This window comes from Bacillus sp. FSL R5-0585 (assembly GCF_038004545.1).
Classification (GTDB): Bacteria; Bacillota; Bacilli; order Bacillales; family Bacillaceae_G; genus Bacillus_A; species Bacillus_A cereus.
Genome location: NZ_JBBORJ010000001.1, coordinates 1,152,005 through 1,209,675, shown reverse-complemented (window position 1 = coordinate 1,209,675; position 57,671 = coordinate 1,152,005). Strand labels below are relative to the sequence as shown.

The window sequence follows — 57,671 nt, the reverse complement described above, 5'->3', positions numbered from 1 at the left end:
TCGTATTTAGCATCCTCTTTATCATGATTAGAAAGTATCGCAAGAACAATTGGCTTTTTATTTGGTGGCCAAATAATTGCGATATCATTTCTGGTTCCATAAGATCCCGAGCCCGTCTTATCAGCTACTTCCCATCCTCCTGGAACTCCAGCACGAATTAAGTTGTCTCCGGTAGTATTCCTTTTCATCCAATCTATTAATAAATCCCGTTTCTCAGTTGAAAGTACATCTCCTAACGCAAAAGCCTGAAGACTAGTAGCTAATGCCTTTGGGGTACTAGTATCATGTACGTCTCCTGGATGCACTTCGTTTAACTCTGGTTCAAAACGTTCAGGATTTGTAACGGTATCTCCTATTTCTCTCAGTGATTTTTTGAATTCGCTAGGTCCACCTAATTGTTTAAGAATAAGATTTTGTGCAGTATTATCACTATATCGAAGGGAAGCATCTGCAAGCTCTTTCAGAGTCATCCCCCTATCAACATACTTTTCTGTAATTGGATTGTAATTAACAAGATCTTCACGAGTATACAAAACTCTTTGATTTAGATCTTCTATTGATTTCTTTTGTAAAAGTACTCCCACAGCTAAAGCTTTGTGGGTAGATGCGTATGCAAACCGTTTATCTGATTGATACGTAACGGTTTGATTCGTATCAGTGTCCAATGCATAAATACCAAGTTTAGCATCAAATTCTTTTTCAAGTTTAGCAAAAGAATCATTACCATTAGTTTCTTGTTTGATTTGATTTGTTTGTTTCGTTTGTTTAAGTGATTCAGATTGAGTATTACCATCGGAACAGCCTATAAGCGTTGCACATGAAAGAAATACTACAGGTACCATCTTTTTGTAATGTAAAATGTTAAAAAACTTGTTTAAGACTATCATACATTTTCAACCTCTTTCAAGAATATATAGTTTTTTTAGGTGTTATACATATCGATACAATTAAAGAGTGTATCGGATATCACTCTCTTGCATCTCACTTTTCATAAAATGAGTGAACTATCATGAACCCCTGTTTTATACGTATACTTAATAGACAACCTAAATAACAAGTTTGTTCCATTTTTATTAGTAGTCGTATCTAGAAACCTAAAAAAGTCCATTTAGAAGATCTAAATGGACTTTTTCACTCATATAATCCTATCTATAGTTAAACGAATAAGATTAAATAAATTTAAATTTTCTTGTTTTATCTACTAAACTGTTTAGGCATTTCTTTAACGTGCTTATCATCATCACGCCAATCATAGGTTTCTTTCTGTGAAATATCTAAAGTTTGATCTCCAATTCTAACAATATTCTTATTTACCCATTCAATATATGGATCGGTATCTGGATAATTCCAATATATATTTTTCTCTGAATCTGTATCAAGGTTAACTAATTCACCCCTAACAGCATCCGCACTTAATGATCCTGCATTATGAAAATAAGTCTTGATGAGATATTTTCCATCTGGAGATTTCACTGTTCGAATTAATTCCCCTTTTGGAACGCCTTGCAAACTAAAAAGTTTCCAATATCCAAATCCAATTATAATTACTAACATAGTAAGTATAGTTAGTAATACTTTTCTTTTTGTTTTTTTAATTTCACCTTTTGTATTTATAATACTCATTCAACTCCATTCCATAGAACACATACCATATTATACCATTAAATAAATGGTATAATATATCAAAAATAAAAATCCTCCCTTAATAGTATTATAAAAAGAGCATGTGATGTTCCCCCTATTTATAAAATGAAACTTTAATCACCCTCACCAATCGGGCTACCCGTTAATGCGCGATAAACATGACAATTCCCCTTTAAGAAAAATATAAAAAATCAGACAGTATACTTGAATTGCTCTTCGCAAGAGAATATACTAATAAAGCAGGCTATGACGTTCCTTCCTTCTAACTTCTTTGGCGAAATAGGGATGTTACTTTCCTGCTAAACACATAGGCTATGACAATTCTTCCTTCTTTGTAGAAATTTCAAATTGTTTTAGAGTTGTCAATTTCCTATGAAAAATAATTAGACTATAAAACCTCTTTCTTCTTTGGGATTGCATAAACTTTAGTTTATCAACCATTGATGTAGAGGTTTTCTTTTCTTAATTAACAAATTACCACTTAACAACTAAATGTTATACCCCTAATTTTTCACTAAAAAATAGCTATGTACCCTCTGTGCATTTTTCTACAATTATTGTGTTTATACATATAAAAATAAAAATCTACCACTGAAAGGAGGACAGTCAGACTATTCCCCTCTTTTATAAGGCGTGAATAGATGGCGTTCTCATGAAAAATTCTATTTATATAAGAAGAAGTTTGAAAGTAATTATAAAAAGAGAAGAAAATAAACTACCGAACATGTATTTAGCCACTGTTTTAAAAAACTTGGAAAGTTTAGGATTTACTTTTTCCGAGCCTTTAATAGAAAAGTTGCAAACACTTTCGGTTGATGCATTCACAACGTTTTACAAAGAGTTGGTAAAACATTTAAAAGAAATGGTTGGTGCACATATTCAGTTTACTCCTATGTATCCAAACTTTCCGCAACAAATGATGGATTTAAGTGACGCTGATTTATACATCAATGCCGTTATTCATTATGTGACGTTGCGCCTACCTGTATCAAAAGTAGAAGAACGACTTCCTCTTTTAGATAGCGTTGATTTGAAAGTTATTGACTTAGGAAGTGAAGAAGATTTCAATCAAATGATTTCTCAATTGATTAGTGCAAACAGCTCTATTTCCTCAACTGATAAGACAGATGTAGAATGGGCTATTACACACACTGAAGATGTTTCCTGTTTTCTACCTAATGTAATTCCTCATAAGGAAAATATGTCTTTTATAATTGGAGTTTTATTAATAAACAGAAAAATATCAGCCGATGCTGCTGCAAAGTATTTTAAAACAGCAACTGATGTTCTTCGCCTTGCAGTTGCTTTATCTGAAGGCGATGTGAGTTTAGCATCTTCCGGTCGATTCAAGAAGTTTAACCGAGTAGAAAGACGCTTCCTTTTAGGATTGTTAGAGCAATGCGGAAACATTACAGAAGATATGCTTCGATACAAAAAACGTTGGATTCGTTTAGGTGAAATTCTTCATCCAGCAGAATATCATACTCGTTTCCCAAAAACCCACCGAGCATTTGAAATGCTTCGCAACAACATTAAAGTTGAAACATTTAATGGAAAAATAGAAGCAGCTTTGTTGAATCGTGATATCATGACAGCGAAAAATCTTTTAAAAACTCGCCCGGGGGAATTTGCCAGACGCTTGGATCATTTAATCCGTTTATGTAGTAATAAGTCAACAGATGTTTTCAATATTCTCGAAGATTTTCTAAGTATAATAGGAAACGTTTCTACTCCTGTATTACTTCAACTCACGGCTCATTTTAAGCATCGAAATGATAAAAATGAATTTCGTACCTTTTTTCCAAAGGGAAATGTAGCAAAAGCTATAGGTATTGAAAATACACTTCCATTTATCTCAGAGGATATTTGTTTAATGATTGTAAAAATGTGTGAAGATACTTTAAAAAATCGCTTCGCAGAACTTCCAATTCTTGGAAAAGTATTTTTGGATGAACAGTTAAAAAATCACTTAGTTCCCTTCTCTCAACGTTCAGCCAGCAAAGCGCTTCGCACATTATCTCGAGGAAGTAAAGTAGATTTGCCAGAAGGAGATACGATTCGTTTTTTCCTATGGTGGAAAGAAGGCTATGTGAATGGACAACATACAGGACGTGTTGACATTGATTTGTCTGCTGCAATGTACGACGAAGATTGGCAATACAAAGAACATGTATCCTTCACGAACTTACGTTCAAAAAATTTCAAAGCTTACCATAGCGGAGATATTACTTCTGCACCAAAGGGAGCATCTGAATTCATTGATTTCGATATTCCGTCTGTGCTGAAATATGGTGGACGCTATGTAGTTATGACTTTGCTTTCTTACACAGACCAACCATATAAAGATTTACCAGAATGCTTTACTGGTTGGATGGTTCGTCAATATCCTGGTTCAGGTGAAGTATTTGAACCTTCTACTGTTCAAGATAAAGTGGATATTACTGCCGACACCCAAATCTCTATTCCAGTTATTTTAGACTTAAAGGAACGAAAATTGATTTGGACAGATTTGTCTCTTACAAGAGATCTAACTTATGATAATACCATCGAGGCTAATCAAAAAGGTATGATACTAGTTGGAAAGGCTTTAACTAATTTAGTTAAACCGAATTTATATGACTTGTTCCGATTACATATTGAAGCTAGAGGTGAACTCGTTCAAGAAATCGAAGAAGCAAAAAGCATTTTTTCTTTGGATAAAGGGATTACTCCTTTCGATATCGAAAAAATAATATCTGATTTTATTGCTGACCCACAAGACTAACTACATTACAAACATTGATAATGTGTGGAAAATATCGATGTATAATGTCTATGTGAAACAGGACCTGATAGATGAATATCAGGTCCTGTTTTTTATTTAGTAGATACTAAATAGTCCGGTTAATCACTATTCATCTAAATACACTATACTAATAAAGTGAAATTTATTCGAAAGAAATTCATTAGTTAATACGTAACTAATTAAGAAACATTCATATACCAGCCCAAACATCTTTTCCATATCGCCCTTCATCTTGCACACGATCCAACCAATTTCTTGCTTCTTGTTCACTGACTTCATGAATTTCTTGATACGCTTGACAAAGGGTATCTTCTACATCCGGAGCCATTTTACTTCCATCACCACATATATAAAGATGAGCTCCATTATCTAATAACGAAATTAAATTGATTCTATCTTGTTTTATTAAATGCTGTACATATGTTTTTGGATGTCCCTCTAGACGAGAAAAAGCTGTGTGTAAAGAGATTAATCCATCTCTTTCATCATTTTCTAGTTCTGTACGATAGAGATAATCTTTTTCAGGATGACGACAACCAAAATATAGATGCGCTTGTCCTAAGTTAATACCTTTTTGCTTTTGAACACGACGCGCTTGCAAGAATCCACGGAATGGTGCAATTCCAGTACCTGGCCCAACCATAATAATTGGTGTTTCTGGATCTTTAGGCAATTCAAAGTTTGATTGTGGCGTTCGAATGAAACAGATAATCTCATCTTTACTATGACGCTGAGCTAAGTAATTAGAAGCGACGCCTTCATATGTCCCTTCTCCACTCCATGCAGGCGCATTAACAACACCGACCGTAATGCTCAGACGATTGTGTGCAACGAGTGGAGAGCTTGAAATAGAATAGTAACGCGGTTTGAGCGCAGGAAGAAGTTCTAAAAAGCGTTCAAATCGGATTTCACAAGCCTCATACTTTTCAAGAAGGTCCAACATTGAAATCCGTTTCTTTAGTATTTGTTCATGGTAAACTCCTTCTTCTAATAATGCTTCCAATTCTTTTTTATGAGGAGGACATGCTGTGAATGTTACCATTTCTCGTATTTGTGCTCGAGTGGCAGCTTCTTGAACTTCAACACTATAACTAAGAAGGTCCAATAAACTAACAGGACTGTCTAAAGGTATGTGATTTATACTTCGTCCACTTGCACTCAGTATAACTTGATCCTTCCCATTTAATCCAAAACGTTTTAAAATTCGGTTGATATTTTTCTCGCTATTAACTGGCAACACTCCAAGGTGGTCTCCTTCTTTATATGTAGCGCCTTCTGGCAAAGATACCTCGATATGTCGTGTACTTCTATCACTGCTGGGTGATTGGAGTTCACGATTTTCTAGTATAGATGCATAAACTGCTTCATATGTTCGTGCAAGAGGAGATCCTCCAAGACGACTAACAAATTGCAGACTCAAAGTACTGCGCTCTTTTTCCATATTTTTGTTGAGCTCCAATCCAAATGCCTTCATCGCATCAGACCACATGTTTTGTTTCCATTGCTCAAGCTGTTCCTCGAAATCACCACTTGCATCTGCTTCTCCGCGTTTAGAAAATCTTGTTGCTCCTTTTTGAGCCATCTGCTCATCAATGTATCTTGGAATCCGTTGGTAGGTACTAGCCCAATTATGATCTCCACAACCAAAAACTGCGTATTGAACCCCTTTTAGCTCATCTGGTTTTAGTTCCTCCAACCATTGCACAAACTGCCCTGCATTACTTGGCGGTTTTCCATTATAAGAAGAAGTCACAATAAGTACCGCTCCTTCTTTTGGCAAACTTCCAATTCGATCGTTAAGAGCTACCACTTCCGTTTGAACTCCTTCTAAACTAGCTGTATCTGCTAATTCTCTTGCAATACCTTCTGCTACACCTGTATCCGAGCCGTACAGAACAAGAAGTGAAAGATTATCGGCCCCAATAATAGAAGGTGTCTTCTCGACGTGCTGCTTAATTTCATCGTTTTTCAGCTTGTCCTCTGTAGGTGCAAGAACAGTAGGATGACTAATAGTTTGTTTTCGGGGTAGAATCCTAATCTTAAAATCACCGGGCTTTAGCGTTAATGTTTGTTTTACGTCCAGCTGATAGTTTTGATAATCGATTAATTCAAAATGTTGAAGAAGCATTCCCATTACAAGAGTGGCTTCATGAAGTGCAAATTGCATACCGATACATGCTCTCTGGCCATTTCCAAATGGCTTATAAGCATGATGAGGAACCTTATCTAGCTCTTCAAATCGTTCAGGTTGGAATTCTTCCACATTGTCTCCCCATGCATCTTTATCCCTATGCAGCTGTGGAATAAGAACAGAAATACGATCTTCTCCTTTCTTAATTGGGTATTTCCCACCAATTACTGTATCTTCTTTTGCATAGAGACTGAATGCTGGAGCGGTAGGCCATAGACGTAGCGATTCATTTAAAATCATCCGTATATACTTCAGTTTCATAACTTGTTCGTATGTTGGAGTAGGATCCGTCAAAACACGGTCTACTTCCTCATAGGCTTTTTTCAACTTATTCGGATTCTTTAATAAAAAGTAAATTGCAAAAGATAACAATCCACTTGTTGTCTCATGTCCAGCTATTAAAAAAGTGATAATTTGGAAACGAATGTTTTCATCATCTAATTTTTCACCAGTTTCCGGATCTTGTACATTTAACATACGGGAAAGTAAATCATTTTCTTCCTGATTTCCACTACTTTTACGTTCAGCAATAATATTATCTACTAAAGAAAACATAGATTGAATATCATGCTGAAATTGACGTTTCGTTCTCCACATAAGTTTGTCTTCTATATCTAGCCGCTGCAATTGGTGCATCGCCTCATCTAGAGCACGGCTCATGCTAGTGATAAAAGGATGAGGGGTCTCACGATAAAAGCTATTAAATCGGTAATTAAAACCACATAGACCAATTGTATCTAACGTAAGGCGAGTCATATCCTCCGGAACATCTACGTTTTCATTCGGATTAAGCCGTGCCCATTTTTGAACGAGTTGTACAGCAAGATCGACCATCATGGCATGGTAATCTTTCATTGCCCGTTGGCTAAATGTAGGCATCAAAATATTATGAGCTTTTTTCCAGTTAGGCTCGTGAGTCTCGCTTGTAAATAATCCGTCTCCAGCAAAGGCACGAACTTTTGCTAAAGCACCCTCTATACTTTTATCGAACCGTGTTTCATCACAAACTTCTGCTACCAATTCATGTCCAGAAACGACAATGATGGTATCACTTAAAGTTTGAATTTGAAAAATGGGACCATACTCTTCCGCTATCTTGATAAAGGATAGGGTCGGTTTATCTTTATCGATTAATGGGAGATTACCCAGCGGTCCATATGTTTTCGGCTGAGGAATGGCAGATACTTTTTTTTCCATTTAAAACACCCTTTCAAAAAAGCATGAAATAACATATCCCATTTAATAAAGAGGAAATAGCAACTAATCGCCTGGGATAAAGATATGTAATTGATTACCTTATTTTATCTTTCCCTAACTATTCATGATTATGATATTGCGTATAAGCTTGGCAATTAGATTTATAACTTGTAGAAAAATACTAAATTAAAATGAAGCGAATAAATATAATTGGAGCCTTTTAATGTTGGTGTTAAAAGATAATCTAGACTTGTAATGTTTATGAGAAATTGCAAACGGATCTCATCTCTTGTATTTGTTTATAAAAACGATTATTTTGATTTATTTTCTTCTAAAACACCCCAAAATAGAAAAGTTGATGAGCTTAAGATTGTAGTATTCGAAAAATCAGTAGTTTAGTTAAACCAATACGATAAGCAAGTATACCTTGTTATTAATGAAAGAGGACCTGATATGAACATCAGGTCCTCTTTTACTATATAATTATTTCCCTGCTTCTTTTAGTTTTTTCCAGCTTTAAATACCGGCGCCTTAGCAGCAAAAAAACTTGTTGGAATCTTTATCTAGCGTTTTATTCTTCTCTACCGATTTAACTTCTCGACGGCTTCCGCACTTGTATCTACACGTTTAACGAAAAAAACTAATAGTAGTGCAACAACATTCATGCCAAGCGCTACATAGAATGAATATTGAATTCCGGATAATAAAGCCTTCTGAGTTACTATTGCCTTCGTAGTTTCTGTGAAGGTTGTTGGATCTATATCAGACATTAAACTTTCAGCTTTTGTTTTTGTTACAGAATTCATAATCGTAACAAGAATAGCAGTACCAATCGAACCGGACACTTGTTGAGCCGTATTATTAACAGCTGTACCGTGCGGGTTTAAGCGAGTTGGCAATTGATTAAGACCATTTGTCATAAGTGGCATCATAACCATCGCCATCCCAAACATCCGCAGTGTGTAGATAAGAATAATATGTGTGTGACTAGAGTCAATTTGCAGACTTGCCAACATATAAGTTGAAACAGCTGTAATGGAAAGCCCCACTATGCCAAGAATCCGAGGACCATATTTATCAAATAGTTTACCTGTAATTGGTGACATAATCCCCATTATAACCGCACCTGGAAGCATCATCAGCCCAGAGCTCAGCGGCGAAATACCACGGACGTTTTGTACATAAGCTGGTGTTAAAATCATACCCGAAAACATGGCCACCGCGTTGACAATTGCAATTACAGACGCAAGTGCAAACATTGGGTACTTGTAAACACGTAAATCCAATAACGGCTCATCCATTTTTAATTGACGAATAATGAAAGCAATTAGGGCAATAGCGCCTATGATTAAGGTTGTTAAGACAACTTTATTTGTCCAACCATCGGAGCTTGCAGAACTGAATCCATATAACAAACCGCCAAAACCGACAGAAGATAATAGTAATGAGAGATAATCAAGTTTTGCATTTTTGTTTTGTTTCATGACATTCTCAGATTTCCAAATCCCTAACAGTAAGCTAATGATTGCTAACGGTAAAATCATTTCAAAAAGCAAACGCCAGTCATAATACTCTACAATATAACCTGATAGTGTCGGTCCAATTGCTGGAGCTGTAATCATAACTAGTCCAAAAATCCCCATTGCTGTTCCCCTTTTTTCTCTTGGAAAGCTTACTAGCATAATATTCATTAACAAAGGCCCCATAACTGAAGAGCCTGCCGCTTGAACCATCCGACCAGTAAGTAATAAACCAAAATTCGGCGCTACAGCCGCTAAGGCAGTACCAAGAATAAAAATCACCATAGAGGTAATAAATAGGCTTCTATTCGAGAAACGCGTTATTAAAAATGCTGATGCCGGAATTAATATACCACTTACAAGCATATACCCTGTAGAAAGCCACTGGATCGTTGAATAATCTTGAATGTCTAAATCTTTCATTATTGATGGCAAGGCTACATTTAAAAGCGAGTTATTTAGAAATGAAACAAATGCCCCAATAAAAAGAATTACAAGCATTACATATGGTGGTTTTCTTTTATGTAATGTTTCACTCATATATTGAATTGCCCCTTCATTATAAATTTCATTGATTCGTTTAAATCGTTTACATATTTGCACAAGAAAACATTACCCTTACAGTATTTTGCCAAACTCTTCGAATGGATATTCTCTTTTTAGCAATTCCACTTGCTCAACATACCATTTTAAAATCTTTTTGTTGATTAAACCTTTATAAAAATGTTTGTTAACGGAATTTAAATTAGGCTGAAATACAAAAAAGAAGCAACTGAAAATCCCCTTCTAAAATAAAGTGAAGCTTTACATCAATGGGAATTTTACAGGCAGCGAGAAAAATCAAAAAGACTACGCACCCATTCCTTTAAATACAGGCTTGTAGATCTAGTTATGTAACCATCCATAAAAAGGAATATTACATAGGCTAAGTCTAACATTACATTTTTAAAGTGAGGAGAATAAGCGTATGGACCAATATTGGTATTTGAATTCAAAGGGAAATGGGCAACAATATACTAACCAAATTTCATTATATTCACAGCCCGAAATAACTACATCTGAGGTAATGAATGATTTGAAGCTTCCTGAGAATTGGAGTTACCGAGTCTATCCAGTTAGTTGGGATTCATCAGCCAATTATACGGGGTTCAATCCCCAACCTCCTCCCTTCTCTTGGGGGCAGCAGCCAATTAATTATGCAGAGATACTACCACAAGGTCACCCTGCTAATTGGACTCCATTACCAAGTCATGCAGGTTTTAATTTTCAAAAACCTCCCTTCCCCTGGGCGCAACCATTCAATCATACAGGGATGTTCGCACAAGGTCAGCTCGCAGCTTTACTATCGCCGCCAGCTAAGGCTTTTAAATTCAATACCAATAACGGGGGTATTTTCGGAAACTCTCCAGGATGGGGAGGACAGATAAGTCCCATGGGATGGGGGAATAACGGAGGTTACGGTCAGCTAGGAATGCTTGGAAACTTACTTACAGCAGGAAAAGGTACCATGAGTGGAATAGGAATGATCAGTAGTCTAATCGGGATGGGGAAGTTCTTCTTTTAGTTAATTAGAACTGGAGAATGTGGCTGTAGCTTTAATCAGCCACATTTAAGGACAGTAATCTCCCACCTAACTTCCTAGCATAGCATTCGCGGAAATTTTAGGTGGATATGTATTGTTACAAGTTACTGTTTTACTTTGAGTGCTCCTTTACTTTCTTATCAAGTGCCTTACTATAAGCATCTTTGTTTTCCTGCGATAACTCATAAATTGCTTTTTTCCAATGCTCTCCGTCTACACCTGATAAAAATTCAGTACCTTTCATTGTAGCTTCTTGAATCTTCTGTTTATCTTCTTTACCAGCATCCTTAATTAACTTGGTTGCTTTTCTTGCCTCTGTTACCCCTTCTTGTATGGATTTGTGAATGTCTTTGTATGTATCAGGTACTTTTATGTGTTCCATATTGTCTAAAATTTTATCTATCTCGTTTGATGTTTTTAAAACAGCTTTTGCTTTTTCTTTGTCCTTTAAGGATTCTCCTAAGTTTAGTAATAGTTCATCCTTCTTAAATTGGAACTCTACCACTTGCTCACATATGTAGTACGGATACTGTTGTTCAGAAATTACTGTTTTCGTTATTGCTTTACTAGTTTGCTCAGTCTTATGAGTAGAATCTTTATCTCCTACCTCGCATCCGACTAACAGCATAAATGGAACTGCTAACGTTACTAGTTTCTTTGCTCTCATTATGTATTCTCCTTGTAGAAAGTATTGTAAGTAATTAACATATCAAACTATAACATACATTACATTATGGTTCACTTCCATTACGCTTTTAAAATATAAAATACGAATACACCCCATAAGCCACAAATAAGATTAATAGAATAGAAATGCCGAGTACCGTATATATAATCCATTTTAAATTTGAATTCATATCATCCTCCCGCCTCTCGACAATTCCAGTATATAACAAAAAAGCATTGGATACCCAATGCTTTTTACACTTACGCAAATAGAGACGTATTCGCATATAAAGCTGGCGAACCACCTGAATGTACGAATAAAATATTGTCTTCCTTATTAAAATTACCTTTTCTAATTAAGTCGATTAATCCCGCTACTGCCTTACCTGTATACACTGGATCAAGTAAAATACCTTCTGTTTTCGCAAGTAACTGAACTGCCTCTACCATTTCTGGCGTTGGTAACGCATAGCCTGGCCCTACATATTCATCAAAGCACGTAACAGCGTCGCGCGGGATAAAGTTTGGAATACCAACGTGTGCTGAAGTTTCATCTACAAGTTTTGCTACTTTCTCTTCTTGCTCAGCTTTTCCTCTACTTACATTAATTCCAATTACAGGAATATGACTTTGCGTTCCAGAAAAACCAGTAATTAAACCAGCATGCATACCGCCGCTACCACTTACACAAACAACTGAACTGAAATCAATTCCTTGCTCAAATGATTGTGCCATAATTTCTTGCGCACAAGCAACGTATCCCATTGCGCCTGTAGGGTTTGATCCACCAACTGGAATTACATATGGTGTATTCCCTTTTTCACTTACTTCTTTTGCTACTTTATGCATTTCTTCCATCAGGTCTGCTCCGTTCGGTACAACAATGACATTCTCAGCACCTAATAAGTGATATAAGAAATAGTTTCCGTTAAAGTCTCTCTTCTCTTCTGGCTCAAGCCCTTCCTCTAATACAAGAATACATTTCATTTTTTCTTTTACCGCAGCTGCCAGTGTCAGGCGGCAATGATTTGACTGAATACCACCAGCTGTAATTAGCGTATCTGCACCATTTCCCTGTGCATCTGCAACTAAAAATTCTAACTTTCTCGTCTTATTGCCACCGGCTGTTAAACCAAGTAAATCATCTCGTTTAAAATAAATAGTCGGACCACCAAGTGCTTCAGAAAAGTTGTTTAACTTTTCAATTGGTGTATATGATTCTGTATATTTTTTTCTCGGGAATTTAGCTAAATTCATTGTAACGCTCCTTTTGTACTTCTTTCACAATATATGTAACGTTACTATTATTACACGTAAAAATTGTGAAGTCATCTTTCTCGGTTAAAAATGTATTAGAATTTCATTTTGATAAGTAAAACCGTATTAATGATTTTAACTTAATTACGGTACATGAAATTTATATCAACGATTTTTTAAATATATCGTTCATTACTTACAATATATCAACGATTTTTCAAATATATCGTTCATTACTTACAATATATCAACGATTTTTCAAATATATCGTTCATTACTTACAATATATCAACGATTTTTCAAATATATCGTTCATTACTTACAATATATCAACGATTTTTCAAATATATCGTTCATTACTTACAATATATCAACGATTTTTCAAATATATCGTTCATTACTTACAATATATCAACGATTTTTCAAATATATCGTTCATTACTTACAATATATCAACGATTTTTCAAATATATCGATCGTAACTTGCAGTATATCAACGATTTTTCAAATATATCGATCGTAACTTGCAGTATATCAACGATTTTTCAAATATATCGATCGTAACTTGCAGTATATCAACGATTTTCTTAATATATCGATCTATCGACAAAAAACGACAGACAGGCAACCCCTTTCTCATCAACAAAAAAAGAGCCTACACATTCAAATGCAGACTCCCTCCAATCACTTATTTACCGAAAAACGAAGTAACTGTGTTAATCCCGGCTCTAAATTCATTTCACCTTTATGGCGTACGTATACGACTTTATCCCCATCAAATTTCGGAGGGTTTGCTTTACTATACGTATGCCACTCATTCGTTCCTTCTATAGAATACTCCATATATTCAGTTGCACCCACAATTATATTTTTACTATCATCTGTCGTTACATTTGGTGCCATCTGCGCAATTTTTGAATCACTAATTAATAACTTCTTTATATCCTTATCACGTTTGTAATCGTAAGCTGTCACAATTACATCGTTACCATATGCTTTCACTTGCAACCCTTGTTTAAATGAATAGCCATCAGGAGCAGTTTTCTCTCCTCCATTTGGTCCTGCTGACATCCAGCCTGTTTCAATCCCGCCCGTATTTACAACAGTGAAACCTTTTTCATCTCCACCTTTAATTTTCTTTTTACCAGCCCAGTCCGGTAAGTTTAAATCCCAATGCGTATGACTCGTAAAGAAAACGACCTGCGGATAGTCTTTTAATATATCGTACAATTTATCCACGTTTAAATAATCTTGTAAATACGGCGATTGTCTTGATCCCGATACCGTATCAGGTAAAACGTGATGAGAGAAAATAAAGATTGGTTTATTTTTATCTTTTTGACTATACTCTTCTAAATTTTGTTTTAACCAACCTAATTGCTCATCACTCATATATACTTCATCCCACTTTTTTGAATCATGGTATTTCATATATTTTTCCGTTCCTAAAAATAGAAGCGGATAACCGTCTAATTCTTTTATATGATATACCTTTTCTTGTCCACTAAATTTCAGATAGCGGTTAAATAAAGTTTCCTCAGTTACACCATTTGGCCATGTACTTTGAGAGAGCTTCCCATCAGCTGTCCATTTACCAGCATAAAACTCATGATTCCCAACAGTTGACCATACATTCTCGGGATGCTTATTTTTGTTTAACACACGCTTCACATCATCATATTGTGACTGTTGTCCAGTTGGCGTTATATCCCCATTCATAATAAGCGCTCTAGAAAGTGGCGTCACTTTGTTCATATCTTTTAGCACATGATCAAAATCCCCTAAATCCCCTTGAATATCACTAATAACGTTAAAAGTTGTAGCTGATTTTCGGACTTGCTCTTTCCCTTCCGCATGCACTGAAAACGTCGGTAATAATGCCGCCATAACTGCTAACGAAGCAACTGTCTTTTTCATACAAATTCTCCCCCTAATAATAGAAAGTACAAACTGACATATTCTGCTTTCTCTTAGGTGCTTGTCCAATTCACATTATAAAGAGGGATTGTAAAGATAGATGGAGTAAAAAATTAAGTGTTTTTTAAGAGATTTTGTCTTTTTTTCACACTCCATAGCGCTACCTTTTCAAGTATCCTATTAATATTAAATGAATGTAAAGTTACACGATAAATCTCTTGGTTTGGTATGTTGTATTTTAATCTATTTTACACTCTCTCAATAAAGCGCTTTACCCCTTCAAATTTTCTTCATTTAATCTGAATAACTCTTGTAAAATAAAATGTCCATTTTTTCTTATCAGTACATCATCAAACCAAATTTCACCACCTCCATACCCTGGTTTTTGAATGTTTACTAAATCCCAATGTATCGATATTCCCGTTGTCTGCATCATATAATGAATCTCGCATATTATTCATGGATGTAGTATATAAGGATTAAAAACTAGAGCATACTCTACAACTAGATAGATTTATTAAATGAAATAATTTTCCTACAGGGCGAAAAAATATTTTACACTGAATTTTCTGTTTATTTATCCCTTTAAGTTATATAATTAAGTAGTAATATACTTCACAAAAAAAGGATGGTGCCATGTATATGCAAAAGGAAGAATGGGTTCAAAGATTAAAAGAGGGGCGATATTATGTAACTTCTTATGAAAGTATCATGAAAAAGATACACAAACGTCCTAGCCGTATACCTGGGATATTAATTGCATTCGTATTATTGATGATCTTACCAGGAGGATTATTTAGTTATAATGATACAAGTAGTATGTTTATTATGTGGGTTTTTTTAATTGTATTTGTTGCTGCGTGGCCATCTATAATACACGTGTTTAGAAAATTTACTGCTTCTAAATATGACCCTCAAATTCAAGAATATGATCAAAAATTTCAAAGTAGTATACCAATCCCAATTAAGTATTTTTCAGTCAAAAAAATTGATGCATGTATAGTAGCGCTAGAAAGCGGAGCAGCAGATGATTTAAAAGAAGCTTTAGCAATCTGGCAAGTTACTGAAACAAGTACAGTGCAGCATACTTTGTTAGAAGAACAAAATACTCTTTTGAAACAGCAAATACGTACAACAAAACAGGCTGCAAATGCGGCAAGGGATGCGGCAGATGCTGTAGATCAACTCCGCCGTTAGTAATAGAAAACATAAAAAAAGATTCCTTCTGACAGTAGCACTCTACCATACTTTCTAACTCAGGACTTTTCACGTTGGTTAAAAGTCCTGAATCCGGTTATATCATTAGAAAAAAGACACAGAGATTCCTCTCCATGCCTACTAATTTCTTACCTTTTCACCGCATGTACATAATGCACCGTCTCAAAAGCTTTCAAATAATCGTTTCGTCCTTCAAAATATAATACATCAATATCCTCTGGTGATAAATGCTCATAAATGAGTAAGCCCGCCTTCTCTAACAGTGCTTCCATTTCAGCATAGGAATAACATGATTTCATCGGTTCTCCGCCTACCGCAGCCATTTTCACCATATTTTCAACTCGATTGGACAGTCCCTTTTCTGTAAACAAATTTTCATCGGGATAATCAAAAACGATAGAACTACCTGTCGGAACCATCTCGAATAAACATTCTAATAAACTAGCAAGTTCCTCTTTCGTTAAATAGTACGTAACACCTAAAAGGCTAAAGAAAGTCTTTTTATGTTCAAATCCTTCATTGCGTAACTGTTCATAGGAAAATCCTTTCGTAAAATCCATTGAAACAAAATGAAGGTTTTTTGGAACTTCAAGTTCTGTTTCTTTTATTCTTTCCTTCTTAAACACCTGCGTAGAAGGATGATCCACTTCAAATATTTCTATTTTATTTTCCAATTCTCGGTGTCTAAAACTGAACGTATCTAAGCCCGCACCGAGTATGACGTATTGTTTCGCTCCTAATGTATTTTCATGTAGTAATACTCTTTCACAATATGCCGCACGTGCTAAAGGTGTTGGTGATAACTGAACTTGCGTAATCCATTTTAATATTTCTTTTGGATTATCTTGAAACTGCTGTGCAATGTCTGTATTGAAGAAATGTATTCCTTGAACCATATTCGTTTCAATATTAATTCGTTCTTTTGGCGAAATGAACTCTTTAGCTACATAATCATCAAAGATTTTCGGATTATCAAATTCACTATGATATGCCCTGCTGAAAGCTGATACTAACGACGTTACACTTGCTTCACCTTGTTTCACGCACATACACTCTCCTTCATTTTCACAACAAAAATAGGGTTCCCCTGGCCAGGAGAACCCTATTATACACCTTATTTTTATATTGGTAAATTATAGCATAAATAAGTTTTTTTGTCAAGTTTCCACCCTACTAACGCTCCAACAATTTGTGTAATCTCTAGCAGGAAGATTTCGATCTACACCGAATATTCCAGTTCATAACAATACAAATGGAGGGCGTCATGAAAAGATTAGTCATCATTACAGTTGGAAAAACACACAGTGGAAAAACTACATTTGCAAGAGCATTAGAAAAAGAGTTACCCCACTCTTTCGTTATGGATCAAGATAATCAAGCTGAATTTATTAACACGCATTACGAAAAATTACAGCCGGCTAAAGGCCCTAATACATTTAAGCACGGTCTTTCAAAATTCATTGTTGATTATGCGAAAGAACATTCAAATTTACACCTTATTATTTGTAATTCCAATCGCAGTAAAAGCGGAAGATTCTATTTACTAAACGAATTATTTCCACAGAATGAATATGTACGCATACTCGTTCATTTTGACATTCCAGATGATGTACTTTACGAAAGAGTGGCTCGAAGCACGCGAAGTACCAATATTTTTAGAGGTGGATATTCTAGTTTCAAAGAAGTATTTGATCGACAACAAACTGAATCACTTCACGATGATGTGGTAGATCCTATAGAAAATGAGGCTGATTATTTGTTTGTTATTCGCAATAATAAAGATATAAGCTTTACTATTGAAGAAATTGTTCATCTAGCTAAAGATTTATCCCCTACTCCAAAATAAGAGATTATAAAAATTACATAATCATAGATTATTATGCAAATACTTCCTCTAGACGGCGCAGATGGTATATAATGATGGAAGAATCTACTTCTATATGCTCATTTTTACACAAAACAGTTCATGCATATGAAAGAAAAGAGGTACAAAAATATGAAAACAAAACAAACAATCGCTGCGTCTACACTAGCTTTAGCAATGATTGCTGGCGCGAACCCTGCTCATGCGGAAGTAAATGATGCTACTCCTCAGCAAAGTACGGGAGATCGATTAGCTGAAATTAAGCAACATAAACAAGAGTTAGATGCGAAATTGCAGCAACACAAAGAAAACGTGGATCAAACATTGAATGAACTTAACAAGGTTAAGGAAAATGTTGATACGAAGGTGAATGAACTACATGAACGTAAACAAGTTGCTGATGAAAAAATTAACGAGATTAAACAACATAAACAAGAGTTAGATGCAAAACTTCAGCAAGACAAGCAAATCGCCGAAGATAAAATCGCTGAAATTAAAGAGCATAAAAAACAAGTAGATGATAAAGTTGCTGAAGTAAAAGAGCATAAGCAAAATATCGATAACAAAGTGAATGAGATTAAAGAACATAAACAAAATGTCGATGAAAAAGTGAATGAAATGAAGCAACATAAAGAGAACATTGATCAAAAGGTTAATGAACTTAAGGAAGTTAAAAAACAAGTAGATGAAAAATTAGCTGAGTTAAAAAAAGCGAAACAAACTGCTGAGGACAAACTCGCTGAACTAAAAGAAAACAAGCCGAATACTGGTAATACGTTAGAGGAACTTAAGAAAATTAAAGGCAATTTAGACAGTCTTTCCGCTAACTTAGAACTAGCTAAACAAGATGTAAAAAACAAACTAGCTGAATTACAAAAGGCTAGAGAAGATTTACTAAATAAAATTAACGAAATTAAACAATCGAAACAAACTGTTTCAGACGATTTAACAAAGAAAAAACAAGACTTAGATATTAAAATCAACGACTTTAAGCATACTGAGAAAAAAATTGACGACAAATTAGCTGAGTTACATACAACGAAGCAAAATGTTGATAACAAGATTAATGAAGTGTCACAGTCTAAACAAACGCAAGCAGATAATAGTACTAAAAACAATAACGCTAAAGAACTTCCTAACGCTGGTAGCGAGCAATCAAACAATATGGCTCTAGGAATGCTATCTGTATTAGGCGGGATTTTATTAATAACACGCAATAAAATTAAAACGTTATTCTCAAAATAAAGCCATTATACTTATTAAAAACAATGATACAAAGGCCAACCGCATATACGGTTGGCCTGTTTCTTTATATTAACTGTCCATCTTGAAGCGTCAATATACGATCACATACATCAAGCATTCTTTCATCATGTGTAATCATAATTGCTGCTTTTTGGCTCTCTTTCACTTCGCGTTTCATCATTTCAACAACTTCACGTGCGCGTTTTGAGTCTAAGCTTGCCGTTGGCTCATCCGCTAATATTAAATCTGGGTTGTTCATGAACGCACGAGCGATTGCTACCCTTTGTTTTTCCCCGCCAGATAATTGATTTGGATAATGATTCTTTCTTTCTCCTAATCCAAATGCCGCTAATAAATGATCTGCACGCTTTTCGGATTCTTGTTTACTTTCTTTTTTTAGCTTTGCAATGTAAAGTAACTGTTCTTTCACATTTAAATATGGAACAAGGTTTGCAAACTGGAAAATGAAGCCGATTTTTTTCAAACGAATGTCTGTCATTTCCTTTTCTGATAACTGTGTAATATTTTGCTCACGAATGTAAATATCCCCTTTTGATGGTGATAATAATGCACCCGCGATTGATAATAACGTACTTTTCCCTGATCCAGAAGGACCGACGATTCCGATAAATTCTCCGGCTTTCACATCAAGCGATATCGGATGAAGGGCTGTTACTTCCGTATTCCCTTCTCCGTACACTTTACTTACTTTGTCTAATTTTAATAATGAAGTCATTACATCCCGCCTCCAATTGCTTCTAATGCATCAACTTTTAATACTTGGTATAACGAAATAAGTGTTCCTAAAATACTAATTACGATAAAGATTGCTGCGTATTGTGCAATCATCGGTGTTGTTAATAAGAACGGCATACCCGCTGGTAAAATTTGTTCTAACCCTTGTACAAGAACGATACTAATTACCATCGCAACGACTGATAAGAATAACGCCTGTACGACTAAGCTATTTGCTAAATACGAGTTCTTTGTACCGATTGCTTTTAATACACCTAATTGCTGTGTTTTTTGCAGTGTAATAACGTAGAAGAATACACCGATTAGTAATGCAGCGATAACAAGTAAGAACGCAATGATCATCGTTAATGTTCCTTGTTCTTCTTTAAATCCTGGAATACTTTGTAGCACTTCTTTTTTGTCAATTACGTGTGCATTTTTAATCTCTTTATCTGTGTTAAGTGCAATTGCACTATAATCTTTTTGGTTTGGTTGTGAAATAGATCCCCATACGTCTTCATTTACATAAACGACTGGTGTATGGCTAAACATTTGATCTTTCGTAAATCCAACGATTGTAAATTCTTTCTTTGAAACAGGATCGATAATTGTATCTCCAATATCAATTCCTTTTTCTGTAATTGATTCGTCAGCAACCATCTCGTTGTTTGCTGTACCTAATTTCTCACCTTTTACAATGTTCGGTTCTAAAAATGAATCTCGTTCGCTTGAGAAAATAGCGATATCAACCTTTTTCGAACTATCTTTCTTTTCATATGTTGAAACTTTCACACGAAACGGAACTGCCTCTTTGTCACCTACTTGATTTACTACGTTATCTACATCGTCTTTCTTAATTTGTGAACGAAGTAATTTATTTTCCGCATCATCTGCTAAAACGAACTTATTTGCCTCCATATTTTGAATCGATGAAGCATTATCATATGATAATCCATTTGCTAATCCTGAAATAACAAGGACTAAAAATGATAATAACACCATAATCAATCCGATTAATCCGTATCGTAATTTTGATTGTTTTAATTCACGCAGAGCTAAAAACATTTCGCTCGCTCCTTCCTCTTTCTTTCTATGCACTTATCATAAAAAAGAAATATGAACGGAATATGAACAGAAGATTACAGAGGGTAAGATTTAATTTTCAGAAAGTATTGAAAATAATTGAAATCCTTGATACAATTCAGTCAAATAATATTGACCGAGTAATTTCATTTAAGGAGTTGATCATTTTGAAGCCCGTATTAACACTAACTACTTATAGCCAACTAAAAGCATTAAGCGATCCACTACGTGCCGAAATGATGATACGTCTATGCGAACGTCCTTATACTGGACAATTACTATCTGAGAAATTCGGCATTTCAAGGGCGAAAATTCATTATCATTTAAAAGAATTAGAAAAGAATGGTCTTATAGAGATCGTTTATACAGAGGAAAAGAATGGGATTATTCAAAAGTTTTATCAATCTGTCGCGAAAGGCTTCACCCCTGCTACAGATCTATTACCTCATTTAGAGATAGTAAGCGAATCAGGTCGCCAAATCTTTTTACAAATGATAGAAAGAACGAAAAGCCAAATTCTCGCTGCACCAGAAGAAGCTTTTACATTACAAAATGCAAGTGAAGATCCAGCTAAGTGGAATTACGTTTCATCCTGCTGGGAATTTGATGCTACGCCAGAACAATTTCAAGTGTGGGTGAAAAAGTTTTATGAATTAATGGCTGAATTAAACGAAATCACAAAAGGTGCAGATAAAGATCCGAATAGCAAACCTTATTATATTTCTACTACTGCACTTCAAATCGCTGAGAGAACAATGCAGCAATTTATTAAAAAAGAAGAAAAATCGTAATACGATTTTTTTTACCGAGACGGTCAATTTTATTTTACCGAATAAAATTATTATAAAGGAGTAGATAAAGTGGACATATTAAAAAACCGGAATTTCCTCTTATTATTTTTAGGGAGAATTTTTACAAACATAGGAGATAGCTTGTATTATGTAGCAGCAATGTGGCTCGTATACAAATTAAGTGGTAATCCTTTTTATTCTGGATTGGCTGGTTTCCTTACGTTATTACCTTCTGCATTACAATTTCTTACTGGTCCATTCGTCGATAGATGGTCAATAAAAAACACCCTCGTCATCACACAAGTTTTGCAATGCATTCTTATTTTAATCATTCCAATTACACACTACTTCGACCTACTAACAGTCCACCTACTACTCATCATCATGCCCATCGTAGCTTTTATCGAACAATTCGCCTATCCCGCACAATCGAAAGCTTTACCACTTCTACTGCATAAAACACAATTATTAAAAGGAAACTCACTCTTTTCATTTGCATATCAAGGCATTGATTTAATTTGTACGACTCTTTCTGGAATATTAGTAGCACTATTTGGCGCAATTACTTTATATGTAATCGACTCTTTTACATTCGCGATTACTGCCCTTTTGTTCTTTTCACTAAAAATGCCAAAGCAAACAGAAACCAATACATCGCTATCAACTAAACAATATTTCACTGATTTAAAAGAAGGTTTTTCGATCGTCTTTCGTTCATTAATGGGCGTATTCTTAATCGGTTCAGTAGTCGCTAATTTTTCAATCGGTATGACGATGGCGATACTCCCTTCTTTCGCTGATTCTTTAGGAGGTGTGAAATCATATGGGTTCTTCTTAGCTGCTATATCAGCAGGTAGTCTTATCGGTGCATTATTCAGTTCATGGGTTGGCAAACGTAATGTTGGCCGTGTCTCCATTATTAGCTTTGCGACCGGCGCTATCTTTTGGTTTCTCTCTACGATTGTACCGTTTCAATGGCTATCTATTTTCTTATTCGGCCTAGCCTGGATTCCAATTGGTGCGACCAACATATTATTTGCGACAATTAGTCAAATTGTAATTCCAAATCAATATATCGGGCGCATCAATTCAGTCATGCGAAGTATGGGCACAATTGCTATGCCGTTCGGTTCTTTAATTGGTGGATATGCTGCAAATGTATTTAGTAGCCAACTCATTTTCGCGCTCGCTAGCATCGGAATTTTATTTATTTCTCTCGTATGGCTGCTTCATCCGAAATTACGAGCATTGCCAAAAGCTGATGAAATTACTGCGGATACTTTTGAGCTTCAGTTTAAGGAAGAACGGGTGAAAGATACTGCTTTGTAACAGAAATACAGTACGTGAAATTTATATCAGCGATTTTTCAAATATATCAGCGCAAATAGAATTATATCGGCGCAACTCAAATTATATCAGCGATTTTCCGATTATATCGACTTACCGATATAAAACGACAAAAAAGAGGCCGTTCCGAAACAGCCTCTTTCTTTCCATCTATTTCGGAAGCTCCACCCGAACGGTCGTTCCTTCCCCCTTCGTACTATACACCGAAACGTTTCCATGATGCAGTTCAACAATCTTCTGCACAATCGATAATCCTAAACCGCTACCTTCTACGTTTCTTGCCCTTGCTGTATCTACTTTGTAAAAACGATCAAAAATACGTTCCATCTCTTCTTTTTCCATTCCGATTCCGTTATCGGATATAGAGATAATGACACTATACTCTAACTCTTCCACGAAAAACTCAATCGTCCCAGCATCGTTTGAAAACTTAATACTATTCGTAAAAATATTACTCCACACTTGATGAAGCAAGTTTTCATCACCTTTAATTGTAATGTCCGGCACATCAAATTCAACGGCGATATCTTTTTCACGCCATTTCCACTCAAGCATAAAAATGACGTCTTTAATTTGCTTCTGTAAATTGAATTCTTTTATTTGCAACACTTTCTCTTCTTTATCTAATGAAGCGAGCGTCAGTAACTGTTTACATAAACTAGACATTCGCTTACTTTCCCCCTCAATAATTTGTAAGTAATGGTTTCTTTCTTCCTCACTCATCTTTTCTGTTTGCAATGTTTTCGAAAAACCTTGTATAGAAGAAAGCGGCGACTGGAATTCATGTGAAACGTTCGAAACGAATTCTTGTCTCATTTCATCTAGTTCTTTTATACTTTTCGTCATCTTTTGGAAGCTTGTAGATAATGTGCCTATTTCATCTTTTCGTTTTACGTCTAATTCAATTTCATATTCCCCACTCGCAATTTTTTGCGTAGCCTTCGTAAATTTACGAATTGGGCGAACGATGTAACCTGCTGCAATCACTATAAAGATAATGCTTAATAGTACGATAAACCCAAGTAATACCGCTAAGAAAATTCGCATCTCGCCAAATTGGTTCTGAATGTCGGGACGAATAAATAAAGCGTACTGTTTATCACCGTGCTTTACCGGTACACCGACACTATTTATTAATTCATTATCGAAAAAACCGGTAATAAAGAGACGCGTTGGATACGTAGAAACACCATTAAACGTTTCCCCTTGCAATACTTTATGAACAGTAGCATCGCTAATAGACGTCTTACGAAACGCATTGCCGATACGCTTTCCATTCTTTTGATCATCTACAATATAAATTTCATACCCTAACTTCGCAATAGATTGTAAGTACGCCTCTTGATTTTCTTCACTTTGCTTTTCATATAATGACTTAACTTCTTCCGCATACTTTAAAATCTTCTCACTGTTATACGGTTTTAACTTCACTTGATAATATACGTTCGTTAATAAAAAGCCGATAATACTACTAAGTAGCATAATACCGACCGTCATAAATACAAATCTAGAATATAGTGATTTCATTTTATTTCAGCTCCAACTTATATCCGAGTCCGCGTACTGTCGTAATTTGAAAATCATCCGTTCGTTTTGAGAAACGATCTCGGAGCCTTTTCACATGAACATCAACTGTTCGTTCATCCCCTTCAAAATCCATTCCCCATACTAGTTCAATTAACTCTTCTCTTGAAAATGTCCTTCCAGGATAACTAGCAAGTTGTGATAATAGCTCAAATTCCTTTAAAGGAAGCAAAATTGTTTGACCGTTACACTTTACTTCCACACCTTTTCGATCAATTGTCGTTCCGTGCAACGTAATAATATCTGCACTCAGCATTTGATAACGACGTAATAAAGCTTTCATACGGAAAATGACTTCAGCTGGCTCAAATGGTTTTACGATATAATCGTCTGTACCAGAAATGAATCCTTTTTCTTTATCCACTAACTGGTCTTTCGCAGTTAATAAAATAACAGGAATATCATGATACTTCCGAATTTCTTCACATAACGTATAACCATCAACAAACGGCATCATAATGTCTACAATCGCAAGATGAATGTTTTCCTTCTCTAATACGTCTTGCGCTACCTTTCCATCTTCCGCCTCAAAAACTTTAAACCCCTCTTTTTGTAAATGATAATGCAATAACTCTCTAATATGTTTATCGTCATCAGCTAATAAAATATGTATCATCTTCATTAAACCCTCTCTCGTTCATCCTTCTACATCACTACATTAAGAAACAATTGGATTTTTTGCAAGAAAAAGAAAAGGATTCCTTAGAAGATACTCTTGTTATCATTGTGGTCAGCTGCTTTATTACTCTTATAACTTGGTGATGTTGTACTCTGGTGTACGAATAAGTGATCTATTACTTTTTTAGTAAGTGGCATAAAGAAATTCAGTAATAGCCCGCCTAAACAAACAGTTAATATAGTCCCAACACCAATTGGTCCATGTAAAATCGTTGCCATTATTAAGAATATAAGGTAAATACATGTTCGTGATATAAAGATATTCGTTCTAGTTAATTCTTGTATGATTAAAGTTAATCGATCAATTGGAATGGGAGCAAAATTTGTTTGTAAATATATTGCAGTTCCTAATCCTGTAATAACTAATCCGATTCCAAAATAAATCATTTTACTGTACCATATTTCAGGTGTAATTAAATTGCGTAATAAAAATAGCCACACATCAATACCAATACCCGTTATGAATGCTGTTAACAACCCTAGTATCTCTGGTCTATGTCTTTTTAAAATTGAGTTACAACATATTAATAATAAAGCTATTATTATTTCCCAGCTTCCCACAGTAAGTCCCACATTTAAAGAAAGTCCTACTAAAAGCGCATCAAAAGGTGACGTTCCAAGATCTGATTGTATTGTGAAAGAAATACAAAGGGTTAATATTAAAATTCCTAATACATAAAAAACATACTTCATTTTAATCAACCTCTTCATCGTTATTTTTGTTGCATTTACAATAAAAATATTTTATATTAAATGTAACTTCAAATTGTTGCATTTGCAATAAAAATAAAAGATAAGGAGTTCATTATGAAAGAAATTCTTCGTGAAATTGGCATGATTGCAAGGGCATTAGATTCTATTAGTAATATAGAATTTAAAGAATATGAGCTTACAAAAGGTCAGTATTTGTACCTTGTGCGAATATGTGAAAACCCAGGAATCATTCAAGAAAAGCTATCTGAGATGATAAAAGTAGATCGTACAACCGCAGCCCGTGCTATCAAAAAGCTTGAACTCAATGGATTTATCGAAAAGAAAGAAGATGAATCTAACAAGAAAATCAAAAAACTTTTCCCAACAGAAAAAGGGAAAAACGTCTATCCTTTTATTAAAAGAGAAAACGATTATTCAAATACTGTTGCATTAGAGGGATTTTCGGAAACAGAAGCGGAAACTATTTCTAACCTTCTTCAAAGAGTAAGAAAAAATATAGAAAAAGATTGGGAATTTGTAAAAAAGGGAAATAAGAGAGGTTATTGATTATATAAAGGAGCGAACTATTAATATGACTACACATATAGAAAAGTGCACCCTTAAAGATATACACAAACTTCAAGAAATTAGTTATGAAACATTTAATGAAACTTTTAAACATCAAAATTCACCCGAAAATATGCATCATTATTTGGAAAAGGCATTTAACTTAAAGCAATTAGAAAAAGAATTATCCAATAACTCTTCTCAATTCTTTTTTGTCTACTTCAACGATGAAATTGCTGGGTATCTGAAGATCAATACTGATGATGCTCAGTCTGAAGAAATGGGCGATGAATCACTTGAAGTCGAGAGAATTTATATAAAGAGCTCCTTTCAAAAACATGGTCTTGGTAAACACCTACTAAGTAATGCTATTGAAATTGCAATAGCAAATAATAAAAAGAATATTTGGCTAGGCGTATGGGAAAAAAATGAAAATGCTATTGCTTTTTATAAGAACTTAGGTTTTGTACAAGCTGGCTCTCACTCCTTTTATATGGGCGATGACGAACAAGTTGACCTTATCATGATCAAAACACTCATATAACTTTTTTGAGAGGTGGGCTATTATGTATATTCCAAAGTATTTTAAAGTCACAAATGTTGATGAAATTTGGGATTTTGTTCAAAAAAACTCTTTTGGAACAATCGTCACAACAAAAAAAGAGAAACCAATCGCAACTCATTTGCCTTTTGGGTTAACTAAACAAGGTGATGATTATTTTATTACTGGACATATGGCTTATGGGAACCCCCAGTGGAGAACATTTGAAACCTGTGAGGATGTTCTTATAATGTTTCAGGGACCGCACTCTTATATCTCTTCTTCTTGGTATGAAAATGAAGAAGTTCCAACATGGAATTATCAAGCTGTCCATATATATGGTAAAGCAAGTATTTTAGATAAAGGGGAGTTAATAGATGAATTAACAACAATGCTGAAAAAATATGAAGAGCACCGTGAAAATCCAGTATTATGGGATAAACTCTCCCCTACTCTGTTAGAAAATGAACTGAAAGGCATAGTTGGGTTTAAAATTAAAGTAGGAGACATCCAGGCTGCATATAAATTAAGTCAAAATCGAAATGAGACGGATTATATTAACATTATTGAGAAATTGTACGATGAAGAAAATCCAGATGCAAAACAAATGGCGAAACTCATGGGGAGTAGATTAAAAAATCACATATAATCCATCGTTATTCAACTCTCACATTTCAAAATTAAAGAACAGACTGGAGCGCTTTATCGGCGGTTTTCTTTAGAACGTAAAAGATTGAACTGAAAGTGACTGGCGTTTAATTAAAAAAGAATCTATTTTGAAAACAGATGATTCAAAATAGATTCTCACGTTTTAGTATTAAGTTTATTTTAATCAAAAACAATTTTTAAGCCTTCGAAATATCAACAAATCCTTCTCCGAACACGTCACGAACATCGTGTATAGCGATGAACGCAGCTGGATCTGTAGTTTGAACAATCCGCTTTAGCTTCACTACTTCTTGCTTATTAATAACAACATAAAGAATTTCCTTCGGAGTTTTCGTGTAATAGCCATGACCTGAATACACAGTAACCCCTCTACCCATTAAAGTCGTCACCTTCCCAGCAATTTCATCTGGTTTATCAGAAATAATCGTGATGGCCTTTTTCGGATTTAAACCTTCAATTACAAATTCCATTACTTTCGTTCCTACATATAACATAATAATTGTCAGCATCAGTTTTTCTGCACCAATGATGAAATAAGATGAAAACGCAACGATTAAATCGAAGAACAGTAGACCATAGCTAATACTCCATCCTAAATACTTATGCGTCATTCTTGCTAAAATCGTAGTACCTGCAGTTGTTCCGCCAACACGAATGATTAGACCAATACCACACCCAATAAATATTCCACCGAAAATGGCATTTACGAGCATTTCATCAGAAGCAATCGTCCAGCCTTCTGTTAAATGAAGAAATAGCGAGTTGGTCACTACAGCGATAATCGTATAAATCGTTGTAATCTTATTTAAAAATTTATAACCAACTATTAACAAAATCGCATTTAAAATTAAGTTAACTAAACCTGGTGACCACTCAAATAAATAGTACGTAATAATCGTGATACCTGTTACCCCGCCCTCACCAAACTCGTTCGGAATAACAAATAAATTGACACCTAACGCAAAAAGAAATGCACCGATAATAATAAAAATAATGTCTGTCGTTCTTTTTTTCATACAGTACCTCACTTCTTATGTAAATATTTATTCTGCCATAAACTCTCACTATTATATCGTGGAATATTCAAATCGAACAGTGGTTTGTTTTTATTTTAATATAAGATAAAAAATCAACATTATTTATTATGTACTGCAAATAAAGTTTTGATTTCACCCGTAATTTACTCTTAAAAAGAAATGCTGAACATTGACTTGCACAAATTTCAAATAAAAAAGTACCCATCTAATTGTCATACGCAATGAGAATTAGATGGGTACTGCATGATACATTTAGTTTTTACATGTATTGTTTGGAGAAAATTGCAAATAACGACCTATACTCGCCTTATTAAGACCAAATCCATACATCATCATTATTTTCAGTGTTCGTCTTTGCTTCATGAACTCTTTCGATATGATCAACTGTGTTCCAGTTAATAGAACTTCCGCCCCAGCCTACATACTTCATATCAATTTTTACTTTCTCACCCGTATTAAATACTTGTCCCTTTGTTAAGAAAACATCAATAATATCTTTCTTCCCATTTAGCGATGGATACTCAACTACAACATATTTAGTAGCACCGTCTCCCTCATCTTCCATCGTTCCTACTTTTGCTACTTCTCCAATTACATAATCAGGTGAGCCATCTTCTTTCATGTGCATACCTAACTTGTTTGTTGTATTTTCAACTGCAGTTGCAACCATATACTCTGTAAAATTACGCATCATAGATCCAGTAGCTTTTACTTCATCTCCTACTTTAACGTTTGAAAGTGAATCAATATACACACTAACAGGTTCCTCATATTGCTTAGATTTAACAACAATTACACCGTTATCTACTTCTACTACTCGTCCTTCTAACGTCGAGAAATTCGATTCAATAGAAGCTGCACTCGCTTTTGTTACTTCTAGTCCTGGTAAATTTGTTCCTGATAATGCTGCGATCCCTAAAGCACCTGCTAAAATTATTTTTTTCATACCCATATGTAACATCTCCATTCATGATGATTTTATTTTTGATTGGTATCGACCAACCTGTAATCATTATAGTTACAGGTTATAAAAATAACAACCGTTTTCCTCATGCAATGTTGCATACTGTGATTTTCAAATGTGAATTTTAACCAAAAATGTTTGTAGATTATTCCTATATTCAGCACTAATACTAAATTCTCAAATTACAGCAGGTGAACTTATTGGAGGCGGAGAAACTAATGTCATGTACAATGTTCTTCAACTCTACGGTTTGTATAGCCGTAGTCCATTACATTCTGTAGCAGCGGAGTTAACATGTTAATAAAACCAAAGAGGTTACAAGCAGGAGATATCGTGGCGACAGTAAGTCCTTCATGGGGAGGCGCAGGTGATTCTGAGATAGGATAACGATATGACTGTGAATTAGTACTTTTCAAATGATAAAGGGGGATTTACGTGTATGGAAGTAACATTTACAGTAAGTAAATGGGATGAAAAACCAATTGATGATACTAGAAAAGATTTTCCTATTAATATTGCTCATGTTGAATATGATATCGATGGGGAATTACAAGGAAAAGCTTTTGTTGAATACTTATTATATTATTTGGACTCAAATATAAATGATGGTCACTTGGCTACTGCTAAAATTTCTGGTTTTTTACACTTCGAAGGAATTTATAAGGGGCAACAAGGGACATTTACAGCTATAGAGCAAGGAATATTTGATAAAGGAAATTTAGATTCCCCAGGAACAATTATTAAAGCTACCAGTAACTTAGAAAATCTGAGAGGGTCCTATAATTATCAGTTTACAGGTCAAACTAGTAAACTAATTTTAGAGTTTGAACTTTAGCAACATACCCTATAATTTAGTGGAAAGGACATTTCTTGTAATACTAGGAATGTCCTTTTTGTTGACGAGCTAGTACGTTATAGTCACTGCCAATTTTTGTAGGCAGCGTTGATGTTAATAGTCCTTGTACAGCGAATCTCCCCTGTTCATCTTTAGATCCTTCTGTAAATAAAACAACATCCTCTCTCGTAAAAGTTCTTTCAAAGGTAATTTTTTCGCCTACTTGCAATTTCATCGATCCTCCTCCTCAAATACACTTGTAAAATAAGAAAAACCGAAACTAAAAATCATTTCGGTTTTTCAAAACTATAGAAGTCAATATTTACTTTAACGAATGGACAAACAACCCACTACGCAGTTTCGGTTCAAACCACGTTGATTTCGGTGGCATGACTTCTCCAGCATCTGCGATTGCTAATAAATCTTCCATAGATGTCGGATATAATGCGAATGCTGCTTTGTATTCGCCGCTGTTCACAAGGCGTTCTAGTTCTTCTAATCCGCGGATTCCTCCGACAAAATCGATACGTGAATCAGAACGCGGATCATGTATTTCAAGTACTTGGCTTAATAAATGATCTTGCAGGATAGATACATCTAAACCTCTAACAAGATCATTCGCATCAAATGTTTCTTCTTTCACAGTAAGCTTATACCACTTCTCATTTACATACATACCAAATGTTTTTGGCTCATTTGGTTTATACGGAGAAACAGGTGCTCCTTCTACATAAAAGTACTGCGTAATTTGATTTAAAAACTGTTCCTCTGATAAGCCATTTAAATCTTTCACAACTCGGTTATAGTCCCAAATAGATAACTCATCATGAGGGAATAAAACAGATAGGAAGAAATTAAACTCTTCTTCTCCTGTGTAATTTGGATATTGTTCTCTTCGCATAAGTCCTACTTTTGCAGCTGATGCAGAACGGTGATGCCCATCTGCAATATAAAAATTAGGAATATCTTCAAATGCGTTTACTAAAGTCGTAATTACATCTTCATCTGCAATCTTCCACGCAACATGCTTAACACCGTCTTCTGCTGTAAATGTATAAATTGGCGCATGCTCTTCTTTCCAGCTTCTAATTAAATGCTTTACTTCATCTTTTGTACGGTACGTTAAAAAGATCGGACCTGTATTTGCGTCACACACATCTACGTGGCGAATACGATCTAACTCTTTTTCATGACGTGTTCTTTCATGTTTTTTAATTGTATCATCTTCATACTCATCAATAGATGTACAAACGACAAGGCCTGACTGCGTTCTTCCTTGCATCGTCAGTTCATAAATATATAGCGCTGGCTCTTCATCTTGTATGAACACTTCTTCTCGTATAAATTGCTTTAAATTGTCGCCCGCTTTTTCATACACGCGATCATCATACGGTGACAGTTCAGGGTCTAAATCAATTTCTGCTTTATCAACATGCAAGAAAGAATATGGATTCCCTTTTACAACTTCCCTTGCCTCTTCACTATTTAATACGTCATACGGTAAAGCTGCAACTTGTGCTGCTTTTTCCTCTACTGGACGAATGGCCCGAAACGGTCGGATTTTTGCCACATTCCTCTCTCCTTTACACAATCATTCGAACGGCTACAACACCTGTAATTTTGCTTATATTTTCCACAATATTCTCTTTTATTATATCATCAATTCCGTTATCGATATCAATCATTGTGTATGCCCAAGAATGTTTACTACGATTAATCATATCGGCAATATTAATATGATGTTCCGCTAAGCATCCTGTAATTTGCCCTACCATATTCGGGACGTTTTGATGCATAATTGTAATTCGTTTCTTTCCGATATACGGCAATTCTACGTTTGGATAGTTTACTGAATTACGAATATTTCCTGTCTCTAAATATTCACGTAATTGACGCGCCGCCATTACTGCACAATTTTCTTCCGATTCAGACGTTGATGCGCCAAGGTGAGGCGTCGCTGTTACATTTTTCATCTTTATTACATTTTCATTCGGGAAATCCGTTACGTAATGTGTAATAATATCTTCTTCTAATGCTGTTTGAAGAACCTTTTCATCTACAAGTTCTCCTCTAGAGAAATTAAATAAGCGCATCCCTCTTTTCATCTTCTCTACAGCGTGTTCCCCAATAATCCCCTTCGTTTGATTCGTAAGAGGAATATGCAGTGTAATATAATCACACGTTGCAAAAATTTCATCAAGGCTAAATGCTCTTTGCACATGTGTAGAAAGACGCCAAGCTGTTTCAACTGAAATATAAGGATCATATCCGATAACATCCATCCCTAACGCTAACGCATCGTTCGCAACTAAAGCACCGATTGCGCCAAGTCCGATAACACCTAGACGTTTCCCTGCAATTTCTGATCCAACGAATTGTTTTTTTCCTGATTCAACAAGCTGTGGTACTTCTTCACCCTCTAAGTTTTTCGTCCAACTTACACCATTAATAATGTTACGTGAAGACATAATAAGACTGGCAATAATGAGTTCCTTTACAGCGTTTGCATTTGCCCCCGGCGTGTTAAATACTACAATTCCTTTTTCTGTACATCGCTCGACAGGAATATTATTTACACCAGCGCCAGCTCTTGCAATCGCCTTTAAGTCTTTTGAAAACTCTTCTTGATGTAAAGAGTAGCTACGAAGCAAAATTCCATCTGGATGATTAATTCTATCTCCTACTTCATAACGTTCTTCAGTAAAAACTTGCAAGCCTTTTTCTGCAATTTGATTTAACGTTTGAACACGAAACATATCCCCATCTCCCTATCTATTCTCAAGCTCAAATTCCTTCATATAATCTACTAATCGTTTTACGCCGTGTGCTGGCATCGCATTGTAAATACTGGCACGCATACCGCCAACTGAGCGATGTCCTTTTAACGTAACAAGGCCGCGTTCCTTCGCTTTTTGTAAAAACTCATTGTTAAGTTCTTCTGACGGTGTTGTAAATGGAATGTTCATAAGTGATCGATGCGCAGGATCAACTGGTGAAGTAAACAATTTAGATTCATCTAAAAAATGATAAATAAGTGAAGATTTCATTCTATTTTGTTCTTCAATCGCAGATACTCCGCCTTGCTCTTTCAACCACTCTAGTACAAGTTTTGTTACGTAAATACTAAAGGATGGCGGTGTATTATATAAGGAGTTATTTTTACTGTAAGTTTCATAATTTAACATTGTCGGACAAGAGCGATCTGCTCCCCCAATTAAATCTCTTTTTATAATAGCAATCGTTAAGCCCGCTGGTCCTAAATTTTTTTGTGCTCCCGCGTATATAAGACCAAACTTCGAAACATCATATTGTTCTGACAAAATATTTGAAGACATATCCGCAACGAGCGGCACTCTTTCTATATGTGGAATATCCACATATTTTGTCCCCTCAATTGTATTATTCGTTGTAATATGTACATAATCTAGTTTTTCATCGCTTAGTAAACCGTCCAGTTTAGGAATCGTAGTAAACTTCTCTTGCTCGGAAGAAGCAATCACTTGTACTTCCCCAACTTTTTCGGCTTCTTGCAGTGCCTTTTTAGACCATGAGCCAGTTAGTACGTATCCAGCTTTTTTATACGTATTCATTAAGTTCAGTGGTATCATAGAAAATTGTAATGACGCACCGCCTTGTAAATATAAAACATCATACTCATCAGGGATGCTCATTAATTCACGAAGTAAGTTACTCGCTTCCTCTATAATACTTTGAAAATAAGAAGATCGATGACTCATTTCCATAATAGACATGCCTGTCCCGTTATAATTTACAAGCTCCTTTTGCACTTTCTCTAAAACTGGCAAAGGGAGTATTGATGGTCCTGCTGAAAAATTATAGACTCTCTCCATTACCCTCATAACCTCCCTATTTCTCATTTTTATTAATTTTTAAACTTTCTGAATTATAACCCGAAATATAATACGTGGTCAATTTGTTTTCTATTATTACGGCGCAAGACGCAATGGAATCGCTTGCATGTGCAAACTATTTTTATAAACATACAAAAAAGTGTTAAGTACATAATCGTACTTAACACTCTAGTAATAAAGTATAATTGCTAATTATCCGTGAAGAACCGATCAAAAATTTGATAAATAGCAGAAAGACCAATGAGCCAATAAATAGTGTCCACAAGCGCCGGCATAGAACCAAACCATTTCTCAACTACATTGTAATCTAACGCTACAAACAACCAATTCAAACCGCCGAGAATCACCAAAATTACTGTAAGGTAAGACAAAAATTTCATTATGATTGCCCCCTAGGTGATAAGATGGTGAAAGGCCTTTCACTAGAAATATATGTAGTAAACTTCAAAACTTACCTATTTTGTAAAAATTATTTTCGGTACCAGCCGTTAATAACTGCCTCCGCTTCTTTACTATGTATTTGATACGGATGTGTACTATCATTAGAGCCAATAAACCAAATTGAAAAACCTTTAAAATATGGTTTCGGTTCTAATACATCGCGGTAAGCACGCCATCCATTTAATTGTACATCTTTCGAAAACACATTAGAAACATCTGGATTCCACGGATTTTGCAGTCCAAGTTCACGCGCTGGAACGTTAAATCCACCAAAATAAACGGGCTTTCCTGTTGCATTATGTAATTGTTCCAATTGCTGAACAACATTTTGTCCACGGTTATATACTGTCGTCGCAAATAAACTTTGCTTCACTTCTTCATATGACGGATTTCTTTTTCCAGAAACTTCAAACCAACTATCGATACTAACAATATCTACCTTCTTTAAATACGGACGGTTTATTTTCTCTATAAACTTCGCTTCATAAGAAGGATCCCAGCTTGCTGTTAACCACCAGTTCATTTGATACAAAACATTTCCTTTATACTGATTACGAACAAAATCAATTGTATCGCTCCAGTATCCTTCTGCATACTCCATATTCACGAAATTAGAAGCAATCTTTAGTCCATACACATTGTATTTACTTGTAATGGAATTAAAAATATCTTGCAGAATAACCGTCTTCCAATTCCAGAAGAAATCATTAATGTTACTTGGGTTCCATTCTGTCTCTCCAACATTCCCCTGCTGAATATATGGGAACGGTTCCACTATAACTTGAATATTACGCTTTAATAATTCTTGAATTAAAATAATAGCTTGTTGCTTTTGCGCTTGATTAATTACCATATTAGTAGAAGTCACATTTGGGATATCTACTTGAATCGGTACATTTACTGTATTTAAATTTAAGCGCTCCACATCCGCTAATACTTTCGCTACATTTCCAACTTCCCATACTGTTACGTTTCCTGATTTGATTTTTCCAGATTGAACAGTATTTACATCTGCCTGTACATTTCCTTGAAAACAAAAAGAAAACAACATAATAAACACTCCTAAAAAACTTATTAAACTCTTATTTTTCTTCACAACTTTCCCCCTATAATTTTTGCCTTTCTTGATTATTTTATACAACGTTTCATATATATTCCACAAAAAAGCCAATAAATTTTTATTGATAAAAATGCTATTCATCCTTTATTCACATCTTACTCATACTAAGCTCCTAAAAATAGTAAGATAAATAAAAAAGGAACGGATTTCCGCTCCTTTTTTATCTTTTTACAATTATCAATCCATTTCCCTTTTAGGCTCTACCAACATGATATGGGATTCCTTTTCAGTGAAAGGTTTATGCTCAACGCCTCTCGGGACAATAAACATCTCGCCTTTAGAAATTTTTACCTGTCCATCACGAAAATCAATGAACATCTCCCCTTCAAGCACAATAAATAGCTTATCCGTATTAGGATGCTCATGCCATATAAAATCTCCATTAGCTTTAAAAAGCTGAATTTGATCGTCATTCATTTCACCAATCACTTGTGGATACCAATAATCGTTAATTTTAGATAACTCGTCATTTAGTTTAATAGGTTGGTAATGGATAATAATCCCTCCTCACTTTCAAATTCCACTATATTACAGTAATATAAGTAAAAAAGTCGTTATTACGCTTAAAAAGAAAATGCTCCGGCCAGAACTTTTCATTCAGATAGTACAAAGGAGTGATTTCAATGAAAGTACTTTCAATCCAATGTTTCCTTTAACTCTCCATAAGTATAGAACAGTGATTTTCAAATAAGAATGGACCCCTGTTGACATTCGTATGGATTATTGATGAACTTCTCGCGATATTTAGTAGGCGAAATGCCAACTCGCTTCTTGAAAACTCTACTAAAATAAAAAGGGTCTGCGATTCCAACAGCCTGCGCAATTTGTTGTACAGGCACATCACTTGTACATAACATTTTTTGAGCCATCTTTATACGATAGTTCAATAAATATTCTGCTGGCCCCATACCTGCATGCTTTCTAAACACGTAAGAAAGACGATTTCGATTAACATTATTTTGTTCTGCAAGTGTATGAATTGTAATATCTTTATAATAGTATTTACGAACGTAACTAGATATTCGTTCGAATAAAGTATGCGACTCATAATTGCTTTCTCTATTGAAAACACTTAATAAAGCTTCATTCAACGCTTCGCGAAACAGCATTTCGGTCTGAAACATCGAAATGCCTCCACGCTGATTATATACATCCCAAAGACGCATAAGTAATTCGACAAGACGAGGAGATTGTCCTGTTAATAATTCAAAATGCTGATGAGTAAAGCCAGAGTCTTCTCGTTCTGAATTGCTTATCTGATATAAAACAAGAATATATTCCCAGTTCATTTCACCAAGCATTTTATGGGCTAATGTCATTTTTGCACCCCCATGTATAACTTTTCCTGGGGAAAGAGTATACGGCGTACCATTAAATTGAAATTGCGTCTTCCCTGTAATTGGAAATACAAATCCTGGGAAAGAATCTGTAGACTCAGCAAAAGGCACACCTGGATTTTTAGCATAACGATATACTCCTTCTACTCGGAAAGGAGTATTGGCAAGATACTCTGCTAACTCATTCACGTCCAACTTCACAATACACGCCTCATTTCAATAATAGTTTTCTTGTAATTCGCGAGATTAATTGGTGTACATTCTGGGAAACGCTAAACTAAAAATAGTACATACAACTTAACAAGATCTGGTTATTAACCTATAAATATATTATTTTTCATTTATTGACCAAAGTATCCTCCCTATATTATTGATAATGATTTTCATTGTAGTTTGATAAAAAAACATTTGTCAAGTTGGCTGGCCTAGAAAAATGATGAAACAAGGGGGATAGAGGAACAGTTCTGTTGCAAATAATACCTAGTCTTTGTTAACTAATTCCCCTCAAAACTGGAATGATCATGTTAATAGTTGTAATGACTTTATTAGTTACAGCACTTGCAGCATGTGGAAATAATCGTAATCCTGAAGAAGTTGCTACAGCGTATTTCGAAGATGGAAACAGCCTACTATCAAATTAAATGATAGTAGGCTGGCTGTTAAAATTATTTAAGAACTGGGTTATGTTCTAAATGATAAGCTTTCATTATCAAAAAGAGTATTACTAGTTCCCTCCACAAACAAAAACACCCTATCACTTCGGTTCTAAATTTAGCACCTTCCCCTCTATCCCCTCCGTATTCAATGTAGTCTTATGATACGTGCCATTTACCCAATCATCTATTTGATCATGATACCAATCGCTTCTAAAATGGCCCGACTGTCCTGGCCCTACGATATGATAACCGTTTGACATATCTTTCGTATCAATAATGAATCTCCAAGACGCCCCGTGATTTACAATGCCGTTTTCGCCGTAACTCGCTGCTTGCACGGTAACTTGGCTCCCACCAATCGGAACTGGTTTCTCACGATTAAAAGCGAGTAATGCTAACATACTCGATGATTTCGAAATGGGATGTGTAAAAGCGAGTTGATGATAATCGCCCCACTTCCACTCTCCAACATCGGGTCCATATTCCTTCTGCAATTTCTTCATTACATTCTCGTACGATGTATGCACAACTTTTGTGAAACCTCCGTACTTCGTAAACCAAACGCTATTTTCTCCCGCTACTTCTTTTCGAATCAATTCATCAACAACTTGTGACTTCCCTTCAAATAACTCCATTACATCTTTCGGTATTTCTTTTGAAAATAACGTATTTGAAATCTCTTTCATTAACAAATGGAATATTAATGGTGCCGCTTCATCTTTACTATCGTAAAAATTCCACTTTGTTAATTGGTCTACGCCTTCTTTCTCTACCTCATTTAAAGATGCTTTATTTAACTCTTTTAAAAATATAGGAGTAAACTCTTTCCCATATAAATTCTGTTGATCCATCTGTAACTCTTCTAAATCTTTCACCGTATACTTTTCCTTCTCTTGCAAAAATTCTTGAATACGCATTTGCCTATATGGCTGCGCCCACGTATTGCTAATATGATACGGATAATCATCATCAACAATTTTATTATTCGCAGTTGAAATAAACCCTTGTTTTGGATTAATTACTTTTGGAAGTTGATCAAACGGGATATACCCTTCCCATTCATATTCATCTGTCCATCCTGGAACAGGTAAGCTACCATCACCTTTTTTACGCACTGGTATATTTCCATTCGCTTTATAAGCAATTGTGCCGTCGTTTGATGCAAACACAAAGTTTTGGGTTGGTGTATGAAAATCTTGAAGAGCGGTTTCAAACTCATTCCAGTCTTTTGCTTTGTTCATATTTAATACAGCTTTTAACTCAGCTGACGGTTCTAAAGCTGTCCACTTTAAAGAGAATACTGTTTTCGTTTTCTCCTTCCCCTTATCCGCAAACTCTGAAATTACTGGTCCATGCCTCGTAATCGTAACGTTATAAGGAATTGTCTTCCCGCCTTTTACTTTAATCGACTCGTCTACAACGGTAGCTTTCTCCCATTTATCGTTATACAGAAATTCATTTTCATTATTAGGATTTCTCTTCTCAATATATAAATCTTGCACATCAGGCCCTGTATTCGTAACACCCCACGCTATTTTGTCATTGTGTCCTAATATAACACCTGGTACTCCAGCGAAAATAACGCCACTCACATTTAAACCTTTCATTTCAAGTCTCGTTTGATACCAAATAGAAGGCGTCGCAAGAGATAAATGAGGATCATCTGCTAAAATTGGCTTACCTGACGCACTCTTCTCACCGCTCACAACCCAGTTATTACTACCGTTAAACTCCGGCGGAATTATCGTTTTTGAAAAACTTTGTGCTACGTCCACATTTGTATTTTTCAGTTCAGCTAGCAATCTAGGAGCATCTTTCGGATATGCAGGAAATAGCTCATTCGCTTGCTCTTTCGGAAGATTTTTCAGCGCCCAATATCGAAATGCCTGTCCGTGCCAATGTCCTCCTAAGTCAAACGCCATATACTTCCCGATTGTTAAAGTATCAACAATTGACCACTCAGCAGGTTCATAACCTAATATAGTAAACTCAACTGGTAATTTCTTTTCCTTTTTCGCCTCACGTATAAAAGCGTTCACCCCATCAGCAAATGACTGGAGGGCATATTTCGCTTCTCCATCATATTGACCAACTGAAGCTTCGGCCGCTCGCCGTAAACCGAGTGTTCGAAACAATTTATCTCGGTCAACAGCTGCTTCCCCAACAACTTCACTTAACATACCAGAAGCTTGTCTTCTACTTAAATCCATTTGAAACAACCGATCTTGCGCTTGCACATATCCTTGTGAAAAATATAAATCATGTGCATTTTCCGATTTAATATGCGGTACACCTTTACTATCACGCTTCACCGTAACAGCCTGTTGTAAATCCTCTAGCTTTATCGTTCCATCTATCTTTGGCATAGATTTCAGCGTATATATGTTCAAAAAAATCGCAGCGGAAATAACTAACAAAAGAACGATACTACTAGCCCAAATAAAAATTCTTCTTCCCCTTTTTCGTTTCTTCTTTATAACGACTTCCATATAACCACCCCTTTCTCACACAATTCGCTTCTTTTTGAGAAAGAACCTTTTAAAGACATTGAAAAACCCCCTTCATTTTCCTACCAATGAAGGGGGTTTTTCTTATCGTTCGCTACGCCAACTTTCATTATTCCCAAGATTTGAATCTGTCGCTACTTGGACATCATATAACATTTCACTAAAGAAGCGTTTATCTACTTCTTTTGGTACAATGCGTCTTTCATCATCAATCTCATCGTATTCATATGAACCACGATTCACTGTACCTGCTTTATAAAATTGAATGTCAAATACACATACATCTTCTTCATCTTCATAACCAATCGGTGCTCCGCTAAATGACAATTGCACACCTAATCCGGTACGAGTATCTTCTTTGTAAAATGTATAATATACACCGCCATCTTGAACAGACCCACGGATCCATCCAAGCTTCGTCATCTTACCGAATAACGAACGACCATTTAGTAAAATACCGCCAAATCTCTCAATAGCACTCTCATCATTCTCTTCTACTACAAACACTGGACGCTCAATTTGTAGGAACGGCTGAACAATTCCCGCACTTTCTAATTGCTCTTTCCATAATTCCTTCTCCGTCTCAGGCAATTCTAACGGATGAACGAAACCAATAACAGTGCCAGATGAAAGTTCATAACTCTTCCCGTCAATTGTACAGAACACGCCACCTTCTGCATAACGGAATGCCTTTAGCAACTTCCCTTCCTTATACTCACCCCAAATGAGTGAAATAGAAAATTGCTTCATAATTGGATTATCCATAAATACAGACTTCCATGCATTATGTGACCAATAACGCTTTAATGAAAGTGCCGTTTCCAATCGTTGTTTTTGCATGGAAAGAGTATTTCGGAGTTCCTTCTTTAAAGAGGCTAATTCTTTTTTAGCCTCTTCAGCCTTTTCTACATCATCTTTTGCATTCGGCTTTGGAAGTGACTTCATACGTTTTCCTTCTTCTGTCTCTAATTCAATTTTTGACTCTGTAGTTAAAATGGCAGTAAAACTTCGATTCCCGAAATCAATTATTTTTTCACCATGTATAGTAAAGCCTAGGTCCGGCACCAATTGATCTTCCAGCTCTTCCTCTGTTATACCACGTGTTTTCGCAGCAAGACTTAGCGCTTCTTTTGCTGCATTACGTACTTGCTTATGTTTATATTTAAATGCTATTGCATGAATAGACATAAGTGCAAGCTTAGATGAAGACAAACCTAAAGCACGAACGGCATCCGCTGCTATCTTTCCTCTCATTTGAAGCACCCATTCATCAATTTGCTTTATAAGTATGTCGACCATTTTGTCGTCACTATACATTCCGTATAACGAAAGAATTCCACGTTTCTTCACATCTGCGTCTTGAGAAATCCATATTTGATATATTGTTTGCACATATTCTTTTAAGTCCTCTTCATTTAAAGCTCTACCAATTACTTCTGCTGTTTCTTTCTTCTCAATAACAGCATCTGAAATATACTGTTGTAAATAGGCTAACGGAATTGCAGCATCAGCAATTTTATCAGAGTTACGTAAACGGATTTGTGGCTCATCCCCAATCAATTGCAGAAGTGAATTTCTTGTTTGTTCAGTTAAAATACGTGCACATAGTTCTTCTATCTTTTCTTCCTCCGTTTGAAATAAAAACGAGAATTTTCCTGCGAAAGATTCATTTTTACTTTCTTGCAAAGCTTCCTGTACAAGTTTCGTATATTTTTCAAGCTTATACTCTATAAGTATTTTCATCACATTTTCACGAACAATTTTCTTTTTATTATGAAGTTCAACTGCTACATCTGCTGCAGCTTCTACATCTTTTGAAAGCAGTTTAACTACAGACTCACGCATTTTTTTAGATGAATCTCCTAAGCTTTTAATTAAAATTGGACGCATTTTAATCATGTTATCCTTTGCTAACTCTTCTAAAATATATGCTTTGGCCACAGCAGAATACTCATCAAATCGTTCAATGATGTACGCTTGTTCTTTTACAATTACACAAACAAGCGCTTCCTTCGCCTTATTTCGCTCTTCACTGTAGCATGCAGCTTCTTCAACTGCATAAGCGATAAGCTTTTCCTTACTTAATCCATACGAAAGCAGATCTTCTAATACTTGTTTCGGTTCTACTCCCCTGACAGAACATTCGTAAAGAAGTTCGTATAAATTAACACTATCTTCATCTCCAAACTGTAGTGTAAGTACAGCTTCCCTCTTCGCTACATCATCTATATCCCAAAGAAGCGCAACCTCTAACACCGGCATACCCCAATACATACTTCTATATTTCGGATTTTTAAGTATTTGCTCCATATCCTCAAGTGACAATTTCCCTTGTAAATAATCACGATATGTATCCCGCACTGTAGACAATTTTATTTGCAAAGCAGCAACAAAAAATTCTTCTCGCATTTTCCCTATATTTAGCTCATGTTCTTTTTCAGCTAACGTGCGTGCGATGATGAGATAATTCATTTTACTTACATATTGCAAAGTACGTTGAATACATTCAGGATCTTCCTCCAACATAAAGCATAGCAATTCATATTCATACGTCTTACAAAAATCCTCACTATTTAAATCATGTTGTCTTAGACGATGCGCAAAAAATCTTTCCTTAGAAATCCAAAACTGTGTACAAAAACTTTGAATTTCTTCATATGTTTCTCTATTTACACTACCAGTTTTTTTGTAGTTTTGAGACTGACCGAGAGTGTGACACATATAACGTGTTGCATAGTTTATAAAACCCCAAACATTTTTCTTCGCCAATATTTCAATATATCGCCTCGCAACATTCGAATATTTATGAACACAAAATAATAGCCGCCAAATATGTTCCGGTAAATTCCCACCTATAAATACTTCACTATCATCTTCATCTTTTAAATACCGTTTAACTGCTTCAACCTTTTCCTTTTCCCCTAGCAGTTTTAATATAAATTCTGTATGTTCTTCTAACCTTTCATTCAATAAAGAACTATATGTACGAAACTTTTCATAATCTACATCAAACATTATGAGAAGTAATGTTAATTGTTGCTTAGTTGGTAAAGTATGTAATTGTCCCTCTATATAGTTCGGACTCTCTTTTGTTAACTCTCTAAGAAAAACATCTGCTTCATTTACATAACTTGAAATACTGGATAAATATTTACATGCGATTGCTACAAGTTTGTCCAAAGGAAGTGCACTTTTTTCTAAATAAATCTTCATTTTAGAAAAACTGACATGCGCAAAACGGACTACAAGAACATTTAATAATTGCTCCTCGAGTATATGGTAAAATAATCGAAAAAAATCCGGATCTTGTTTATGCACTTTCCTAAAATCGTTTATAAATCTCTCCGCAAAATCACTTCTTTTTTGATCACGAATTGTCGTTAGTTGAATATTTTTTAAAATCTCTTCTTCTTTTGTCTGTAAATATCGTTGTGATAATTGTTTCTGTTCTTCTGTCATATTAATATATTGAAACAACTCAGATGTACTAGTAGTCAAACTTTGTACCCCCCGCATCTTTTTATCTATTATAAAAATACCCTTATTTAATGGTAGTATAGCATAAAACTAACAAAAACGAACGTACATTCTGTATTAAATTAATGTAAATTAAAATACACTACTCAACATACATTTCCTTCTCTCTAAACTTCCCATTACAGACTTCTCCCCACTAAAATCCTTTAACTTTTTGCTACACCAATTCCTCAAAATCCCCTTCACATAAGCTAACGTTTTCTTATTATTTTCAAACGCAATTTTAAGTGCCTCTAACACTTTCTCTCCAGAAAGTCTTTGTATCCAATTCTTCAATTCCTTCACAATATATGGGGATAATCTACTAATATTTTGTTCATAAAACTTATAAACTTCACTATTTGGAACGTCCTCTTCTATGGTTTCCACCTCTATCTCTTCCGCTTCTTCTTTCTCTTCAATAACTACTTGTGAACTACTATTATCCTCTTCTTTTGGCATACCAAAATGCTGCAATAATAATGGAATCTTGTATTCTTCTTCAAGGCATTTACGTAAAAATATATGTATGAACTCATTACTTTTTATAGTCTTTAACTCACGTAATACGCACTTCTCCACATTCGTATTTGAAATAGGGTTATAGTGTAACCAGTTTATTATGAATACCTCTTTCGTTTCCGTATCATATATAATCTTTCCATACTCAACAAACCTGTTTAGCAACTTCTCAACAGTCTCCATACTGTAACCTGTTTCAAGCTCTGCCACACGCTTCGGTAATATGTAAATACCACATTGCTTCGTTTTCGTACCAGTTAACAAATATATGTAAAAATAACGCTCCTCTGGCGTTAAATCTAATATGAATTCATCTTGCCAAAAGTTCACCTGCACATTACGGTATACTGCCATATGTTTCCCTCCACTCTTTGCTAGTAAATAGGAAAATTTTAATCCTTCATTATAAAGATAGGCATGCGGGAATGGTTTTGGCATTCGAATTACAATTTTTTTACTACTACAACGCCGGTTTCATTTTTTCGCGCTTGTTTTGTTCTTGTAGTTGTTTTTGTTTTTGTTTTTGTTTTTGTTTTTGTTTTTGTTTTTGTTTTTTCTTAGTGATTTATTACTTGGTAGGGGCTTATAAGGGGCTTGGAAGGGCATTCTACATTACAATCTATCAAATACAATTTGTTCTTCCTACTAAATAGGAGCTATTCCAAATTATTATTTTGGATAGCTCCTTTCAAATTCTTCTTATTTTTTTACTTCTACCAATGTCAGCTTCTACATACAATTTCTTCTGCTATTTGTGGGCAGTAAAACTCTCATTTCAAAATTTGGTGAATAAACTGCTTGATTGCAATGCGAGTGGCCCTCACTGATTAAAGTTTCCTTTTATTTTTGCATTGAATCTAACATCTTCACAATAAAGGCAGCCGCCTGACCACGAGTTGCTGTGCCTCGAGGATCAAACTCATTATTTCCAATACCATTAACTACCTTTAGACTGTATAATCGTTGAACCGATTCTTTGTATGTTATTAAATGCTTATCTGTAAATGGTAATGCTACTAACTCACCTGTAATTCCTTTATATCGTAATGCTTTGTCAATCATAATAGATACTTCTTCACGAGTAATTGGTGAGTTAGGATCAAAAATCCCTTCACCACGACCATTAATAATTCCTGCACTTGCACAACGTTTAATACCGTCATGAAGTGATGGATGTGCCTCATTGATATCTACAAATGACTTATTTCCCTCTGGTAGTTTAAGAGCATTCGAGATTAATTTCGCAAACTCCGCTCTCGTTACATTTCGATATGGAGCAAATACACCATTGCCTTCGCCTTGCATAATACCTAGACTGTTTAATTTACGAATATGCCCTTCAAACCAGCCACCTGTAATATCATCTTTTGGTTTTTGTACTTCTTCCTTAGGCTTTTGTACTTCTTCCTTTGGTACATTGTAGTTAATTTTAATCCAGCTTGGGTCATAGAAAATCCATTCTCCATTACCTACTTTATACCAACCATTTTTAACGGCTAATACTTTGTAACGATCTCCGTTTGAAGCTTTACGTACAACACGATGTTCAATACCCGCATCACTACGTACATTGATGCCACTACCATTTACCACTAGTTCCATGCTAGGTTCAGCTGGATTATTTTCATTTGGATTAAATGAGTCATTTTTATCTTGTAAAGGCGTATCAATCTGCGCATTTATATTTGCATACCACTGAATTCCTTGTACGAAACCAGCCCAATTACCACGTGAAATTAAAATGTCAGGACATTTTTTCCCGCTCCATTGTTGATGCTTGTAAATATGATCTGCACCAATTCCTTCTTTGTTCATTAAATAACCTGCAAGTCGTTTTGCATTTTCTAACGCTTTATTGTAATCACCGTCTTGGTTAACCGCAATCTCGATACCGATAGACTCCCTGTTTCCTGAACCATCTCCATCTCCTGCATGCCAACCATTTTCGTTTGTTGGTAAGTGTTGATAAATTTGTTTATCATCTACAGTAAAATGCCATGAAGCTGTTCGGAAAGTGCCTTCAGTTGCTTGCTTGTATAAATATTTCGCATGATTTTCAGCATTAGCACCAGCAGCTGTATTTGCGGTCTCATGGATTGTAATGTAACGTGCTTTCATCGGATTTGCAGGACGAATATCAGGGTTTCCTGCTGGAACAATCCACTCCACAAATGGAACTCCTGCAAGTGTTCCATATTTCTTCGTACTCTGTGCACTATATTGAATACTTCTTGGCTTTGCAACAGGTTTCATTTGACGATCAGATCCATCATTTCGACCATCTACAGATTCAAATGCCTTTTCAATGTTTGAAATAGCTTCCTTTTCTGCTACTTGTCCCTTCTTAGCATCTTGCATTTTGTTTAATTCTTCTGTTTCATCATGTTTATGCTTATATTCTTCTAAAAGCATTTTTTCATTTTCAGATACTTCTGCTTCGTTAATTTGTACATGATCAGGAACTTCCAACTTGAAATTAGAATAATTTAATCCGCTCGTTCCGTGTTCTCCTTGGGCAATATTAAGTTGATCAGTTTGAGATTTGTTGATCTCTTCTGCTGATGCTGATAAAGGTGCGCTCCCTAAAATCACTAGACTTGTTGATAGTGCGATTACTTGTTGTTTGATTGTCTTATTCATTATTATAATAAATACATACACACTCCCACCGTGTATGTATCTCAACCTCCCTTTATTGTCACATTAATTTTTAAAAATATGAATCTACTATGTACTCCCAATATATTTTCTTTTTATTTATATATTTAAATTACCATATTTTATATCCATTAAGAAAATATTTATATGTCATCCCTACAGATGAATTTCATCTAACATACTTTTTATAAAATTCATCAACAAACATTATTTTACAACTAATTACAAATACCGTCAAAATAATCAATTTAAACTTAGACAAATAACTGACATACAATTTCATAATAAGAGATCCTATACTATCGAAATACATCTATTACAAATTCCCTTTAACGTTTTCAACAATCTCATTTATCGTATTCCGATCAAACTTATCACTAATTTCATATGACTCACGATCTCCTACGAATTGCACGCCTACGATATCATTGCGATCCTTACCGTATTGCACTTCAATAATAGATCCTCGCTCTATTTGTTTCCAAATGAGACCTGCTTCATCTTTATTATCTAAAATAATGCAGTCTTCAATATTTTCATCAATCCCAATTAATTTATTATCATCCATATATCCAATCTCGTATTGTTGCCGTTCTTTCGCTTTGCCACTTACTAATATACCTTTGCTACCATATGAGTAATCCATATAGTCCTTTTTCTCCGTTTGTACCACTTTCGGCTTTTGTGCTTCAGTTTTTTCAGCAGTCCCACAACCTGTAATAAGACTGATTGGGATAACCACTATTAATACGAATCTAGTAAATTTCTTTATCATTTGTAACCAACCTCATATATTTAATGCAAAACTCCATTTATTACTCTATTAAAGAATAACATGATATTAAGTAAACAGAACGAAAGATAACATATTCTTTACATACTCGCACTTTAATGAAGGACTAGGCCATTTAAACCTAGTCCTTCATAACTTTAACTTTGCTTCACATACTTAATTGTATGAAATGACGTCTCATTAAATAATTGCAAGTTTTCCCCATCATAATCTTGAACTTTATATGCTATTTTCTTTTTTTGAATTGTATCTTCTACACCGTCTACTAAACGTTTATTGAGATGTAAATAGATTGTAAAAGCTTCCTTATCATATTCCCAAGTGCCTTCAATATAATTCTTTTTATTTGGATACTCACCTTTACCATACGTTTCAAATGTCTTATCACCTTTTAGAATAAGTGACATAATGAAACCGTCTGTTCCTTTGAATCCCCAATTACCGATTAATTCCGTACCATCTTTCACATTCTTCATAACGTTATCCGTATTAATTCCAGCTTTCTTATCTAACTCTTTCAAATCTTTCACAGATACTGTACCGTCACCGATTTTAATATCCCCTTCAAGATCTTTGAATGCCTTAAGCCAGTAAATATCTCCTTCTTTCACTAACTTTTCGGATTTCTCCATTAACTCTTTATCAGTCTTATCGCCTTTTTCTCTTTTTTCTTTTCGGGTGAATACTTCATTTATTAAAGAAAAAGACTCTCTAAAATAACCAATTGCTTTTTCAAAATCCTTTTGTTGATTTACATACTCTGTAGGGGGATCTATTGACTCAAATTTATCTAACACTTTATTTAATCCTTTCACACTATCTACTATATCTGATTTCTTTTTCTTACCGTCAAAAACCTCTCTTGTAATATTGTTATGCTCCGCAAACAACTTATCAAACTCTACTCCTAATTTATACACTTTATTAGGATAGTCTTCCTTTGAAACTTTTTCTTTCTTACTATTAGACTTCGATTCTTTTACTTTAGACTCTTCCGTTTTCTCCTGTTTAGAAGTGTTCGTTTTCTCAGAAACTCCACAACCAAATAACAACATGACCGGAACTGCTACCCCTAGTAGTTTCTTTGCATTCATGACTGATTTCTCCTTCTACTTGAATAGATTACTCTTGCTATACCCATCCTCTTTTTTTATCTTGTAATTAAAGTTACAATCGCAATAACTCCTAGAATCGGTCCCCAATATTCCATTTTTATAAAAAATAATGAGTGCTTTTTGTTAAACATAACTTTTTCACCAGTTTCGGCATCTATATAAACTTTCCCATCTGGCTTATTAATATATTTACCTAAATACCAAGACATAACCCCTGATATAATAAACATTACCGCCATTGGCCAACTATGGTCTTGAAAATATGTAGCGTCCCCCGTTATAGATCCAAAGATAGCCTTACCCAAAAGAGTATTAATAATTACAATAATTGCGACTAAAAAACCCCAACCAGACCAAATAATCATCTATTTCTCCTCCTAAAGCGTACAACTTTGTACTTTATGTTAATTTGAACTGCAAACGAAAATGTTTAAAAAATCGAATATTCAGACGTTAATAATTATATTTAGCTTACATTCGATTCTAACTTTAATGTCCTAAATGCAAATGAACCAGATATAATTTGTAAAATTGTCGGAATAAGTAAAAAGAATAATGACATAAACAACATAACTATAGGAATCACAATCATACAAACTCCATAAACTTTATTATTAACCTTGTTTACTAAACACGATAAAATGAACAATCCTATTTGAACCGTTAAAATAATAGAGTAATAAGCTAAAAGTTCGTAATCAACACCTTCCATAATATTAAACGCTACAACTATTAATATTATGGAAATAATAATTCCCAAAATGCCACCAATTAAACCTAATACAAATTCAGGTGTTCTTTTCAATTCAATCCCCCTTTTTTGAACCACTAACTGCTTGTATATTTTTCCCATTCACCATCATACCAAATATTCATTGGAAAAACTATACATACTTTTCATTCTTCCTTACAGTGACCTTCTTACCATTATAGATAGCTTGTAGCAGTCACAAAATTAAAACCTTCACAATTACTTACTGAATTGTCATATTGAAAATTATAAATTAAAACGATAGAATTATAGGATTTATTTAATTTAACTACTTCCTTAATTCGAGAAAGTATTTTATCATCATATGAACATCCCGTTAATAACATAGAAATGTCATCACTCGCTTCTTCTAACACTTCCTTTTCAATAAAATCTTCATCTACATCAATCATATCAATATTAAAATCAACAAAAAATCTTGCTGGTATAGAGTCTCCTTCTTCATCATACGTAACATCTATATATGTATCCAACTGATCTTGCGTTTGCATATTACCGAACCATATTGAAACCATTCCGTGTACTTCCATTAATAGCTTCCTCCATTATGAATATATATTCTCATTCAGCTTACGCTTTAAAATTCATGATTTTTATAAAAACCATTTCTTCTTTCCTTTCAAACTCCTCTTCATTAACTTCGTATTTAAAAGGAATTTCTACACTATACTTATAATTTTGTTTATTTCTGAAGTTGTTATAGAAAAAGTAAGTTCCCCCTCCAGCTTCTGATATTTGTGCATAAAAATAAAATTTCTCCCATTCTTCTGGAATCATGGCATGAACCGTTTCCGCTATCTCTCTATATAATCGATTCAATTTTATTTCCAATTGAATACCCCCTATTTGATGTTCATCATTCACTTTTTCTATATTATACCACCCTTTTAATTAGCTCTTTATTTCATCTAAAATTCAAACCAAGTTTCGATACCTTTAGAAAGTAGACATACCTCTTAAATACAATTAGTATTAAAATAAGAAATATGAAAGGCTTAAAAAGGCTTTCACATGAAGAAAGGAAGTTGCACAACTATGGATTTTAAAACAGTTATGCAAGAACTTGAATCTCTAGGTAAGGAACGAACGAAAAAAATATACATATCTAACGGTGCGCATGAGCCAGTATTCGGAGTAGCTACAGGTGCTATGAAACCAATCGCTAAAAAAATAAAATTAAATCAAGAGTTAGCTGAAGAGCTTTATGCCACAGGTAACTACGATGCTATGTACTTTGCAGGTATTATTGCCGATCCAAAAGCTATGAGTGAGTCTGATTTTGATCGCTGGATAGACGGGGCATATTTTTATATGCTATCCGATTATGTGGTGGCAGTAACTTTATCAGAGTCAAATATCGCACAAGATGTTGCTGATAAATGGATTGCAAGTGGGGACGAGCTTAAAATGTCTGCCGGCTGGAGTTGCTACTGTTGGCTTTTAGGAAATCGCAAAGACAATGAATTTTCCGAAAGTAAAATTTCCGATATGCTTGAAATGATGAAAGATACAATTCATCATTCTCCAGAACGAACAAAATCCGCTATGAATAATTTCCTAAACACTGTGGCAATCTCATATGTACCACTACATGAAAAAGCAGTCGAGATTGCAAAAGAAGTTGGTATAGTTGAAGTCAAACGTGATAATAAAAAAAGCAGTTTGTTAAATGCTTCTGAAAGTATTCAGAAAGAACTGGATAGAGGAAGACTTGGTTTTAAGCGTAAGTATGTAAGGTGTTAAACAGATTCGTATCTGGGTGTCAATTCGAGAAAGGTTGACACCTTTTTCATTCAGGTTATATATCCCCTGACTTATATTAAAAAATAATATCCTGATAACCTACTTCCATTACCTTTTCATTTAATAAACGAACTCCTACACCATTTTCTATATCCCACGTACAATTAAATGTAATTCCAACCTCTCGTCCTTCCGTAATATCTGCATACGGAACAACAATACCATCTAAACTAATCATCTCTAGTATTTGATCATTTGTTTCAATTAATGGATAATTTTCTTGCACTCCAATATCATATCCTAATTCACATCGCCTTTGTTTGTAATAGTCTAATATAGAATGTAATAAACTTATTTGTACCTCTTCCCAATTTTTTATTAATGATTGATATGCTACATACTGCCCTTCATCAAACACTCCATCTTCTTCACCATCTATCATTAAATCAATCTCAGTTACATTACCTACAAAAGTTACAGGCATACACTTAGCCCAACCATAATTATATTCAAGCTCTCCAAAAACAGAATCGTTCATTGTCATTTATCTGTCACTCCTCTCGTACTTATTACTAAGGTGTCCCTGCTTATTGTTAACTTCCATCAACACTTGAAATACTCTTTCAAAAACATATAAAACGTTGGCCAACTCTCCTTTAATTTTTCACTTAAAAGTAATTCATCTTCACCTTCAAAATTTACTGAGTAAATTTTATCAGTTACACTATCAAGAACCAACGCAGCATTTGCTGTCATTTCCGTTAATACTAAATACTTATTAGGAAATCCATGTTCCTTTCGAGCAATAATTGTGTAATATTCTATATTATTCTCTTCATCTATAATGTCAAGTAATTCATAAGGAACATGCTCATCCCAAAAAGGTCCTGCAAATCGATAATAAAACTCTCTAAATGTATTAGACACTTCTACACCTAACCTATTTATTACTTCATTCACCTGAGCTTTATCTTCCCGTTTATATATATCTTCTTCCAAGACTTCTTCTAAACGATTTGGCAAAGCATGCATTTGTATCCCTCATTTATAAGGTTTATCCATGTATTTATGAAATGAATTTGCAGCTCCCTACAAACTACCTGTACGGCATAGAACCAATAAATTTTACCTCTAAACCATCAAACATATCTTCTCTTTTCGCTTCATTATATTTAAAATCATAAAGAACAATAGCAAAGTTAATATCGTTCGCTAAACTATCTCCATTTATTAGCTTTTTTATTTTAGGAGTAATTCGTTCACTGTAAGAAAAATCACTTAAAATATGTTCAACGTCCCTTTTATTATTCTCATAAAAACAAAATTCAATATTATCTTCATCATAATAACCGAATTCAAAGCTCGTCCCAAAATTTGAATGAACTGAATCACCATCTATCGTGTAATCTATATCGACATACTCCTCAAGATTTTGGAGTGATTTAGAAATTCCAAACCAAACTGAAGCCATTCCACTATATTCCACTTTTCCACGCCCCTCTAGCCGGTCTATAATTCATATAAACATTCTTCACTTTACTATTTTTGTAATCTCAAACTAGAAATCAACTCATTTAAACTGTTCGAAATCTCTATAAACAAACCTCGTTCGAAATCCTCCAATTCGACTTTGCCACTTACATTATTTAAAATAACTAGTAAACCATTTCCTTCTACTCCTATAGGAATCTTATCTAGCTTACGATGATCTTTTTCATATCCTTCTAACTTACCTTCAAAATTCTCCAATTCTATATTTGGTAATACAGCTTCTAAACTAATATAATGGTCACCGATAAACCCATCCAAATCAGCGAACCAATATGAATTAAAATAGTGATAAACTGAATCATGAAACTTAATTGCGAATTGCTCCTCAAGTATTGTTAAATCAGTTTCAATATATTTCTCAACTGGTTTCCATGAAATTTCATCTTCCTCTATTTCACCTTGATATATAACAAAATCAACTTTTTCGTTATATGGTGTTTTAAATAAGAAATTCAAACCTCTATCAAAATATTCTTTTCTTAATTTAAAATATGTACTCATAGCATTCTTCACTATCACCATACTCCTCTTCCATGCACCATACATTTTCTTTTTCACTTTCAATTATTCATATAAGTTCTCAATTTCAATCAACCAAAAAGAATCCTTTTCCATACACTTATCATCAATTTTTTTCAACTCTTCCTTCAACCAACTTATTGTACACTCTGGTATATTATTATCGATAAAGGCATCCTCACCATTAATCTCTACTGCCTTATCGATCATTTTTGAATATACTAATAAACATTCTGCAAATTGATGTATAGAAGAATTCATAAACACTTCTTTATACTCATCACTATTATTTAGAAATACTACATTTTCTTGTTTTTCAATTAGACAAATTGGATCTCCAGAACTAGTTGTTCCTAAAAACCAATATTTTCGAAACTCTTCTGGCATATGAAATACAGTTGCAATAGACCTTACGAAAGACTGAGATGAAGTAAACTCTAAATATGGTGACGGTGTTTCTGGTAAGCCTCCTATAGACAAAAATCGTTTCACTTCATCTGAAAAGTTTTTGTTTATTAATTCTTTTTCATGAAATGTAACGAGTGGGCCATCTTTATTAACATCCCATTTCTCTCGAAAATCCTCTGGCAATATCATTCATTCACCTTCTTGATGTGTTTATATCTTTTTACATTTAGTTGAGCTACTAGTTGTTTTTTTATTTTCCTCCATAAAACATACCATCCATTAAAGCTTTCCATTATAGTAAAAATCACTCCTTAGCAGGGTGCCATAGAATGTTTTATATTCATCGCATATATCGTTTTCTTATACGACTACATATCCATAAAAATACTTTTTACCAATCTTCCATTCTTTCTTTGTTAAAACATCAATATATGACATCAACTCTCTATTTTTTTCATTTGTTATAATCGTATCATATTGAATTGGACATTTGATTCCACTCCAAATTGATAAAACGGAAGGTATAGTAACAACATTATAAGTAGTTCTATCACTTAAAGAACTCATAACTTCCGACACTAACTCCTTTGCCAAGTCTCCAGGAAAAGATAGTCTATTACGATAATAATATTCTTGCGCATCATTATTTTCGATAAAACCAGAATAAGCTTCATTAAATTCTTCTAACGATACTTCATAATACTCGTCCTCAATTCCAAGCATCCATGAAAGTTCATTTCTAATAGCTTTTTCAACAAAGGTATCTTCCCACTCTTCTAGTAATGGTAAAAGATATGGTACTACATGATATGAAAGAGTTTCACCAGCACTTACTACAAAATTATGAACTCCATCCTCTGAAGCACTTGAAAGGAATTTCAAATTATTCGTTTCTAATAAATCATCGTGAGTAGCTACTGAGCAAAATAGTCTAGTACATAAATTCAACACAAGCTCATCTCGAGTACTATTCATAAGTTCGATTAGTAACCCCTTTACAGAGAAATCACCTAGCTTTAACAATTCATTAATTAAGATAAAGCATTCTTTCTCTGTTGCACCATCCCTTAGGTTAGACTTAAGAGTTTCAATTGTATGATTAGAAACTTCTCCATACCAAATATCTTTTTTTAAATGCTCTAAGTCCATCATTCTCTCTCCTTTTATTGCTTCTTACATTTATACGAACCATTTCATATGAATAATATTATTAATCATGTAACTTATTTAAAAACTCCGTAAAATGATTAGCAATATAGAATACATTTTCTCTTGCTCGTTCCTCTGCTGCTTCTTCCGTAATCCCCTCACTTTCCATCAAAGTTTCCTTTTCCCATGCTCCCTCATGTTCCCAAAAAACGACAATTGGATCTTCTTCATGATTTTTATAATCAAAGCAAATTAAATTTCCTGCTGGGTCAAATGCGAATGGAATCAATTCATTTGGCAGAGTAGAAATATACTGGTTATATACTTTAACGATATATTCACTACTATCTACATCATAAGAAAGTAAAGTTCCAAATACCTTTGTTATCGTATCTATTTCAAATTTATAAGGTAATACAGCTGAACCATTATTATTTGTAGCACATTCTACATAGTCACTTGGAAATATATACCCTATCTCTTTTCCCACATAGTTTATATATTCTGCTGAAACTGGCTCATCCGGTACTGGCCATGTTAAGTCATTTCTCATTTAACTTCACATCCTAACAAATCACATCACGTTTATCCGAAATAACTAATTGCATCATCAACCAACCATGCGAGTCGTATGTCTTCTTTTGTAATCGTTTCATTGTTATGTAAGTCTTTCCACGCAATCAAATCAATTGACGCAGTCCACAAAATGTTGTCACCGCCTTTTGATGCACCGATTCCTAATGCCCCTGTGACAGCTGCTATTTCAATCACATTTTCTGAGAATCTATTTTCAAATCTACTTATTTCACTTGATTTACTCTATTTCGAATACATTCCTTTCATCACCCACAGGCATAAGTACTTTGTGAGTTTTCCTGTTTTATTATAATTGGTCATGGTAAAGCCTATATAGAATTATAGCTATAATTCTATATAGGCTTTTTTTCACCTGGAATTTTAAATTTATTTACATCATATTCTTTAATTATATATACTTTTATAGCTTCAAAATCTTTACCAAATGCAAGAGATGGATTTTTTAAGAAATATATTATTTCTTCCTCATCATAAATTCGGGCTTTAATTATTTCTTTGTCCGAGTGAAACGATAAATTGACTCCTTTGTAAAAATATTCGTAGTATCCCTCTTCATCCTGCTCACTCTTATCTTCAAAAGGAATAGATTCAATATGATATATATTCCCATTTACATTTATTGATTTCATACAGCATCACTCTCTTTTTAAGAATATTCATAAGAAATTAAATAGTCTCTGTCAATCATACCAAAAATAAGGGATTTACTTTTAGAATTTATAAAAAATATATAGGATTAAATTACAATCTTTATATTTTTTTCATATTACTTCATTATCTCTGTACAATTGTGTAATGTGTCACAGAAGTAGACATATTGCAATGAGTCGCAGTGAAGTGGAATATCCCTTGAGAATATAAAATAAGAAGATTAATCTAGAAAGACTATCTAGTTCGATTTTCTTTTATTGAATTTTTAATTAATGCATTTTTACCCTTAAAATAATATAATCAACGGGTGGATTATTATTTACATCCTCAAAACTGGTTCTAATTTTAAAGTCAAATTCATTTGTTATATTTTTCAATGAATAAATGTTTGTTCTATCTACACTTGTACGGGGGAGCAATATATCCGAAAACGTAAAACGCATGAAGAATATGTTGCAGAACTATTAGAAAACGCGGGTATGATATGCCGCAGAGGTTTTAGAAGTTCATGGCGATAATATCGAAGTTATAGGAACATACAAAGGCGCTAGAAATACCACAGAACACAAATGTAACTCATGTAAAAATATATGGGAGGCAGCACCAACAAATATTTTAAAAGGAAAGGGAGAGAAACATTATGTCAAAGTTATTACGTGAATTATCTAAACCGGATAGTGAGGCCCTGCGTTCCGAAGCACTAGAACAGTTGAAAGTTACTTCAGGTAAAATTGTTGCTTGTGATCCTCTTATTTTTAATACAAATCACTTCGAACAAACAATTCAGCCAGGTACATATCCAATTGTTGCTTGGTGGCATAAGGAAGATGGAGTCATTGCTGGTGCCGAATTGAAATTGTCGGAGTCAAAAGCGGTAAGATGGAAGATGGCAACAAAACCAGGACAAAATGTCAGTGAACTGGAAGACGGATATATTTTTGGTTACCCAGTTGATACAGGCTTAGGGTGCTTTGCAGATGTTGAAGCAATTGGTAAGTTAGAAGAAATAGAAGATAGGTTACAACAAGAACTAGGAGAAGAATTTACTAGTTTGTATGATGATCTTATAGATGACATACTAACAGAACATGATGAAGATTGGGGAAATTGCGTGGTGTGTGAGGAAACAGGAAG

The 57,671-nt window shown here is 34.6% G+C and carries 54 protein-coding genes and 3 pseudogenes (2 of these 57 running past the window's edge); 14 read left to right on the top strand and 43 right to left on the bottom strand.

Going from position 1 to position 57,671, the window contains the following annotated elements; translation table 11 throughout:
- Positions 1-887 carry the 5' portion of a class A beta-lactamase gene (gene bla, locus MKY38_RS06355; protein WP_025708667.1) on the bottom strand. The gene continues 64 nt to the left of window position 1, outside the view, so only the first 887 of its 951 coding nucleotides appear in the window; the start codon lies at positions 885-887; its stop codon lies off the left edge, out of view.
- A gap of 307 nt (positions 888-1,194) precedes the next feature.
- The gene (locus MKY38_RS06350; RefSeq protein ID WP_000022540.1) at positions 1,195-1,623 is read right to left on the bottom strand and encodes a DUF5412 domain-containing protein; all 429 of its coding nucleotides are present in this window, start codon (positions 1,621-1,623) and stop codon (positions 1,195-1,197) included.
- Positions 1,624-2,296: 673 nt separating this feature from the next.
- Here MKY38_RS06350 and MKY38_RS06345 point away from each other — a divergent pair.
- Positions 2,297-4,408, top strand: coding sequence for a TerD family protein (locus tag MKY38_RS06345; protein WP_341048422.1), 2,112 nt, complete (start codon positions 2,297-2,299; stop codon positions 4,406-4,408).
- A gap of 211 nt (positions 4,409-4,619) precedes the next feature.
- Here the strand turns inward: MKY38_RS06345 and cypD are convergent, their stop codons facing one another.
- Positions 4,620-7,817, bottom strand: coding sequence for a bifunctional P-450/NADPH--P450 reductase (gene cypD / locus MKY38_RS06340; RefSeq protein ID WP_070180291.1), 3,198 nt, complete (start codon positions 7,815-7,817; stop codon positions 4,620-4,622).
- Between the two features lie 581 nt (positions 7,818-8,398).
- On the bottom strand, positions 8,399-9,877 hold the full coding sequence (locus MKY38_RS06335) for a DHA2 family efflux MFS transporter permease subunit (protein WP_341048417.1): 1,479 nt from the start codon (positions 9,875-9,877) through the stop codon (positions 8,399-8,401).
- Between the two features lie 427 nt (positions 9,878-10,304).
- On the opposite strand from MKY38_RS06335, the gene MKY38_RS06330 reads away from it, so the two are divergent.
- The gene (locus tag MKY38_RS06330) at positions 10,305-10,901 is read left to right on the top strand and encodes a hypothetical protein (RefSeq protein ID WP_070180293.1); all 597 of its coding nucleotides are present in this window, start codon (positions 10,305-10,307) and stop codon (positions 10,899-10,901) included.
- Between the two features lie 130 nt (positions 10,902-11,031).
- Here MKY38_RS06330 and MKY38_RS06325 read toward each other — a convergent pair whose 3' ends face one another.
- The 4 genes and pseudogenes from MKY38_RS06325 to MKY38_RS06310 form a co-directional block, all read right to left on the bottom strand.
- Complete coding sequence (locus MKY38_RS06325) at positions 11,032-11,586, bottom strand: hypothetical protein (RefSeq protein WP_001201801.1); 555 nt, start codon at positions 11,584-11,586, stop codon at positions 11,032-11,034.
- A gap of 260 nt (positions 11,587-11,846) precedes the next feature.
- Entirely contained in the window at positions 11,847-12,842 is a 996-nt protein-coding gene (locus tag MKY38_RS06320; RefSeq protein ID WP_070180294.1) for a D-cysteine desulfhydrase, read from the bottom strand.
- A 684-nt stretch (positions 12,843-13,526) separates the two neighbouring features.
- A complete protein-coding gene (locus MKY38_RS06315) occupies positions 13,527-14,759 on the bottom strand; it encodes a DUF4073 domain-containing protein (RefSeq protein WP_070180295.1) in 1,233 nt (410 codons plus the stop codon).
- Positions 14,760-15,030: 271 nt separating this feature from the next.
- A pseudogene (locus MKY38_RS06310) lies at positions 15,031-15,258 on the bottom strand (aminopeptidase); the annotation flags it as partial.
- A 137-nt stretch (positions 15,259-15,395) separates the two neighbouring features.
- Here MKY38_RS06310 and MKY38_RS06305 point away from each other — a divergent pair.
- On the top strand, positions 15,396-15,956 hold the full coding sequence (locus tag MKY38_RS06305; protein ID WP_049108434.1) for a hypothetical protein: 561 nt from the start codon (positions 15,396-15,398) through the stop codon (positions 15,954-15,956).
- A 149-nt stretch (positions 15,957-16,105) separates the two neighbouring features.
- On the opposite strand, the gene MKY38_RS06300 is transcribed toward MKY38_RS06305, so the two are convergent.
- The gene (locus tag MKY38_RS06300; protein WP_078384788.1) at positions 16,106-17,026 is read right to left on the bottom strand and encodes a class I SAM-dependent methyltransferase; all 921 of its coding nucleotides are present in this window, start codon (positions 17,024-17,026) and stop codon (positions 16,106-16,108) included.
- Positions 17,027-17,241: 215 nt separating this feature from the next.
- On the opposite strand from MKY38_RS06300, the gene MKY38_RS06295 reads away from it, so the two are divergent.
- Positions 17,242-17,823 (top strand): AAA family ATPase, encoded by a 582-nt coding sequence (locus MKY38_RS06295; protein ID WP_065224292.1) that lies wholly within the window; start codon positions 17,242-17,244, stop codon positions 17,821-17,823.
- Between the two features lie 150 nt (positions 17,824-17,973).
- The gene (locus tag MKY38_RS06290; protein ID WP_114556080.1) at positions 17,974-19,086 is read left to right on the top strand and encodes an LPXTG cell wall anchor domain-containing protein; all 1,113 of its coding nucleotides are present in this window, start codon (positions 17,974-17,976) and stop codon (positions 19,084-19,086) included.
- 64 nt (positions 19,087-19,150) lie between these two features.
- Here MKY38_RS06290 and MKY38_RS06285 read toward each other — a convergent pair whose 3' ends face one another.
- Entirely contained in the window at positions 19,151-19,822 is a 672-nt protein-coding gene (locus MKY38_RS06285; RefSeq protein WP_341048412.1) for an ABC transporter ATP-binding protein, read from the bottom strand.
- Positions 19,822-20,886, bottom strand: a complete 1,065-nt coding sequence (locus tag MKY38_RS06280) for an ABC transporter permease (RefSeq protein WP_000477745.1) — start codon at positions 20,884-20,886, stop codon at positions 19,822-19,824. Before MKY38_RS06280 ends, MKY38_RS06285 begins: the two co-directional genes overlap by 1 nt.
- Before the next feature lie 185 nt (positions 20,887-21,071).
- On the opposite strand from MKY38_RS06280, the gene MKY38_RS06275 reads away from it, so the two are divergent.
- Positions 21,072-21,695 (top strand): ArsR/SmtB family transcription factor, encoded by a 624-nt coding sequence (locus MKY38_RS06275; RefSeq protein WP_000805789.1) that lies wholly within the window; start codon positions 21,072-21,074, stop codon positions 21,693-21,695.
- A gap of 69 nt (positions 21,696-21,764) precedes the next feature.
- A complete protein-coding gene (locus tag MKY38_RS06270) occupies positions 21,765-23,024 on the top strand; it encodes an MFS transporter (protein WP_341048411.1) in 1,260 nt (419 codons plus the stop codon).
- Between the two features lie 168 nt (positions 23,025-23,192).
- Here the strand turns inward: MKY38_RS06270 and MKY38_RS06265 are convergent, their stop codons facing one another.
- The 3 genes from MKY38_RS06265 to MKY38_RS06255 form a co-directional block, all read right to left on the bottom strand.
- Positions 23,193-24,569 (bottom strand): sensor histidine kinase, encoded by a 1,377-nt coding sequence (locus MKY38_RS06265; protein WP_341048410.1) that lies wholly within the window; start codon positions 24,567-24,569, stop codon positions 23,193-23,195.
- A 1-nt stretch (position 24,570) separates the two neighbouring features.
- A complete protein-coding gene (locus MKY38_RS06260; RefSeq protein WP_000781961.1) occupies positions 24,571-25,248 on the bottom strand; it encodes a response regulator transcription factor in 678 nt (225 codons plus the stop codon).
- A gap of 80 nt (positions 25,249-25,328) precedes the next feature.
- Positions 25,329-25,997 carry a YczE/YyaS/YitT family protein gene (locus MKY38_RS06255; RefSeq protein WP_065224288.1) on the bottom strand — a complete coding sequence of 223 codons (669 nt, stop codon included), beginning with the start codon at positions 25,995-25,997 and terminating at the stop codon, positions 25,329-25,331.
- Between the two features lie 114 nt (positions 25,998-26,111).
- Between MKY38_RS06255 and MKY38_RS06250 the strand changes: the two genes are divergently transcribed.
- From MKY38_RS06250 to paiB, 3 genes are read left to right on the top strand one after another with little or no spacing between them, the layout of a single operon-like run.
- Positions 26,112-26,564, top strand: a complete 453-nt coding sequence (locus MKY38_RS06250; RefSeq protein WP_065224287.1) for a MarR family winged helix-turn-helix transcriptional regulator — start codon at positions 26,112-26,114, stop codon at positions 26,562-26,564.
- Between the two features lie 25 nt (positions 26,565-26,589).
- Positions 26,590-27,108 carry a GNAT family N-acetyltransferase gene (locus tag MKY38_RS06245; RefSeq protein WP_065224286.1) on the top strand — a complete coding sequence of 173 codons (519 nt, stop codon included), beginning with the start codon at positions 26,590-26,592 and terminating at the stop codon, positions 27,106-27,108.
- A gap of 22 nt (positions 27,109-27,130) precedes the next feature.
- Positions 27,131-27,754, top strand: coding sequence for a protease synthase/sporulation negative transcriptional regulator PaiB (gene paiB, locus MKY38_RS06240; protein WP_065224285.1), 624 nt, complete (start codon positions 27,131-27,133; stop codon positions 27,752-27,754).
- A gap of 196 nt (positions 27,755-27,950) precedes the next feature.
- Here paiB and MKY38_RS06235 read toward each other — a convergent pair whose 3' ends face one another.
- Both MKY38_RS06235 and MKY38_RS06230 read right to left on the bottom strand, forming a co-directional pair.
- A complete protein-coding gene (locus MKY38_RS06235) occupies positions 27,951-28,790 on the bottom strand; it encodes a YitT family protein (protein WP_000747497.1) in 840 nt (279 codons plus the stop codon).
- Positions 28,791-29,121: 331 nt separating this feature from the next.
- Positions 29,122-29,763, bottom strand: a complete 642-nt coding sequence (locus MKY38_RS06230) for an ATP F0F1 synthase subunit alpha (RefSeq protein ID WP_070180300.1) — start codon at positions 29,761-29,763, stop codon at positions 29,122-29,124.
- A 451-nt stretch (positions 29,764-30,214) separates the two neighbouring features.
- Between MKY38_RS06230 and MKY38_RS06225 the strand changes: the two genes are divergently transcribed.
- On the top strand, positions 30,215-30,610 hold the full coding sequence (locus MKY38_RS06225; RefSeq protein WP_006922816.1) for a DUF3224 domain-containing protein: 396 nt from the start codon (positions 30,215-30,217) through the stop codon (positions 30,608-30,610).
- Positions 30,611-30,671: 61 nt separating this feature from the next.
- Here the strand turns inward: MKY38_RS06225 and MKY38_RS06220 are convergent.
- From MKY38_RS06220 to MKY38_RS06185, 8 genes and pseudogenes are all read right to left on the bottom strand, one after another.
- Positions 30,672-30,845: pseudogene (locus MKY38_RS06220) on the bottom strand (dehydratase); the annotation flags it as partial.
- An 87-nt stretch (positions 30,846-30,932) separates the two neighbouring features.
- A complete protein-coding gene (locus MKY38_RS06215) occupies positions 30,933-32,180 on the bottom strand; it encodes a DUF1015 domain-containing protein (protein WP_001063068.1) in 1,248 nt (415 codons plus the stop codon).
- A gap of 13 nt (positions 32,181-32,193) precedes the next feature.
- Positions 32,194-33,366, bottom strand: a complete 1,173-nt coding sequence (locus MKY38_RS06210; protein WP_000490230.1) for a 3-phosphoglycerate dehydrogenase family protein — start codon at positions 33,364-33,366, stop codon at positions 32,194-32,196.
- Positions 33,367-33,378: 12 nt separating this feature from the next.
- Positions 33,379-34,461, bottom strand: coding sequence for a 3-phosphoserine/phosphohydroxythreonine transaminase (gene serC, locus MKY38_RS06205; protein ID WP_050821992.1), 1,083 nt, complete (start codon positions 34,459-34,461; stop codon positions 33,379-33,381).
- Positions 34,462-34,670: 209 nt separating this feature from the next.
- Positions 34,671-34,862 (bottom strand): DUF378 domain-containing protein, encoded by a 192-nt coding sequence (locus MKY38_RS06200; RefSeq protein WP_000670803.1) that lies wholly within the window; start codon positions 34,860-34,862, stop codon positions 34,671-34,673.
- A gap of 89 nt (positions 34,863-34,951) precedes the next feature.
- Entirely contained in the window at positions 34,952-36,019 is a 1,068-nt protein-coding gene (locus MKY38_RS06195; protein WP_000739764.1) for a glycoside hydrolase family 113, read from the bottom strand.
- Positions 36,020-36,220: 201 nt separating this feature from the next.
- Positions 36,221-36,460 carry a cupin domain-containing protein gene (locus MKY38_RS06190; RefSeq protein WP_000997182.1) on the bottom strand — a complete coding sequence of 80 codons (240 nt, stop codon included), beginning with the start codon at positions 36,458-36,460 and terminating at the stop codon, positions 36,221-36,223.
- Between the two features lie 266 nt (positions 36,461-36,726).
- A complete protein-coding gene (locus MKY38_RS06185; RefSeq protein WP_070180303.1) occupies positions 36,727-37,581 on the bottom strand; it encodes a helix-turn-helix transcriptional regulator in 855 nt (284 codons plus the stop codon).
- A gap of 314 nt (positions 37,582-37,895) precedes the next feature.
- Here MKY38_RS06185 and MKY38_RS06180 point away from each other — a divergent pair, with 314 nt between their 5' ends.
- Entirely contained in the window at positions 37,896-38,021 is a 126-nt protein-coding gene (locus MKY38_RS06180; RefSeq protein WP_102947809.1) for a hypothetical protein, read from the top strand.
- Positions 38,022-38,134: 113 nt separating this feature from the next.
- On the opposite strand, the gene MKY38_RS06175 is transcribed toward MKY38_RS06180, so the two are convergent.
- The 10 genes from MKY38_RS06175 to MKY38_RS06130 all read right to left on the bottom strand — a co-directional run bounded on the left by MKY38_RS06175 (position 38,135) and on the right by MKY38_RS06130 (position 50,750).
- Positions 38,135-40,525, bottom strand: a complete 2,391-nt coding sequence (locus MKY38_RS06175; RefSeq protein ID WP_341048406.1) for a penicillin acylase family protein — start codon at positions 40,523-40,525, stop codon at positions 38,135-38,137.
- Positions 40,526-40,627: 102 nt separating this feature from the next.
- On the bottom strand, positions 40,628-44,041 hold the full coding sequence (locus MKY38_RS06170) for a DUF4132 domain-containing protein (RefSeq protein WP_341048404.1): 3,414 nt from the start codon (positions 44,039-44,041) through the stop codon (positions 40,628-40,630).
- 111 nt (positions 44,042-44,152) lie between these two features.
- Complete coding sequence (locus MKY38_RS06165) at positions 44,153-44,935, bottom strand: DnaD domain-containing protein (protein WP_341048402.1); 783 nt, start codon at positions 44,933-44,935, stop codon at positions 44,153-44,155.
- Positions 44,936-45,421: 486 nt separating this feature from the next.
- A complete protein-coding gene (locus tag MKY38_RS06160) occupies positions 45,422-47,221 on the bottom strand; it encodes an S-layer homology domain-containing protein (protein ID WP_046393165.1) in 1,800 nt (599 codons plus the stop codon).
- A gap of 334 nt (positions 47,222-47,555) precedes the next feature.
- A complete protein-coding gene (locus MKY38_RS06155) occupies positions 47,556-48,014 on the bottom strand; it encodes a hypothetical protein (RefSeq protein ID WP_000591626.1) in 459 nt (152 codons plus the stop codon).
- 155 nt (positions 48,015-48,169) lie between these two features.
- On the bottom strand, positions 48,170-49,126 hold the full coding sequence (locus MKY38_RS06150) for a DUF3994 domain-containing protein (RefSeq protein ID WP_341048398.1): 957 nt from the start codon (positions 49,124-49,126) through the stop codon (positions 48,170-48,172).
- Positions 49,127-49,182: 56 nt separating this feature from the next.
- Positions 49,183-49,512, bottom strand: coding sequence for a hypothetical protein (locus MKY38_RS06145; protein ID WP_000587853.1), 330 nt, complete (start codon positions 49,510-49,512; stop codon positions 49,183-49,185).
- 101 nt (positions 49,513-49,613) lie between these two features.
- On the bottom strand, positions 49,614-49,952 hold the full coding sequence (locus MKY38_RS06140) for a DUF4064 domain-containing protein (protein WP_000831724.1): 339 nt from the start codon (positions 49,950-49,952) through the stop codon (positions 49,614-49,616).
- 122 nt (positions 49,953-50,074) lie between these two features.
- On the bottom strand, positions 50,075-50,449 hold the full coding sequence (locus MKY38_RS06135; protein ID WP_000451794.1) for an immunity 22 family protein: 375 nt from the start codon (positions 50,447-50,449) through the stop codon (positions 50,075-50,077).
- A 40-nt stretch (positions 50,450-50,489) separates the two neighbouring features.
- The gene (locus MKY38_RS06130) at positions 50,490-50,750 is read right to left on the bottom strand and encodes an immunity protein YezG family protein (protein ID WP_341048396.1); all 261 of its coding nucleotides are present in this window, start codon (positions 50,748-50,750) and stop codon (positions 50,490-50,492) included.
- 204 nt (positions 50,751-50,954) lie between these two features.
- On the opposite strand from MKY38_RS06130, the gene MKY38_RS06125 reads away from it, so the two are divergent.
- Complete coding sequence (locus MKY38_RS06125; RefSeq protein WP_114556085.1) at positions 50,955-51,662, top strand: DNA alkylation repair protein; 708 nt, start codon at positions 50,955-50,957, stop codon at positions 51,660-51,662.
- 76 nt (positions 51,663-51,738) lie between these two features.
- Here MKY38_RS06125 and MKY38_RS06120 read toward each other — a convergent pair whose 3' ends face one another.
- The 9 genes and pseudogenes from MKY38_RS06120 to MKY38_RS06080 all read right to left on the bottom strand — a co-directional run bounded on the left by MKY38_RS06120 (position 51,739) and on the right by MKY38_RS06080 (position 56,515).
- A complete protein-coding gene (locus tag MKY38_RS06120; RefSeq protein ID WP_016118261.1) occupies positions 51,739-52,206 on the bottom strand; it encodes a DUF6985 domain-containing protein in 468 nt (155 codons plus the stop codon).
- A 59-nt stretch (positions 52,207-52,265) separates the two neighbouring features.
- Positions 52,266-52,694, bottom strand: a complete 429-nt coding sequence (locus tag MKY38_RS06115; RefSeq protein WP_065224271.1) for an SMI1/KNR4 family protein — start codon at positions 52,692-52,694, stop codon at positions 52,266-52,268.
- Between the two features lie 64 nt (positions 52,695-52,758).
- Positions 52,759-53,148 (bottom strand): immunity 22 family protein, encoded by a 390-nt coding sequence (locus MKY38_RS06110; RefSeq protein ID WP_065224270.1) that lies wholly within the window; start codon positions 53,146-53,148, stop codon positions 52,759-52,761.
- A 53-nt stretch (positions 53,149-53,201) separates the two neighbouring features.
- Positions 53,202-53,714 carry a SecY-interacting protein Syd gene (locus MKY38_RS06105; protein WP_170965438.1) on the bottom strand — a complete coding sequence of 171 codons (513 nt, stop codon included), beginning with the start codon at positions 53,712-53,714 and terminating at the stop codon, positions 53,202-53,204.
- A 63-nt stretch (positions 53,715-53,777) separates the two neighbouring features.
- Complete coding sequence (locus tag MKY38_RS06100; RefSeq protein WP_065224268.1) at positions 53,778-54,329, bottom strand: SUKH-4 family immunity protein; 552 nt, start codon at positions 54,327-54,329, stop codon at positions 53,778-53,780.
- A gap of 171 nt (positions 54,330-54,500) precedes the next feature.
- Positions 54,501-55,289, bottom strand: a complete 789-nt coding sequence (gene imm47, locus MKY38_RS06095) for an Imm47 family immunity protein (RefSeq protein WP_065224267.1) — start codon at positions 55,287-55,289, stop codon at positions 54,501-54,503.
- A gap of 61 nt (positions 55,290-55,350) precedes the next feature.
- The gene (locus tag MKY38_RS06090; protein WP_065224266.1) at positions 55,351-55,842 is read right to left on the bottom strand and encodes an SMI1/KNR4 family protein; all 492 of its coding nucleotides are present in this window, start codon (positions 55,840-55,842) and stop codon (positions 55,351-55,353) included.
- 50 nt (positions 55,843-55,892) lie between these two features.
- Positions 55,893-56,093, bottom strand: a pseudogene (locus MKY38_RS06085) (DUF7021 domain-containing protein); the annotation flags it as partial.
- A 125-nt stretch (positions 56,094-56,218) separates the two neighbouring features.
- The gene (locus tag MKY38_RS06080) at positions 56,219-56,515 is read right to left on the bottom strand and encodes a hypothetical protein (protein WP_002181372.1); all 297 of its coding nucleotides are present in this window, start codon (positions 56,513-56,515) and stop codon (positions 56,219-56,221) included.
- 662 nt (positions 56,516-57,177) lie between these two features.
- Here MKY38_RS06080 and MKY38_RS06075 point away from each other — a divergent pair.
- Positions 57,178-57,671, top strand: the 5' portion of a protein-coding gene (locus MKY38_RS06075) for a DUF4241 domain-containing protein (RefSeq protein WP_000040620.1). 124 nt of this gene lie beyond the right edge of the window; only the first 494 of its 618 coding nucleotides appear in the window; the start codon lies at positions 57,178-57,180; its stop codon lies off the right edge, out of view.

Excerpts from the sequence above, each read along its gene's own strand:
- MKY38_RS06350 (WP_000022540.1), bottom strand. The coding sequence starts at position 1,623 with ATGAGTATTATAAATACAAAAGGTGAAATTAAAAAAACAAAAAGAAAA.
- MKY38_RS06345 (WP_341048422.1), top strand. The coding sequence starts at position 2,297 with ATGAAAAATTCTATTTATATAAGAAGAAGTTTGAAAGTAATTATAAAA.
- cypD (WP_070180291.1), bottom strand. The coding sequence starts at position 7,817 with ATGGAAAAAAAAGTATCTGCCATTCCTCAGCCGAAAACATATGGACCG.
- MKY38_RS06335 (WP_341048417.1), bottom strand. The coding sequence starts at position 9,877 with ATGAGTGAAACATTACATAAAAGAAAACCACCATATGTAATGCTTGTA.
- MKY38_RS06330 (WP_070180293.1), top strand. The coding sequence starts at position 10,305 with ATGGACCAATATTGGTATTTGAATTCAAAGGGAAATGGGCAACAATAT.
- MKY38_RS06325 (WP_001201801.1), bottom strand. The coding sequence starts at position 11,586 with ATGAGAGCAAAGAAACTAGTAACGTTAGCAGTTCCATTTATGCTGTTA.
- MKY38_RS06320 (WP_070180294.1), bottom strand. The coding sequence starts at position 12,842 with ATGAATTTAGCTAAATTCCCGAGAAAAAAATATACAGAATCATATACA.
- MKY38_RS06315 (WP_070180295.1), bottom strand. The coding sequence starts at position 14,759 with ATGAAAAAGACAGTTGCTTCGTTAGCAGTTATGGCGGCATTATTACCG.
- MKY38_RS06305 (WP_049108434.1), top strand. The coding sequence starts at position 15,396 with ATGTATATGCAAAAGGAAGAATGGGTTCAAAGATTAAAAGAGGGGCGA.
- MKY38_RS06300 (WP_078384788.1), bottom strand. The coding sequence starts at position 17,026 with ATGTGCGTGAAACAAGGTGAAGCAAGTGTAACGTCGTTAGTATCAGCT.
- MKY38_RS06295 (WP_065224292.1), top strand. The coding sequence starts at position 17,242 with ATGAAAAGATTAGTCATCATTACAGTTGGAAAAACACACAGTGGAAAA.
- MKY38_RS06290 (WP_114556080.1), top strand. The coding sequence starts at position 17,974 with ATGAAAACAAAACAAACAATCGCTGCGTCTACACTAGCTTTAGCAATG.
- MKY38_RS06285 (WP_341048412.1), bottom strand. The coding sequence starts at position 19,822 with ATGACTTCATTATTAAAATTAGACAAAGTAAGTAAAGTGTACGGAGAA.
- MKY38_RS06280 (WP_000477745.1), bottom strand. The coding sequence starts at position 20,886 with ATGTTTTTAGCTCTGCGTGAATTAAAACAATCAAAATTACGATACGGA.
- MKY38_RS06265 (WP_341048410.1), bottom strand. The coding sequence starts at position 24,569 with ATGAAATCACTATATTCTAGATTTGTATTTATGACGGTCGGTATTATG.
- MKY38_RS06260 (WP_000781961.1), bottom strand. The coding sequence starts at position 25,248 with ATGAAGATGATACATATTTTATTAGCTGATGACGATAAACATATTAGA.
- MKY38_RS06255 (WP_065224288.1), bottom strand. The coding sequence starts at position 25,997 with ATGAAGTATGTTTTTTATGTATTAGGAATTTTAATATTAACCCTTTGT.
- MKY38_RS06250 (WP_065224287.1), top strand. The coding sequence starts at position 26,112 with ATGAAAGAAATTCTTCGTGAAATTGGCATGATTGCAAGGGCATTAGAT.
- MKY38_RS06245 (WP_065224286.1), top strand. The coding sequence starts at position 26,590 with ATGACTACACATATAGAAAAGTGCACCCTTAAAGATATACACAAACTT.
- paiB (WP_065224285.1), top strand. The coding sequence starts at position 27,131 with ATGTATATTCCAAAGTATTTTAAAGTCACAAATGTTGATGAAATTTGG.
- MKY38_RS06235 (WP_000747497.1), bottom strand. The coding sequence starts at position 28,790 with ATGAAAAAAAGAACGACAGACATTATTTTTATTATTATCGGTGCATTT.
- MKY38_RS06230 (WP_070180300.1), bottom strand. The coding sequence starts at position 29,763 with ATGGGTATGAAAAAAATAATTTTAGCAGGTGCTTTAGGGATCGCAGCA.
- MKY38_RS06225 (WP_006922816.1), top strand. The coding sequence starts at position 30,215 with ATGGAAGTAACATTTACAGTAAGTAAATGGGATGAAAAACCAATTGAT.
- MKY38_RS06210 (WP_000490230.1), bottom strand. The coding sequence starts at position 33,366 with ATGTTTCGTGTTCAAACGTTAAATCAAATTGCAGAAAAAGGCTTGCAA.
- serC (WP_050821992.1), bottom strand. The coding sequence starts at position 34,461 with ATGGAGAGAGTCTATAATTTTTCAGCAGGACCATCAATACTCCCTTTG.
- MKY38_RS06200 (WP_000670803.1), bottom strand. The coding sequence starts at position 34,862 with ATGAAATTTTTGTCTTACCTTACAGTAATTTTGGTGATTCTCGGCGGT.
- MKY38_RS06190 (WP_000997182.1), bottom strand. The coding sequence starts at position 36,460 with ATGAATGACGATCAAATTCAGCTTTTTAAAGCTAATGGAGATTTTATA.
- MKY38_RS06180 (WP_102947809.1), top strand. The coding sequence starts at position 37,896 with ATGATCATGTTAATAGTTGTAATGACTTTATTAGTTACAGCACTTGCA.
- MKY38_RS06175 (WP_341048406.1), bottom strand. The coding sequence starts at position 40,525 with ATGGAAGTCGTTATAAAGAAGAAACGAAAAAGGGGAAGAAGAATTTTT.
- MKY38_RS06165 (WP_341048402.1), bottom strand. The coding sequence starts at position 44,935 with ATGGCAGTATACCGTAATGTGCAGGTGAACTTTTGGCAAGATGAATTC.
- MKY38_RS06160 (WP_046393165.1), bottom strand. The coding sequence starts at position 47,221 with ATGAATAAGACAATCAAACAACAAGTAATCGCACTATCAACAAGTCTA.
- MKY38_RS06155 (WP_000591626.1), bottom strand. The coding sequence starts at position 48,014 with ATGATAAAGAAATTTACTAGATTCGTATTAATAGTGGTTATCCCAATC.
- MKY38_RS06150 (WP_341048398.1), bottom strand. The coding sequence starts at position 49,126 with ATGAATGCAAAGAAACTACTAGGGGTAGCAGTTCCGGTCATGTTGTTA.
- MKY38_RS06145 (WP_000587853.1), bottom strand. The coding sequence starts at position 49,512 with ATGATTATTTGGTCTGGTTGGGGTTTTTTAGTCGCAATTATTGTAATT.
- MKY38_RS06135 (WP_000451794.1), bottom strand. The coding sequence starts at position 50,449 with ATGGAAGTACACGGAATGGTTTCAATATGGTTCGGTAATATGCAAACG.
- MKY38_RS06125 (WP_114556085.1), top strand. The coding sequence starts at position 50,955 with ATGGATTTTAAAACAGTTATGCAAGAACTTGAATCTCTAGGTAAGGAA.
- MKY38_RS06120 (WP_016118261.1), bottom strand. The coding sequence starts at position 52,206 with ATGACAATGAACGATTCTGTTTTTGGAGAGCTTGAATATAATTATGGT.
- MKY38_RS06115 (WP_065224271.1), bottom strand. The coding sequence starts at position 52,694 with ATGCATGCTTTGCCAAATCGTTTAGAAGAAGTCTTGGAAGAAGATATA.
- MKY38_RS06105 (WP_170965438.1), bottom strand. The coding sequence starts at position 53,714 with ATGAGTACATATTTTAAATTAAGAAAAGAATATTTTGATAGAGGTTTG.
- MKY38_RS06100 (WP_065224268.1), bottom strand. The coding sequence starts at position 54,329 with ATGATATTGCCAGAGGATTTTCGAGAGAAATGGGATGTTAATAAAGAT.
- imm47 (WP_065224267.1), bottom strand. The coding sequence starts at position 55,289 with ATGGACTTAGAGCATTTAAAAAAAGATATTTGGTATGGAGAAGTTTCT.
- MKY38_RS06090 (WP_065224266.1), bottom strand. The coding sequence starts at position 55,842 with ATGAGAAATGACTTAACATGGCCAGTACCGGATGAGCCAGTTTCAGCA.
- MKY38_RS06080 (WP_002181372.1), bottom strand. The coding sequence starts at position 56,515 with ATGAAATCAATAAATGTAAATGGGAATATATATCATATTGAATCTATT.